Raw genomic sequence first — 55,490 nt, forward strand, 5'->3', positions numbered from 1 at the left:
CGTGCCGCAGCTTGCGGGTTGGCCGCCAGCCAGGCCTGCACTTCGGCCCGGCGCACAGGTTCCAGGCGCTCATCGACGTAAGCGTGCAATTCGTCATCGCTGGGGATCAGGCGCTTCATTTCAGTCTCCGCAAGGCCGGGGGCTGGGGGTTGCCCTCGGTCAGTTCGCGCAAGGCATTGCGCGCGCGCGACAGGCGCGACATCACAGTGCCGATGGGGATGCCCAAGGCCTGGGCGGCCTCCTTGTAACTCAAGCCTTCGATGCTGACCAGCAACAACAAGGCACGCTGCTCCGCCGTCAGCCGGGCAAACGCCTGCAGGTCGGCCTGTGCCAGGACGATGGTTTCGAGGTTGTCACCGACCGGCTCATCGTCGTGCTCGTTACGGCCGAACCAGGACAACCAGCGCGCATGCAATCGCTCGCGGCGCTTACCGTCGAGGAACTGTCGATAAAGGATGGTGAACAGCCAGGCACGCAGGGCATCAGCGTCCCGTTGCTGGTCGCGACGGCTCAGGGCCCGCTCGACCGTGGCCTGCACCAGGTCGTCGGCGCTGCCCGGCTCACGGGTCAGCCACACGGCAAAGCGGCGCAGGCGGGCCAGCAGCTCACGCCACTGGTGGTCGTCCAAATCATGCATGGCTAGGTCCCGGCCTCTGGGGTTGTCAGTGTAAAGGGCAGACGCCTGTGAACACATTCTATTCCCGATGAGGGAATAACTTTTTCTCTGACACGTCGTACTGGCACCTTCACTGAACCGGACGATGACCATGAACACACCCTTGCACGGCTCGGCCAAAGCCTTGCGCCTGGCCGCCATTGGCGGCGTGCTGCTGGCCGCAGGTGCCGGCTTTGCCTATGCCGCTGGCTGGCTCGGCGAACCCCGGCTGACGCCACAGCGCATCATCGACACCTTCGAAGCCCAGGCCGGGCATTACCCCGGCTACCGCAAGAACCACGCCAAGGGCTTGTGCGTGAGCGGCTACTTCCAGGCCAGCGGGCAGGCCGCCAACCTGTCCACGGCGCGCGCCTTCAGCCAGCAACGGGTGCCGGTGGTGGGCCGTTTTGCCATCGGCGGCGCGAACCCGTTCGCCCCGGATACGGGTATACCCGTACGCAGCCTGGCGATTGAGCTAAGCACCGACGATGGCCAGGTCTGGCGGACCGGCATGAACAACCCTCCGGTGCTGGCAGTGAGCACGCCGCAAGGGTTCTACCAGCAAGTACTGGCGAGCGCACCAGACCCGGCAACCGGCAAACCGGACCCTGGCAAGCTGCAGGCGTTCTTCGCCGCTCACCCGGAAAGCGCGGCGTTTCGCCAATGGGCGGCGGGCTACAAACCCAGCGACAGCTTCGCCAACACGCAGTACCACAGTATCAATGCCTTCCACCTGATCGACGCAGCGGGTGCGGCCCACCCGGTGCGTTGGCAGCTCGAGCCACAAACTGCATTTGCGGCATTACCCGCGCAGGTTGATGACAAGCAATTCCTGCAACACGACTTGCAGCAGCGCCTTGCCCAAGGCCCGTTGCGCTGGACGCTGCGCCTGGTACTGGCCGAACCTGGCGATGCCGTGGACGACCCTGCCCGGCCGTGGCCCGCCGAGCGTCGCAGCGTGGACGCTGGCACTCTGGTACTGGAACAGGTAGACGCCCCCGAGCAAGGGGCCTGCCGCGACCTCAACTTCGACCCGCTGATCCTGCCGCGCGGTATAGAGGCATCGGCCGACCCGATCCTCGCCGCCCGCTCGGCCGCCTATTCGGAATCGTTCAACCGCCGTAGCCGCGAATCGCTCAGCACCGGAGCCAAGCCATGAAACCTCAAGCCTTCCACCCTTTCGCCCGCTTGTTGCACTGGCTGATGGCCGTGCTGATTCTGGCCATGCTGTTCATCGGCGTGAGCATGGTCGCCGACCTGTCGCTACGCCACCCGGTGCTGATCAGCCTGCACAAGGCCACCGGGCTGGCCCTGCTGGTGCTGGTGGTACTGCGCATTGCTGTGCGCCTGACCCTACCTCACCCGCCCCTGCCTAACGATCTGCCAAAACTGCAGCGCTGGGCCGCCGGAGCCTCGCATCTGCTGCTTTATGGCCTGATGCTGGCCATGCCGCTGCTGGGCTGGGCCATGCTGTCGGCAGGCGATTACCCGCGCCCGCTCGGCTTGCCCGCCATCGCCCCCCACAACCTGCAGCTATATGCTGTGTTGCGCCAGGCCCATGGCTGGGCCGGCTACCTGCTGTTCGCCACGGTGCTGGTGCATGTAGGGGCCGCTTTGATGCATGCGTGGGTGCGCCGTGACGGTGTGTTGCGTAGCATGTGGCCTGGCCCCTTGCACCGCAGCGAGTGAACGGTAGCAGCACGGGGTTCCACAATCGATAATGATTCCTAATAATATCGGTTTTGTTTGCCACTCTGCCCTGGACTGCCCATGAACGTCGCAAAGGATCCTGCAACCCTTCTGCCTGCCAGCACCCTGAGCCTGCGCCCGCTGTTGCTGGCCAACATGGCCTGCACCATGTCGATGATGGCGTTCGTCGCCCTGATCGGCCCGATAGCCCGCCAGCTTGGCATGGCCACCTGGCAAGCCGGCGCCGCCGTGACCGTGGCCGGCGTGGTCTGGGTGCTGCTGGCCCGGCCCTGGGGCCGCGCGGCAGACCGCTTGGGCCGCCGGCGCATCCTGCTGCTGGGCAGCGCCGGCTTCACCCTGGCCTACTGGCTGCTGTGCCTGTTCGTCGAGGGCGCACTGCGCTGGATGCCGGGGGCGACCTTGGCGTTCATCGGCCTGATGATCGCGCGTGGTTGCATCGGCGCCTTTTATGCCGCCATCCCGGTAGGCTGCAATGCGCTGATCGCCGACCATGTCGAGCCGCAACGCCGTGCGCGGGCCATGGCTTCACTGGGGGCAGCCAACGCCGTCGGTCTGGTGGTCGGGCCGGCGCTGGCCGCACTGCTGGCGCGGCACAGCCTGAGCCTGCCGTTCCATATCATGTCGCTGCTGCCGGCCACTGCCTTCCTCGTGCTGTTTTTCACCCTCAAACCACAGGCGCTGCCGCACAGCCACGCCCCCAGCCCGGTGCGGCTGAACGACCCGCGCCTGCGCAGGCCGCTGCTGGTGGCATTCAGCGCCATGCTCAGCGTGACCGTGTCGCAGATCATCGTCGGTTTCTTTGCCCTTGACCGCTTGCATCTGGGCCCTGCCGAAGCGGCCCAGGCGGCTGGCATCGCCCTGACCACCGTGGGTGTGGCACTGATGCTGGCCCAGGTGATACTGCGCCAACTGGAGTGGCCACCGCTGAAGATGATCCGGGTGGGTGCCACGGTATCGGCACTGGGCTTTGCCTGTGGCTCGCTGGCCACCACGGCCCCCTGGCTGTGGGCTTGCTATTTTGTTGCGGCGGCCGGCATGGGCTTCGTCTTCCCGGCGTTTTCGGCACTGGCGGCCAATGCCATGCAGGCCTCCGAACAAGGCGCCACGGCCGGCTCCATTGGCGCCGCCCAAGGCATGGGCGCGGTGATCGGGCCGCTCGCCGGTACCTTGGTGTATGCCCTTGATCCGCGCTTGCCATTCCTGGCCGTGGCCGTGCTGTTGCTGCTGGTCGGGCTGTGGCCAATGCCGCGTGAGCAGCGGGTTTGAGAAGCACAGCGCGCAAGGGCGCAGAGTGTGTTTTAATGCGCATCGCTCATTATTATTGACACCTCTGATTACAAGGCGGCTATGGACACGGGGACGCGACTCAAACTGGTGCGTGAACGCAACAACCTCTCCCAACGGGAACTGGCCCGTCGCAGCGGGCTGACCAATTCGACGATCTCGCAGATCGAGCAGAATCGCGTCAGCCCTTCGGTCAGCTCCCTGAAAAAACTGCTCGAGGGCATCCCCATGAGCCTGGCGGAGTTTTTCAGCTTCGACGAGCCGGTGCGTGAGGAACGCTACGTATTCCGTGGTGGCGAACAACCCGACCTGGGCCGCAATGGCCTGCGCATGCTGCTGGTCGGCGCCAGCGTCGAAGGCCGCCAAATGCGCATGCTGCGTGAGCTGTACGCACCCGGCGCCGACTCTGGCGAGCCGATCGTGCACGCTGAAGGCGAAGAATGCGGGTTGGTCACCCGTGGCACCGTCGAGCTGTGGGTCGACGGCCAGGTCAGCGTCCTCAATTCGGGCGACGGCTACTACATCCCCACGACCCTGCCGCACAGTTTCAAGAACATCGGCCCGGATGAGGCCGAGATCATCAGCGCCAACACGCCGGCGAATTTCTGATCTTGACGCACAGACCTTCACTGAGCGCCCGGGATGTCTATCAGTGCCTGCGTAATGTGGCCCTTGGTGTGCACCACCTTGAGGTGGCTGCACGCCGCGAGGGTGGCTTGGTCGATGTCGGTATCCAGGGCTGGCAACTGACGTTGGCCTTGGATACTGAAGGCTTGGCGCATTGCGTTCATTGCCAAGCCCCCGGCGGCGAACAGGCCGGGCTCGAGCACTGGCAGCGCTATGGCACCAACCCCACCGACCTGCTCAGCCTGTGGGAGCGCACTCAGCTGGAGAGGCTGCTGGCCCCCTGACGCAGCGCCTCCTCGACAAAGTCCAGGCGGTCCTGGCCGAAGAACATGCCATCACCGACAAAACAGGTGGGCGCGCCAAACACCCCGCGCGCCACAGCGGCCTCGGTCGCCTGCTTTAGCGCAGCTTTTACTTCGCTGTCAGCGGCCAGGGCATGAAAAACCTGCGGGTCGAAGCCTGCCTGCACGAGTGTTTCATTCAGCACAGCGCTGTCGCTCAGGTTGCGGCGCTGTACCCACAGCCCAGTGAACAGCGCAGATAGCAATGCCTCGAACCGATCCGGTGAATGCAACTGGGTACCTGTCACGCCGCGCATCAAAGTCAGGGTATTGACCGGAAAGCCCGGCGGCATCCCGAACGGCACACCGTAGCGTTGGGCAAAGCGTGCCAGGTCGGTGAACATGTAGCGCCCTTTGGCAGGGATCATGGCCGGCGAAGCATTGCCGGTAGCCTGGAAAACCCCGCCAAGCAGCATTGGCCGGTAGCGCAGCGTAGCGCCGTGGCGGGCACACAGGTTCGGCAGTTGGGTCCAGGCCAGGTAGCTGGCCGGGCTGCCCAGGTCAAAAAAGAAATCGACAGACGTGTGCATGGTGACGGTCCTTGCGTGTTAACGGGGGTTTACCAGCGTTCCATCCAGGGGCGCAGGTCCAGCTCGAACGTCCAGGCATCGCGGGGCTGGGCGTGCAGGAACCAGTAACTGTCGGCAATGTGCGCCGGGTCAAGGATGCCATCCTGGTCCTTGAGGGCATAACGCTCGGGGAAGCTGTCACGGATGAAGGCCGTGTCGATGGCTCCGTCCACCACCACGTGGGCGACATGGATGTTGCGTGGCCCCAACTCGCGCGCCATGCTCTGTGCCAGGGCACGCAAGCCATGCTTGGCACCGGCAAAGGCGGCAAAACCGGCTGCGCCGCGGGTACCGGCTGTAGCGCCGGTGAACAGGAGGGTGCCGCGCTCACGCTGAACCATGCGCCGGGCCACCGCCTGCGCGGTGAGGAAACCGGCAAAGCAGGCCATTTCCCAGATCTTGAAGTACTTGCGTGGGGTTTCCTCGAGAATGCTGCACGGCACATTCGCACCGATATTGAAGACAAATGCCTCAATCGGACCTATATCACGCTCGATAGTCTCTACCAGCGCGGTCACCTCCTCTTCCTTGCGCGCATCAGAGCCAAAACCGTAGGCCTGGCCGCCAGCGGCGTGTATTTCCTCCAGTAGCGGCTGCAGTTTGTCGGCCTGGCGCCGGGTTACGCAGGCAATATAGCCCTCACGCGCAAAGCGCTTGGCGATCTCGCCGCCAGTGGCGTCGCCCGCCCCGATCACCAGCACGACTTTTTGTTGTTCTGACATGCCTGCCTCCATGGGTAAATGATCGTTTAGTAAACGAACGCTATGCTATGATCGCGGTCATCGTCAAGCCTGTCTGCCGAGGCATGTGAATGCGCTATTCCAACGAACACAAACAGCAAACCCGCGAACGGTTGCTGGCCAGCAGCGGCGCGCTGGCCAAACGCGGGGGTTTTGCCAGCACCGGCGTGGCCGGGTTGATGAAAGCGATCGGCCTGACCGGCGGAGCCTTCTACAACCACTTCCCGTCCAAGGACGACCTGTTTACCGAGGTGGTACGCCAGGAGCTGAGCAACAGCCCCCTGGCACGCCTGGCTTGCCAAGGCGCCAACCGCGAACGCCTGGGCCGCTGCCTGCAGCAGTACCTGAGCCTGGCCCACCTGCGCAATGCCGAAGGTGGATGCCCGCTGCCGCCGCTGGGTGTGGAAATCGCCCGGGCCGACATGCCGGTGCATGAAGTGGCTGAGCACTGGCTGGTAGAACTGCACCGGGCCTGGAGCACAACCTTGGAGGATGAGCAGCTGGCCTGGGTGCTGATCAGCCAGTGCGTAGGGGCATTGCTGGTCGGGCGCATGCTGGCCAGTGAAAGCGTGCAGGCGCAGGTACTGGGCGCCAGCCGCCAGTTTGTCGAACAGGCCCTGCATGAGACGGACTAGTGCCCTGCTGGGTTTGCTATTGGCCCTCCCTGCGCTTGCCGAACAGGCCTGCCCGCCTGGGCAGTATCAAGTGTGCCTGATGGGCTGCTTCTGCGCCCCGATCGACCCAGGCCAGGCCGGGCAGATCCTCGAGGATGTGGAGGTCTTGGCCTCGTCCAGCCTGACCTACGCCTTGCGCCAGGCCCGCGACGAAGCCACGGCCAGCGGTGTGCAGCCGATTCCGTTGCATATTCGGGCGCAGCTTGAACCTTGGTATGACTTTGCCGTGCTCGACGCAGCGCGCTTCCGGGTGGGGGATGAGCAACAGATGAGCGCAGCCAATGCGCTATTGCAGAACCCCGATGTGAACGCCGTTACACTGATCGACACGATCATCTTCCGCCGGGCCGCCGATGCCGAGGACAACGTGGCCTTGTGGGCGCACGAACTCAAGCATGTGCAGCAGTATCAGGAGCTGGGCGTGGAGGCGTTTGCCCGACGCTATACGCGTAACTACGACGACTTGGAGGCGCCGGCCTACAAGATCGAGGCCGAAGTCGACAAGGCGCTGCGCGAGCGTCGTTCAGGCCTGGCCCGCTGATCGCAGGCATAGCGTTCCACATCGACAGTGCAGGTCTTGCCCAGCGCAACATTCAGCCGTTCGCGCGAACCGTGGTAGGAGCGGGTTTACCCGCGAATACGGTAGCGGCAGCAACGGTGAACGGCGGGTGATAATTGGCCAGCAGGCCCGGCCCTTTCGCGGGTGAACCCGCTCCTACACGACGGCCTGCACCCCATCACCAATGTGTGTCCACCCCCGATCAGGTGTAGGAGCGGGTTTACCCGCGAATACGGTGGCGGCGGCAACGGTGAACGGCGGGTGGGAATTGGCCAGCAGGCCCGGCCCTTTCGCGGGTAAACCCGCTCCTACACGACGGCCTGCACCCCATCACCAATGTGTGTCCACCCCCGATCAGGTGTAGGAGCGGGTTTACCCGCGAATACGGTAGCGGCGGCAACGGTGAACGACGAGTGGAGATTGGCCAGCAGGCCCGGCCTCTTCGCGGCCATCAACCATTTAATACGACCAAGCTTTTCAGCGCTGAGCACCGCAGAAAAGCTTGACCGCCAACAGTGTATCTAATGGGAACGTAAAGGCGCTCACGACACCGCCGAAGCCTCCACCTCCTGCTCGCGGCTGGCATAACGCTGTGCCAGCACAGCACACACCATCAGCTGTATCTGGTGGAAAAGCATCAGCGGCAGAATCATCGCGCCAATGCCGCTGCCCACGAACAACACCTGGGCCATGGGCACACCCGTAGCCAGGCTTTTCTTGGAGCCGGCAAACAGGATGGTGATGCGATCCTCGAGGTCGAAGCCCAGCGCCTTGCCAAGCAAGCGGGTGCCAAACAGCACCACTGCCAGCAGAATTGCGCACACTACGAACAACCCCGCCAGGTGCTGCGCCGATACGGTGTGCCACAGCCCGGTAACCACGGCCTCACTGAAGGCGGTGTACACCACCAGCAGGATCGAACCCTGGTCCACCACCTTGAGCCAGCGCGCATTGTGCTTGACCCAGGCACCGATCCAGCGTCGCGCGACCTGCCCGGCAACGAACGGCACCAGCAGCTGCAACGTGATCTTCAACACCGCATCCAGGCCGGAACCTGTATCACCACTGGCACCCAGCAGCAACATCACCAGCAACGGGGTGAGGAAGATACCCAGCAGGCTGGAGGCCGCCGCGCTGCAGATGGCGGCCGGCACGTTACCGCGGGCCAGCGAGGTAAAGGCAATGGCCGACTGCACGGTTGCAGGCAAGGCACACAGGTACAGAATGCCCAGGTAAAGCTCGTTACCCACCAGCGGTACGAACAGAGGTTTGAACGCCAGGCCCAGCAGTGGGAACAATACGAAAGTACAGGAGAACACCAGTAGGTGCAGGCGCCAGTGGCCGGCACCGGCAATGATGGCTTCACGCGACAGTTTGGCGCCATGCAGGAAGAACAACAGGCCGATGGCCAGGTTGGTCAGCCAGCCGAAAAACACCGCGCCATCACCCGCGCAAGGCAGCACGGTGGCGATGAGTACTACACCGAGCAAGGCCAAGGTGAAATTGTCAAATAACATGCGCAAATACTTCATCACTGTATCCATCTTGTCATGGTGGCTGGGCAGACGATAAGGTCTTTGGCTCTCCGTCGCTAACGCCGGAACCCCGAGCGGTATCGCTCAACGGACACGTTCCACAAAAAGGACTCTCCATGCTCCGCCCACGTCTGGCTGCACTTGCAGCCGCCATTACCCTTGCCTTGGGCCATGCCAGCGCCCAGGCCGACGACCAGTTACAGGCCAAGGTCGACCAGATCATCCGCCCGCTCATGCAGGAACAAGGCATCACCGGCATGGCTGTGGCCATCTATGCACGCGACCACGCGCATTACTTCAGTTACGGTGTGGCCAGCAAGGCCAACAACGTACCGGTCAGCCGCGATACGCTGTTCGAAATCGGTTCGCTGAGCAAGACCTACACTGCCACCCTGGCCGCGCTTGCCAGCGCCGAGGGCAAGCTTGACCTCGAGGCCCCGGCCAAGCGCTATCACCCGGCACTGGCCGGCGTCCCCATCGGCGACGCGACGGTGCTGGACCTGGGCGCCTATAGTGCCGACTGCCTGCCACTGCAGTTCCCCGACACCGTGCAAACACCGCAGCAGGTAGTCGATTTCTTCCGCCACTGGCAACCTCGCGCCAAACCTGGCACCCAGCGCTGCTACTCCAACCCCAGCCTGGGGTTGTTCGGTGACCTGGCTGCCCGTGCGCAGCATCAACCGTTTTCCACGCTGATGAGTGAGGGCCTGCTGACGAAGATGGGCCTGAAAAATACTTACCTTCGGGTTCCGGCCAGCGCCCAGGGGCTTTATGCCCAAGGGTATGACGCCGACGACAAGCCGGTGCGTGTAGGGCCCGGCCCTTACGCCGATGAGGCCTACGGCATCAAAACCAGCGCCAGCGACCTGCTGCGCTATGTGCGGTTGCACATGCAGCCGCAGGGCCTGCCACCGGCCCTGGTGAAAGCCACCGCCATTACCCAGCAGGGCTATTTCCAGGTTGGCGCCATGACGCAAGGCCTGGGCTGGGAACGCTACCCCTACCCGGTCACGCTGAGCACACTGATCGATGGCAACAGCCCACGGCTGATCCGCGAACCGCAGGCCACCACTCGCTTGCAGCCGGCCCTGCCCGCGCTACCGGCAGCCTGGTACAACAAGACCGGCGCCACCAACGGCTTCGGCGCGTACGCCGCGTTCGTGCCGGCAGAACAGCTGGCAGTCGTGCTGCTGGCCAATCGGAATTACCCCAACCAGGCGCGGGTGCAAGCCGCCTTCGACATCCTTTCCGGCTTATAACGCTCGCGTTGATTGTCGGACAAAACGACAGAATGTAGTGAGCAAAAATATTCACTACAAAATGGTTGACGCCGTTCATCGCGCTTGGGCATGATGAAGCCGTCTCCCCGATCGGGAGCGGTGGCAAGGGTGTTCCAGACGGCCTGCGCGGTAACGCAGGCCGTCCGTGGAGAGGGAAACTGTCCAAAAGGCAGCGTGAGAAAGCCCCTGTTGCGATGCTGCTGTAGCAGCCTTTGTAGTGCGCTACACCGTGATAGCGCCAACTGTGAAAATCACCTATGAATGGGTAATGGGGGCTTTATGATGAACTTGAACAACAATCCGACTATCGACCAATTGGCCCAGCTGTTCGCCGTGCGCAAGGACAGCCTTGACGACCATTTGCTGTGGGTTAGCCAAACCGGTGAAGTGCGCCTCGACCGCCTGCCACCGAACACCGTCGAAGATGAATTTGAAGAGCACCTGCCCAGCATGCGTGCCCGCTTCAAGGTCTACCGCCGTGGCCAAGGCTACGTCGGCAAGAAAGCCGCCGCCGACACCGAATTCGTTGGCCGCGTGCTGCAGACTCTGCAACAAGAATGGCCCGCTGCCCGTGAGCAGCAGGCAGTCAAGGTGATCGAACCGCTGAATTGAGGGTTCGCACCCTTACCAGAGCCCGGCCCGCATAGGCCGGGCTTTTTCATGCCTGGCGCCGCTGCAGACGGGTTTCCGGCAAAGGCAAGGCGCCTGTTGCCATCGCCCGGGCGCGGTCGACACCCCACACCAGCGCACGGGTCATGGTCTCGCCCGGCAGCGCAGGGTAATACTCTTCCAGCAACGCCCGCCCATCCCCGGCGTACAACCCCAGAAACAGCTGCGTCGCCCCCAGGCGCGACAAGCGCACCTGCACGTCCAGTGTGGTGCCGTCGCTGAGTGCTTCGTCGTGGCAGCGGCTGTGCAACTGTGCGTCGGCCCACTGCCAATAGGTTTCTTCCCTGACTCGCATGAGCATTCAATCCTCCGTTGCTGGAATGCCGCGTCAGAAAACCACAGGCCGGGCCATCCGGCGAGCGCTACCGGGCAATACCATGAGGCGGATCAACGAATGGCAATAAAAACCCCGCCGTTGGGCGGGGCGTGTGCAGGCACGGGATCACTTCTTGAGCGGTACCCGTGGCATGAAGCGGCCTTTTTTGCTGCGCTGCAAATGTGCAGGCTGGAGCTGTTCTGAATCATCCAGCGTCATGTGGGCGAACCCCAGGCGAAATGCCGCCTGGCCGCAACGCACCTGGCTGTTGATCGGGAACGCGTCGTTCAGGTCTTCGAAAAAGGATTCGCTCATGCCCAGTCTCCCTCCAGTGGCGGTCGCGTCGGCAACCAGACAAGTTGCCCAAGAAACGCGGCCTGTGAAAGTGAGACTAGCTGGTCATTTGCGGACCGACCGGACAAGAACCTTGCAGCCGACCAATGGCAAAAGGCTTTACTTCAGGCGTACTGCCGTGCCGGTGGCAAATACCACAACCATGCCGCCCTGTACCGACGGCATGCTGATCTCAAAATCCACCCCCACTACCGCATCGGCTTGCAACTGTCGTGCCCGGGCCTTGAGTTCTTCAGTGGCCTGCTCCCGGGCCTCGCGCAGCGCGCTTTCCAGGGTTTGTGAGCGGCCACCGAAAAAGTCGCGAAACCGTGTAAAGAAATCGCGCACGAAGTTGATGCCCTGCACCGATTCGGAACTGACCACGCCCAGGTATTCGGCAATCGGGCGGCCTTCGAGCTGGCTGGTGGTGGAAATGATCATGAATGCGCTCCGTTGGCCTGGCAAAAAGAGGCCGATTCTAACAGAGCGCAGGTCGGCGGATTTAAGCGCTTTAAGCGTTGGCAGCCCGCAAACGCTGACCGATGCGCGCACCGAATACATTCACCAGCAGGCCGGCCATCACCAACAATGCGCCCCAGCCCTGCGTAGCGGTCAGGCGCTCTCCCAGCAGCAACGCCGACGAACTCAGGCCAATCACCGGTACCAGCAGCGAGAACGGCGCCACTTTGCCTGCCGGGTGACGCGACAGCAACTTGCTCCACAGGCTGTAGCCGAGCATGGTGGCCACAAAGGCCAAATACGCCAGGGCCAGCACCGAACTCCAACTGATATTGGCCAAGGCATGGCCAATGCGCTCGGGGCCTTCCAGCCACCAGGACAGTGCCAGGAATGGCAGTGGCGGGATCAGCCCACCCCAGATCACCAACGCGACCAGGTCGACCGAGCCGAACCGCCGGGTAATGATGTTGCCCAGGCCCCACATTGCACCGCCACACAGGGTCAGCACCAACGCCAGCATGGGCACATGGCCGCCATCTTCGCTGCCGATCAGTGCCAAGCCGCCGGCCGCCACCAGCAGCCCCAGCACGCTGGCCAGGCGCAGCCGCTCACCGAGAAACAACGCTGCAAAACCGAGGGTGAAGAAGGCTTGCGACTGCAGGATCAACGAAGCCAACCCTGGCGGCATGCCGCTGTACATGGCCTGAAACAGGAACGCGAACTGGCCCAGTGAAATGGTCGCACCGTAAGCGATCAGCCAGCGCCACGGCAGTTTGGGCCGCCTGACCAGCAAGATCGCCGGAAACGCCACCAGCAAGAAACGCAATGCCCCCAACAACATCGGTGGCAGCCCGTCGAGGCCAACCTTGATGACCACAAAGTTGACGCCCCAGGCGACAATCACCACCAGGGCGATAAGCAGGTCCTTGAGTGGCATTGCGACTTCCTTCTGCAGGCTTTTTAGACATATTTCGTTACAGCATAACGGTATTCCTTGAGAAGGGACCAGCACAGTTGAAACCAATGGTTGCACTACAGTGACTGTTCCGTCTGCCCGCTGTCGTTTGGACGACTAACTGCCAAATCAGCAAGCACAGGTTCAATCCTGATAACCAGGCGCCACCTTTTCCAACATTCGCAACAACGCCGCCCACGCCAATTGCAGCGCATCCGGGTCGGTCAGTTCCCCCTGCTTCAACCCTCTCTCCGGCGCGTTGAACTGCCGTTCGGTACGCACGCACACTTCGGTCGACGGCAATATCAGTTGCCCAGCACTTTGCGCCGCCAACTGGATCTCGCAAGCCTTCTCCAGGTAGTACATGCGCAAGAAGGCTTCAGCCACACTGCGCCCCGTGGTCAACAGGCCATGGTTGCGCAGCATCATCACCGGCTTGTTGCCCAGGTCGGCCACCAGCCGTTGCTGTTCATCCATGTCCAGCGCGACGCCCTCGTAGGCGTGGTAAGCCACATTGCCGTAAAACTCCATGGACATCTGGTTGACCGGCAGCAGGCCACATTCCAGTGCGGCCACCGCGCAACCTGCGCGGGTGTGGGTGTGCAGCACGCACTGGGCATCCTCGCGGGCAGCGTGAATGGCACTGTGAATGACGAACCCGGCCGGGTTGACCGGGTGACGGGCAGCCCCCACCGGCCGCCCCTGCAGGTCGATCTTCACCAGGCTGGACGCTGTGATCTCCTCGAAGAGCAGGCCATACGGGTTGATCAGGAAATGGTGCTCCGGCCCAGGCAGGCGCAAGGAGATATGCGTGAAGATGAGATCGCTCATGCGAAAGTGCGCGATCAGCCGGTAGCAGGCAGCCAGCTCCCGACGCAGGCTTAGTTCCGTTGAAGTCATCTTGTTGCCCCTTTACTGAACGCTATTTGCTGGCCCAGGCGTTGAAGCGTTGCTCCAGTTCTTCGCCATGATCGACCCAGAATTCCACGTTCATGGCCAGCGCCCCTTGAAGGTTCTGTGGCGAAGTGGGTACCCAGTTGGCCAGCGCCGGGTCAAGCCTGGCCGCGGCTTGGGTATTGGTTGGCCCATAGGGGATCTGCTGTACATACCGCACCTGGGTATCCGGCTGATTGGCATAGGCAATCAGCCGCTTGGCCTGGTCGACATGCCGCGAGCCTTTGATAATCGCCCAATAGTCCATACCGTACAGGCTGCCAGGCCATACCACGGCCAACGGGCTGCCCTGCTGCGCCGCCACCGCAATTCGTCCGCTGTAGGTGGAGGTCATCACCACGTCACCGGCTGCCAGCCATTGCGCGGGTTGAGCGCCGGCGTCCCACCACTGGATATGGGGTTTGAGTTCGCTGAGTTTGGCGAAGGCCCGCTCGACACCTGCCGGCGTGGACAATACCCGGTATACGTCCTCGACCTTGACCCCGTCAGCCAACAGCGCGAATTCCAGGTTGTACACCGCACGCTTGCGCAGGCCGCGCTTGCCAGGGTACTTGTCGACGTCCCAGAAGTCGGCCCACGACGCCGGCGCCTGGGCCAGCTTGCTGCGGTCGTAGGCAATAGCCACGCTCCAGACCAGCGCGGCCGACCCACAATCCTGTGCGGCTGCCGGGATCAGTTCGGCGGCATGGCCCAGGCGCTGCCAGTCCAGGTGCTCGTAGATCCCCTCGTCGCAGCCGCGCATCAAGTCAGGGCCTTCGATCTGCACCACATCCCAATCGACGTTGCCGGTGTCAGCCATGACCTGGATCCGCGCCATTTCGCCGTTGTATTCACTCTGGATCAGCTGGCTGCCGTCCTGGGCAATGAAGGGCTTGAAAATCGCCTCATCCTGGGCCTTCTGGCCCGCGCCGCCATAACCGACCACAACCATCTGCTGCGCAGCTTGCGCAGTGCCCAGGCCAAGGGCCAGCAAGGCTGCACAAAGGCCGGTCACACGTGGATATAGCTGCATCGTAGTTTCCTCCTGGCGGTGCCCGACGGGCCCGTTTTCTTGTTGTTTTGAGGTCACACCCTCGCCATGCGAGTGAGGAAAACCTAGACAGACACCAGTAAAAAAACAAGTTGATTTTTTACTATCGCTACACTTTGATAGAAAAATAACAACACCGTACCGGAGCCGCCTGTATGCAGACCGCCTTCCCACACTTGTTCGAGCCCTTGCAGATCCGCGGCAAACGTTTGAAAAACCGCATCATGTCCACCGGGCACGACACCTGCCTGCCCAGCGACAACCTGGTCAACGACAAACTGATCGCCTACCAGCGCGACCGCGCTGCCGGCGGCGTTGGCCTGATCGTGCTGCAGGTCGCCGGGGTGCACGACAGTGCCCGCTACACCTCGCATGTGCTAATGGCCACGGACGATGCCTGCATCGACGGCTACCGCCAGCTTGCCGAGGCCTGCCACGCGCACGGCACCGTGGTGCTGTCGCAACTGTTTCACCCCGGGCGGGAGATCATGGAATCGGCAGACGGCCTGTTGGCGGTAGCCTACTCGGCCTCTGCGGTGCCCAATGAGCGCTTCCGGGTGATGCCACGGGCGCTGGACCAGGCAATGATCGACGAAATCGTCCAGGGCTATGCCGGCGCCGCACGCCGCCTGCACCAGGCCGGCCTGGATGGCGTCGAGGTGGTGGCCAGCCATGGCTACCTGCCCGCGCAGTTTCTCAACCCCCGGGTGAACCTACGCAGTGATGGCTACAACGGTGACCTGGATCAGCGCCTGAGGTTCTTGCGCGAAGTGCTGGCCGCGGTGCGCGCTGCCACCGATGAGCAGTTCATCATTGGCCTGCGCATCAGCGCTGACGAGCGCGACAGCCAGGGCCTGAGCGAAGACGAGTCACTGGCTGCTGCCGTGGCCTTGCAGGGCCAACTCGACTACCTGCATATCGTCGCCGGTACCTCGGCCTCGCTGGGTGGCGCGGTCCATATCGTGCCACCAATGGCCATCGAACCGGCGTACCTGGCCCGCGAGGCTGGCACCTTCAAGCAACAGCTGGCTATCCCCCTGTTCGTCACCGGGCGCATCAACCAGCCCCAGGAAGCCGAGCTGATTCTGGCCCGCGGCCAGGCTGATGTGTGCGGCATGACCCGGGCGCTGATCTGCGATCCGTCGATGCCAGGCAAGACCGAACGCGGCCAGGTCGAAGACGTGCGCGCCTGCATCGCCTGCAACCAGGCATGCATCGGCCATTTCCATCGTGGCTTGCCCATTTCCTGCATCCAGCGCCCCGAAACCGGGCGTGAGTTGCAGTACGGGCACCTCACGCCCACTTCCTCGCCCAAGCGCATAATGGTCGCCGGCGGCGGGCCTGCCGGCATGAAGGCCGCCGCCGTGGCCGCCGCGCGCGGGCACCAGGTCACGCTGTACGAGGCGGGCCCGCAGCTCGGTGGGCAGGTGCTGCTGGCCCAGCTACTGCCACGGCGTAGCGAGTTCGGGGGTGCCAGCACCAACCTTCAACGGGAAATGGCCCTGGCAGGTGTAGAAGTGGTGCGCAACACCCGGGTCGACCGCGCGCTGGTCGAACGTGAGCGCCCTGATCTGGTCATTGCCGCTACCGGCGCCACCCCCTACTGGCCGGCGTTCGAGCGTACCGGCGAGCTTCAGGTAGTGGACGCCTGGCAAGTGCTGCGCAATGAGGTGAAACCGGGGCGTTCGGTGCTGGTGATCGACTGGCGCTGTGACTGGATCGGCCCCGGTATCGCCGAACGCTTGGTGCGCGAAGGCCATCAGGTCCAGTTGGCGGTCAACGGCACTCATTGCGGCGAGAGCCTGCCGCTTTATGTACGTGACCAACTGGCCGGCGAGCTGCATCGCCTGGGTATCCCTGTCACCCCATACGCACGCCTGTATGGCAGCGACGACAACACGGTGTATCTGCAGCACACCGCCAGCGGCGATCCGATGATCTTCGAAGGCATCGACACCCTGGTGCTGTGCATGGGGCATCTACCGCAAGACCACCTGGCCACTGAACTGGCAGGTGTGGTGGACGTACGGCGGATTGGCGACTGCCTGGCGCCGCGCACGGCCGAAGAAGCGATTCACGATGGCCTGACGGTTGCCTGGGCACTCTGAGGCTGTACATACTGCGGCTTTTGCGATGGACCGACGCGCATGAGCCAACCCTCCCAGCCCACCGCCAGCGAACCCGGGGGCGCCGCGCCGCAGTTCCTCGGCACCCGCATCCGCGGCCTGCGCAAGCGCCGCGGCATGACCTTGGCGGAGCTGGCCGCACACAGTGAACTGACCGCAGGCTACATCAGCCAGCTGGAGCGCAACCTCTCCTACCCGTCGATCCCGGCGCTGTTCAATATCGCCCGCAGCCTGGGCGTGACCATCCAGTGGTTCTTCGCAAGCGAAGCCACCACCGCGCCCGAAGACCAAGGCTATGTGGTGCGGCGCAACAGCCGCCTGAGCGTGCATTACGAAGATGGCATCGTCGATCAACTGCTCACCCCCCAGCCCAACCGCCAGCTGGAGATGCTGCACTCACGTTTCCCGCCAGGTACCTACAGCCAGCAAAGCTACAGCCACGACGGCGAAGAAGCCGGTTACCTGCTCAGCGGCACGTTTGAGCTGTGGGTGGGCGAGCGGCATTTCCAGCTGAGTGAAGGCGACAGCTTCAGCTTCTCGAGCCAGGAACCCCATCGCTACGGCAACCCCGGTGAAGTGGATGCCGTGGTGATCTGGGTGATCACACCGCCAACATTCTGAAGCACTCCGGCAAGCACTGGTAACACCGTTGACCGGCAATACGGTCTACCTTGTCCACCGAACTTCAAAGGAGCACAACCATGAAGCAGATCCTGATCATTGGTGCGGGCTTTGCCGGCCTGTGGAGCGCACTCAGCGCCATCCGCCAGCTTGACCTCAACGGCAGCAAGGGCGTCGAGGTCACCTTGCTCGCGCCGCAGGCTGAACTGCATGTGCGTCCGCGCTTCTACGAGCCAGACGTGCATACCCTGGCCGCACCCCTGCAGGCGCTGTTCGACGCTGTCAATGTCCGTTTCGTGCAGGGCACGGCATACCACATCGATGAAGCGGCCCGCCGCGTGGGCTATCGCACCCGCAGCGGCACTCGCTGCACCCTGCCCTATGACCGTCTGATCATGGCCTGCGGCAGTGAGCTTGAGCGCCCTGACATGGACGGCATCGAGCATGCCTTCGACGTCGACAAGTTCGACAGCGCCGCACGCCTGGAAACCCACCTGAAGTCACTGGCCAGCCTGCCGAACACGCCGGCACGCAATACTGTGGTAGTAGCCGGGGGCGGTTTTACCGGCATCGAGACGGCCACCGAACTGCCGGCCCGCTTGCGCGCGATACTGGGTGAAGACGCCGCGTTGCGCGTAGTGGTAATCGACCGCGGCGCCAGGATTGGCGCAGCCCTGGGTGACGGCATCCGCCCAGCCATCGAGCAGGCATGCGAGGCCCTGGGCGTGGAGTGGGTTTGCGGTGCCACGGTGGTTTCGGTAGACCCTGCCGGTGTACAGCTGGACAACGGCCAGCGTATCGACGCCAGCACGGTGGTCTGGACGGTTGGCTTCAAGGCCAACCCGCTCACCGAACAGATCAGCGGCGAGCGCGACAACCGCGGCCGCTTGCATGTCGATGGCAACCTGAAGGTCAAGGGCAATGATGCCGTGTATGCCGCGGGAGACGTGGCTTATGCCACCTGTGACGCGCTTGGCAACCGTGCAATGATGTCGTGCCAGCATGCGATTGCGCTGGGGCGCCACGCAGGCAACAATGCCGCGGCCGAGCTGATTGGCGTGGCACCGATGGCTTACAGCCAGCCCAAGTACGTGACCTGCCTGGACTTGGGGGCTTGGGGTGCGGTGTATACCGAAGGATGGGACCGTGAGGTTTCGCCACCGGAGGACAAGGCCGAAGCCAAGGCGCTGAAGCGCCAGATCAATTCAGTGTGGATTTATCCGCCAGCGGCTGACCGTGCAGCAGCCTTGGCAGCCGCTGATCCGCTTATTCCGGTAGCCTGAACGCTTCTACGGGTTGGGGTGGCCTTGTCCCTCGACAGGGCCACGCTTGCAACCAACCGCTCCCTTGATCAAGCGGCCGCAAACAGCTCGTTGGCAATCTGCGCCTGTGCAGCATCGATCGCCTGGCTGCGCTGCTCCGGGCCATAGGCCAGGCCGTGGGCCCGGACAATTTCCAGGTCGGTAATACCGATGAAGCCCAGGAACACTTTAAGGAAGTCTTCATGCCCGGCGCCAGTCGGCTGGCCAACGTGCAGGCCACCCGCAGTGGAAACCAGCACCACTTTCTTGTTGCCGCACAGGCCTTGCGGGCCGGCTTCGGTGTAGCTGAAGGTCTTGCCGGCGACGGCCACACGGTCAATCCAGGCTTTTAGCTGGGTCGGCACGGTGAAGTTGTACATTGGCGCGCCAATCACCACGGCATCGGCAGCCAGAAACTCTTCGAGCGTCTCGGCGCTCAGCTTGGCTTCGAAAGCCTGGGCCGCGTCGCGTACGTCTTCAGGGGTGCCTGCAGCGACCAGGGTGGCGGCGGAGAAGTGGGCAATGGCATCGGCAGCCAGGTCGCGGTAAACCACCTCAACGCTTGGGTCTGCAGCCTTCCAGGCTTCGACCACTTCGCGGCTCAGCTGACGCGAGGCGGAATTGTCGCCCAGGATGCTCGAATCGATGTGCAACAGTTTCATGGGACTCTCCTGTGAGTGAAGACCGCGTCTGTGGGCGATCACGATGGGGAGAATCCTATCGAAGTGATCAATAGCTGATAAGTAAGCAAAAATGCGTTAGTTTGTCCCACAGATGGAACAGTGAGACATGCCCATGCAAGACCTCAACGACCTCTTCTACTTCGCGCGCGTCGTCGAAGCCGGCGGATTCGCCGCCGCCGGGCGCCAGCTGGGTATCCCCAAGTCGCGCCTGTCGCGGCGTATCGCCGAGCTCGAAGAGCGCCTGGGCACACGCCTGTTGCAGCGCACCACACGGCAACTCAAGCTCACCGCAGTAGGTGAACGTTACTTGCATCATTGTCAGGCCATGCTGCTGGAGGCCGAAGCCGCCGACGAAACCGTGGCCAGCATGAGCAGTGAACCGCGCGGGCGTTTGCGGGTTTCCTGCCCGGTGGCACTGGCACACGCCTTCCTGCCGGATGTGATCAGCCGCTTTCTCGAGCAGTACCCGCTGGTGCAACTGGACATGGTATTGCTCAACCGCCGGGTCGACCTGATTTCCGAAGGCATTGACGTAGCGTTGCGCGTACGCGACCTGGGCGACGAAGACCCGGCCCTGGTCACCCGCCGCCTGCGCCAGGCACAAATGCAACTGGTGGCTGCACCCGGTTTTGCCGACCACATTCGCGAACCGGGCGAGCTGGCATCATTGCCCGTGCTGGGCGCAGCCGAAGCGGACCGGCTGGTACACTTCCGCCTGTTCGGCCCCCATGGCAAGCAGCAGGAAATAGCGCTGGAGCCACGCTTGGCGATCGATGATTTCGTAGTACGTAACGCTGCTGTACGTGCCGGGCTGGGGTTCACTGCGCTGCCCAGCATGTTCTGTGAAGAGGAACTGGAACGCGGCGAACTGGTGCGCCTGCTGCCAGACTGGTCGCTGCCGGGTGGCTACCTGCAGGCGGTTTACCCACACCGGCGCGGCCTGCTGCCTGCGGTCCGGGTGTGGATCGATCACCTGGCGGCGTCATTCGAGGCTTGTGGAGAGCGGTATGTCTGAACGGAAGATGAGCGAGGCCCAGGTGGCGGCATTTTGTCTGAGCCTGCCGGGGGCGCGGGAAGACTACAAATGGGGCGGCATCCGAGTGTTTTCGGTGGCAGAAAACAAGATGTTCGCGGTGCTAGACCTGGCGGGTGCCGGGTTGTCGTTCAAGGTAGCCGACGAGCTGTTTCTGGGTTATTGCGATCGCCCTGGGATACGGCCGGCGCCGTACCTGGCGCGGGCGCGATGGGTCAGCATGGCGCCGCCCTACCCCATGGGGCGTGATGAACTGTGTGATGTGTTGCAGCGGTCGCACCAGCTGGTCGTGCGTCGGTTGCCCAAGCGGTTGCAGGTGGGGTTGGTCATGTGATCGACCTGTACCGGCCCTTTCGCGGCATTACCCGCAAAGAGGCCGGCACAACTGCACATCAACCAAGGGGCAGATAACGCCCGTCAAGAAACAGCCAGTCTGCCCAGAACACCTGGTGCAGCAGCACAATCCCCCAGCACACCAACTGGAACGACACCTTGCGGGTCTTGTGCCGAAACAGCTGCTGCGCCAACAGCGCCCCCGGCCAACCACCGAGCAGTTCACTGGCATGCAGCACTTTCTCGGGTGTACGCCAGGCCTGGTTACGTGCCTGCCGCTTGTCCTGCCAATACAGCAACAGGCTGATCAGGCTCATGGCCGGGTACAACGCCAACGGCCACCAGGCCTGATCGTTCCAGGCCATGCGCGCCGCCCCCAGGCCGGGCAACAGGCAAAGCACGCCCAACAGCAGCAGCTTCAGGCGCACATTGCGCACGCCTTCAGCCCGTTGCCCACGCAGCGCCTCAGCCATGTGCCGTGGACCAGTCGACCCAACCGAACTGCCAGGTCGCCAGAATGAACAGGCCGAACACAATGCGATACCAGGCAAATGCCGCGTAGCTATGGTTGGCAATGAACTTGAGCAACGCCCGTACGGCAATCATGGCGAAGATGAACGAGGTCACGAAGCCGAGCGCGAACACCGGCAGATCGCCGGGCTGGAACAAGTCACGGTATTTATAGCCCGAATATACCGCCGCACCGACCATGGTCGGCATTGCCAGGAAGAACGAGAACTCGGTCGCTGCCTTGCGCGACAGGCCGAACAGCAGGCCACCGATAATGGTCGAACCGGAGCGCGACGTGCCCGGGATCATCGCCAGGCACTGGATGAAGCCTATTTTCAGCGCATGGCTCCAGCGCATGTCGTCCACATGGTCCACCTCCACGCGGTGCTCACGGCGCTCGGCCCAGAGCATGATGACGCCCCCCACCACCAAAGCCGCCGCCACGGTGACGGGGTTGAACAGGTATTCGTGAATAAGGTCGGCGAACAGCACACCCAGGACCACCGCCGGCATGAACGCCAGCAGCAGGTTGCCCGTGAAGCGGCGCGCCTTGGGCTGGTGGGTCAGGCCGAAGACCACTTCGAAAATCTTGCTGCGAAACTCCCACACCACCGCCAGGATCGCCGCCAGCTGAATGATGATGTTAAAAGCCATGGCCCGTTCGCCGCCAAAACCGATCAGGTCGGCGACGATAATCTGGTGACCGGTACTGGAGATCGGTAGAAACTCCGTCAGCCCTTCGACCACGCCTAAGATGATTGCCTGGAAGGCAGTCCAAAAATCCATCATTCCCCCGGATGGAGCGCTGCTTGTCGCAGGCCCCTTGTTCTTGATTTGCTTGAAATTGCCTTACACGGCCCGGCTGTTTTACAGCGACTGTTGGGCGCAACGCCAGCGGAAAAGTTCATGCCTGTTAAAGGTTTCATCTTGCGCGGCCGAAATCCTGACAGAGCCCCCTGGCAATCGCTTTACCTGACCCGTTGCAGACTATCATCAACATAGCACTTAGCCATTAGTCGGGTGTGGGCTCGCTGCAAAGCATGCTTCGATGCACCTCAATAAAAAGAACAATGCGGGAGCTGATGGATGAACACTCTGAGATCGATGTCAATCAGTCAGCGCCTGTGGCTGATCCTTGTGGTGGCAGTGGCCATGCTGGTGATACTGGGCCTGCTGATGCTGCGGCAGATCCATGGCGACCTGTACCAGGCCAAGGCAGAGAAAACCCGCCATGTGGTGCAAACCGCCGCGGGTGTGCTGGCCTATTACCAAGGCCTGGAAGCTGCCGGCACGCTCAGCCGCGAAACCGCCCAGCAACAGGCGCTGCAGGTAGTGCGCGCGCTGCGCTACGACCATGACGACTATTTCTGGATCAACGACCTGGGGCCGAAGATGATCATGCATCCGGCCAACCCCAAGCTCGACGGCCAGGACCTTTCCGCCATCCGCGACCCCGATGGTTTCGCCGTGTTCAACGAAATGGTCGCCCTTGCCCGCCAGCAGGACGCCGGCCCGGTCAACTATCGCTGGCCCAAGCCCGGCGCCAGTGAGCCGGTAGCCAAGACCTCGTATATTCAGTTGTTCAAGCCGTGGGGCTGGATCATCGGTTCGGGCGTGTACGTCGATGACGTGCAGGCCGAATTCGCTCGCCAGTTGCGCGACGCTTCGCTGGTTGGCGTGGGCATTGCCCTGCTGATGGCGCTGGTGGTCATGCTGATCGCCCGCAGCATCGCCCGCCCGCTGCAGGAAGCGGTGCAGGCGATGGGCAACATCGCCAGCGGCGAAAGCGACCTGACCCGGCGCCTGGACACCCATGGCAGCGACGAGATCACCCACCTGGGCGAGCACTTCAACCGTTTCAACGGCAAACTGCAAGGTGTCGTCGGCCAGCTGCAAGGCGCGGCCCACGCATTGGCCCAGTCCGCCGGGCACGTCGGTGACAATGCGGGTGCCGCACAACAGCGCAGTGCCCAGCAATCGTTGCAGATGGACCAGGTGGCCACTGCAGTCAATGAGGTGACCTACGCCGTGCAGGACGTGGCCAAGACCGCTGAACAGGCCGCCGGAGAAATGCGCACGGCACAACAACAGGTGACGCACGGCCAGCAGGCCATCCACGGCAGCCTGGCGCAGATCGACCGCCTGTCGCTGACCATCGATGAGGCCGTACAGGTAATCCGCGACCTGGCCGGCCACAGCACGCGCATCGGCGGCGTGCTGGACGTGATTCGTTCCATTGCCGAACAGACCAACCTGCTGGCGCTGAATGCCGCCATCGAGGCTGCACGGGCTGGCGAGCAAGGCCGAGGCTTTGCCGTGGTCGCCGACGAGGTGCGCCTGCTGGCCCAGCGTACAGCACAATCGACGGCCGAGATTCATACCATGATCGAGCACCTGCAGAGTCAGTCGGACGCTGCGGTCAAGGCCATAGACACCAGCAGCGAGGCATCGCGCCAGACTGTCGAACAAGCCCGCGAGGCCGGCGCCAGCCTGGACGCCATCAACCAGGTGCTGAACAACCTCACCGCATTGAATGCCTCCATTGCCAGCGCTACCTTGCAGCAGTCGCATGTGGTCGAAGAGATCAACCGCAATGTGCTGGATACTGCCGGGTTGTCGCAGCAGACCGCCGATGCGGCGCGTCAGTCCAGCGATGCCGGGGTGGCATTGGGGCGGTTGAGCGAAGAGCTGGAGCAGTTGTTGCGGCAGTTCCGGGTCTGAGAACAAGCCCTTTGTGGGCATGCCTGCTCCCGCAGGTATCGAGTGACCTTCAAGCCTGCGCTGCACCTGTGGGAGCAACTGTCTTGCTCAATTTCTGAAAGCTGGCGCGATTGAAGTGGGAGCGTGTAGCCCGCTGAAGGTCAGTGATGATACGCGTCATCTTCACCGGCAAAGCTGATTGACACACCACTGGATGGGTGGAGGGGTAGCAGAGTGACCAGGATGCGGCGGGGCGCTGGTAATTAAGGCGCCGCCGATCCTTTGTGGGCATGCCCGCGAAGGAAGCAACGCGGTGGATGGCACCGGCTCTGCCGGTGTTCGCGGGTAAACCCGCTCCTACAACCGGCTGCGCCCTACACCTTCCCCGGCCGACCCGCTACAATCTCGCCCCTTCCCCGTAGCCTCCAAGGATCGCCGATGTCCGGCCTTGAACTCATTGCCGCCCTCCTCGGCGTAACCGCTGTCTGGCTCACGGTCAAGCAGAACGCCTGGTGCTGGCCAATTGGCCTGGTCATGGTGCTGATTTATGGCTGGCTGTTCTACGAGGTAAAGCTGTACTCGGGCATGTTGCTGCAAGTGGCCTACGCCATCCTGCAACTGTACGGCTGGTGGCAATGGAAGCGCCCCGGCCACGCTGAAGACGCCCGTCAGGTCTCCCGCCTGCAACGCCCGGCACTGTTCACCGGCCTGGCCACCGGGGTGCTGCTGAGCGCCGCCCTGGGCGCGGCCATGGCCAACTGGACCGATGCCGCCCTGCCCTGGCTGGATGCCACCCTGACCGGATTCAGCCTGGTGGCGCAACTGTGGATGGCGCAGAAACGCCTGCAGTGCTGGCCCCTGTGGGTCGTGGTCGACATCATCTATGTGGGCCAATACCTGCATCAGCAGTTGTATTTCACCGCAGGCTTCTTCGCCGTGCTCACCCTCATTGCTGTACGCGGCTGGCTGGAATGGCGCCGCGACCCGGCGATGGTACAGCCATGAGTGCGCAGCAAGCAATGAAAGTGCTGGTACTGTGCGGCCCAGAATCCAGTGGCAAAAGCTGGCTTAGCGGGGTGATCCAGGCACATTTTGGTGGCGTGGTGGTGGGCGAGTACGTGCGCCATTTCATCGACCAGCAATGCCGTGACACCTGCTACGCCGATATTCCCGCCATCGCCCGCGGGCAACTGGCATGGGAGGACCGTGCGCGCGAGCTGGCGCCCCCACTGCTAATTCTGGACACCCACCTGCTGAGCAACATGCTCTGGAGCCAGGCACTGTTCGACGACTGCCCAACCTGGCTGGAAGAGGCACTGCTGACACGGCGTTACGACCTGCACCTGTTGCTCAGCCCGCAAGGGGTGGACTGGATTGCCGATGGTCAGCGTTGCCAACCCGATCTCAGCGATCGTCAGCGCTTTTTCGACGACAGCCAGGCGTGGCTGAGGCGGCACAAACAGCCGCACCGAATACTCGATGGCAATTGGCCGCAACGCCAATTGCTGGCCTTGCAATCGGTTGCTATGCTGCTTGGTAGCGATGCGCCATCATGCCCAACCGAGTGTTAAACCACTGACACACTCCGGTGGGGCAAAGCCCCCGAAATTGCGGGGCTTCCCCCTGTCCTTGGGGCAGTGTCAAGCCCGTGAAACACACTTGCAAAAACCCTTCCAATCAAGGCCACAGCTGACTTTGCCGGCAACGCGCAGGGCAAGCTGTTTCAAGCCTGAGACAACATGCGCCGCATTTTGTCAGCCTCTTGCCCTAACTATCTGATCTAAAAAAGATTCTAAAAAGCGGCACACCTTCTGCTCTGTCGTTCGCATCGCTGAACAGGGCCAGCGCTCAAAGAAGGAGTTGCCGTCGTGAGGAAACGTGACAAACGCCTCTATCACCTATTACTGGTGGGTTGTGTACTGGGGTCACTCAGCCTGACGGCTCAGGCGGACAAGGGGATCATCATCATCAAGCGCGATGTGCAGGTGCGCAACGCGACCATCCCCCCTCTGATCCCAGACCCGAGCCCTACCACCGTCAATGCCAACCCTTCTGCCCACGTGCTCAAGCAAACCAACGAGCTGAGCGATGGCGACTTCGCCGGCATCAGCAGCGGTGCAGGCATCAGCAACCTGGTCACCCAGCAGACCAACAACCTGGGTGGCAACCTCGGCAACCAGAACCAGCTTCCCAACTTGGCGGGCGGACGCGGCACGGGGTCGGGTAACGGTATCTCGAACATGGTCAACTCGAGCGTGCAGCGTGGCCTCGCGCCGCTGCAGATTCTGACCGGCGGGGGCAAGTGAGATGAAGCGCACACTGCTGATGCTGGCCGCCCTTTGCACTGCGCCGGCCTTTGCGCAATCTTTGGTTCCCGTCATCAACAACGCCGATATCGACAGCTCAGGCAGCCGCTATCAGGGCAACCTCTCTGTCAACCAGGCCGCTGGCGACAAACAGCAGCAAGTCAATGCGCGCGCCATCGCCGTCGGCCCCGAAGCCAATGCAAGCACCCAGATCCGGCAACGGCTCGACACGCCCGCCGACCCCGCGATGGACGCCCGCTCAACCATCCAGGGCAACGCTTTCAGCAACGGCAGCGGTGCCCTGGGGGTCAACCAGAGCGCAGGTGCCAACACCCAGCAAGCCAACGCACTGAACATCAGCATTGGCGCACAACCGCAAAGCATCGACGACAGCGTCCTCATGCAGCAGAACGTGGCGCTGATCAACAACTCCGGAGCAACTGACATTCCAGCAGGCTATCGCCAGGTCACCACCAGTGACCAGGCCTTCACCGGTAGCCGAGGGGTGATCCAGTTGAACCAGAGTGCCGGGGTGGGAAACCGAATGGCCAACACCTTGAGCATCCGGGTCGCGGATTGACCCTGCAGTTAAGAACGACACTTAACCTAATAGCGTACGGAGAATCACCATGAAACCCTCGATGGCAATCAAGCCTCTGGTTTTCGCAATTGCTGCGGTCATGGCTGTTGCTGTACAAGCTGGGCAAAATGATCGGCGTAATGACCACCATAACGGCCACCACAACAATGGTCATCACACGCCTCCACCCACCAAGATCCCTGTGTATGCAACGGCCAATGCCTGGGACACCCAAACCAGCACTGGCAACCGCATCTCCAATGAAGGCACCATCAACGAAGCCGAGATGAGTGACTCTGGCACCGGCTCCAGCGGCAACGTTGGCATAAACGTGGCGGCCGGTAACGGCAACCAGCAAGATAACGCCGCTGCCATTGCCAACGCAGGCTCCGACTCGAGCCTGGACAACAGCTTCGTGTTCGGCATGGCCAGTGCCACGGCTGACGTTGTGCAAACCAGCAGAAACAACCGGGTCGACAACTATTCGACCCAGTCTTCGGCTGTGATGAGCGGCTCGGCCAGCGGGGCTGAGGGCAACATTGGCATCAACGTTGCCGGTGGCGACCTCAACCAGCAGAAAAACACCATGGCCATCGCCAACACCGGTGCCCCGCTGGGTAACGCCACTGCCACGGCTTCGGCCAATCAGGACGGCCCAGGCCTGATTGTAAACAACAGCGCCGACCGCACCTATCGGGTGGATACGATTACCATCACCAAATCGGCCAGCGGTTCAAGCTCGAAGGAAGGCAGCTTCAACTCGACCGACGACCGCAGCTCGTCTTCGAGCTTCAGCGTCGCCGGTGCGCAAAGCGCCAGTTCCAGCGGCTCCAGTGGCTGGAACGCCAGCGGCTCGCAATCCAGCAATGCCAGCGGCTCCCACAACTCGAGCGCAAGTGGCTCGTTCGGCTGGGATGCCAGTGGCTCTGCCAGCGGCAGCCACAGCGCGTCGAGCAGCGCCAGCCTGGCAGCTTCGCTGGACGCTGACGTTAGCGCCTCGCGTACCCGTACCACCGACTATGGCCGTTACGAGCGTACCGATTCCAGCTCCTTCGATGGCTCGCTGAATGCGTCGCTGGATGTGTCGGTCGACAAGTCGCACGAAAGTGCATACGACTCGTCGTTCGAGAAAGCATTCGACTCCAACTACGACAAGGCGCATCAGTCGTCGTACGACAAGTCCAAAGAGTCTTCGTACACCAAGTCTCACGACTCTTCGTACGAGAATGCTTCGGCGTCTGAGTTCTCGAAGTCTGGCGAGCAATCAAAACAATCCTCGAACGACGTTTCGAAGAGCTACAGCGAAAGCAGCGCCTACGACTTGAGCAATACTGTGTCCTTCCAAGTGCTGACCCCGACCGGCTGGGCCAACCCAGTTACCAACACTGCAACCCTTAGCGGTTCGGTGAACGGTGGCAGCGGTAACCTGGGCGTGAACGTAGCAGCCGGTGTGGGCAACCAGCAAAGCAACTCGCTGGCCATCTCCAACACTTCGTTCTGACCGCTGTGCTTGAGGCCCCCTTCGGGGGGCCTTTCTTCAACACACCCTAAGGCATCCGATCATGCGTATTTTCGCCTTGGCGTTTTTGCTGTGCCTGGCCAGCGTGAGCGAAGCTGCACAAATGCCGCTGTCCGTCCTGCCGGGCGGCGCTGTGGTGTTCAAACCGATCCAGAGCTTGCGTGAACGTAAGTTCGCCGACCTGGTGCAACAAAAGACCGACTTCAGCTGCGGCGCCGCCGCGCTGGCGACCATCCTGCGCCAGGCGTACTGGCTGGATGTGGACGAACATCAGATCATCGAAGGCATGCTGGCCCACGCCGACCAGGACCTTGTGCGCACGCAAGGCTTCTCGATGCTCGACATGAAGCGCTACGTCGAAAGCCTCGGGATGCGTGCCCGCGGTTACCGGGTGGCACCTGAAACCCTGCACAGCGTACGCATTCCTGTCGTGGTGCTGATGGATGTGCGCGGCTACAAGCACTTCGTGGTCATGCAGAAAGTCGACAAAGGTTGGGTGTACATCGGTGATCCGGTGCTGGGCCACAGGCGATACAAGGTCGACGATTTCCTCAAGGGCTGGAACGGCATCATCTTCGCGGTGATCGGCCAGGGTTACGACAAGAACAACATCCTGCTCGACCCGCCCCTGCCACTGACCGCCAAGGGCCGGGTGAACAACTTCACCCCCGTGCAGGACTCAGAGCTGCTGGACTTCGGCTTCATCAGAAGCGACTTCTTCTAACGACTGTTCTAATGACAAGGAGCATGAGGCTCCAGGGAGCATTTCATGAAGACTTCATTGTGGTTGGCCATCGCCTGCCTGGCAGCCAGCCTGCCCAGTCACGCAGAGGCGTTGAAACCCATCGAACTGAAGGACCAGGAGCTGGCCAACCTGCGGGGCCGCTATGTGATGCCCGGACGAATCGTGAGCTTCGGCATTGTCATGTCCAGCACCTGGCAAAATGCAAAAGGGGATGTGATCGGGGCAACGTCCACGCTGCAGGTTCAGCAATCGACCATCAAACCCCAGTTCTATGTCTCGATGATCGATAGAAAAGGCGCAGGTGCGGCGCCGAGCAGCGCGTCTGCGGCCGGGACTGGCGTGGTAACGGGCGGCAACGGCCTGACCACCACCGAAGGTGTGACCCAGGTGGTCCGTGCAGCCGGTGACAACAACGCCGCTTACAACAACGTCGACATCAACGTGACCAAAGCCAACCAGGCCCCCGCTGCACAACAGCAAGGCCAGGTACTGGCCGCCGGCCAGACCCTGGTCGGGGAAAATGGCGCCGGCGCGCTCAGTGTCTCCTCAAGCGGTGTGGGCGTGCAGCTCAACATCAATGCCAGCAACAACCAGGGCAGCAGCGTACAACGCCTGGCCCAAGGTGGCCTGTTGCAGAACTCGACGCTGCTTGGCAACGGCAACCTGGTCAACAACGTCACCACCCTGAACGTTGTCATGCGCGAGAGCGTGCCGACAGCGGCTTCCCTCAACGGTAGCCTCGACCAGCTCAAAGGTCTTCGCACCTTCGGATACTGATCTACGCTCAGTCTCATCAAAAGTAGTTGGAAGGGACGGCAACTCCATGTACCGATCTTTTACGCTCAGAGCTTTTGTGTGCTTGACTACCTTGGCCCCCGCCACCGCACTTTACGCAGCCGCCGACCCACAAGTCGAAGCGCTGAAACAGGAACTGATTGAACTCAAACGCCGCTATGAGGCACAGCAACAGGCACTGATGGTGCTGGAGCAACGTGTGCGCCAGGTCGAGGAGGCCCCTGCTGCCGCGCAACCCAAACGCTTGGTCAAGTCTCCGGCCGAGGGGGTGAAAGGTGCGCAGACCGTCGCCTCTGGCGCACCGGGCACTACAGGAAGCTCCTACGGCCAGGCGCTGACAGCCGATTCCGAGCCGGCGCAAAGCGTTTCCAACCTGTATGACGAAGCCAGCGGATTCTTTGGCGGGGGCAAGTTCAGCTTCGAAACCGGCGTCACCTATACCCATTACGATACCCGTGCGCTGACCCTCAATGGCTTTCTGGCACTGGACTCGATCTTCCTCGGCAGCATCAACCTCGACCGGATCAAGGCTGACAACTGGACCCTGGACATGACCGCGCGCTATAACCTGGCGCAGCGCTGGCAGTTCGATATCAACGTCCCCGTGGTTTACCGCGAGTCCACCTACTCGTCTGGCGGTGCGGGAGGAGCCGGGGCAACCACTTCCGATGCCAGCGTGACCCGCGACCCGGAAATCGGCGATATCAACGTCGGGGTGGCCTACAAGTTCCTCGACGAGGACGAAACCTGGCCTGACGCAGTGGCCACCCTGCGCATCAAGGCACCAACCGGCAAAGACCCCTATGGCATCAAACTGCGCGAGGTGGACGGCAACAACAACCTCGCGGTACCGGAAAGCCTGCCGACCGGCAACGGTGTATGGTCGATCACACCGGGCATCTCGCTGGTCAAGACCTTCGACCCGGCCGTGCTGTTCGGCAGTCTGTCCTACACCTACAACATGCAAGACTCGTTCAGCGACATCAGTCCACAGGTGAACAGCAAGGTGCCGGGTGACGTCAAGCTTGGCGACTCGTGGCAGATCGGCGGTGGCATCGCCTTTGCCCTGAACGAAAAGATGAGTATGTCGTTCTCGGTATCCGACCAGTTCGCCCGCAAGAGCAAGATCAAACCTGATGGCGGCGACTGGCAATCGATCTCCAACAGTGACTACAACGCCGCCAACTTCAACATCGGCCTGACCTTCGCCGCCACCAACAACCTGACCATCGTGCCCAACCTGTCCATTGGTCTGACCGATGACGCACCTGACTTTTCTTTCAGCCTGAAATTCCCTTATTACTTCTGACAGTTGCCATCGGCCGGGCCCGTGCGAACGGCCCGGCTTTGGTTACAAGCCTTGTAACCGGCCGCCTTCCCTGCCCTGGCCTGATATCATCAATCACAGATGCATGACGATTTAATGGCAAAAGGGAAGTTTTTGTGAAGAACCTGTCCGACCACCCAAGCATCCGGCTTGCCGCTTTGGCGGCCCTGGTGCTGGTGATCCCACTGGGTACGCGCGCCATGCTGGGTTGGTCCAACCCGTTCGGTTACCTGTCCGATCTCGCCCTCGGCAGCCTGTTGATAGTGCTGCTACACCGCAGGCCGTGGTGGCTGGCGCTGCCCGTGCTGTTGGCCTGGGCGGCGCTGTGGGTGGCCTCGGCCGAACTGGTAAGCGCAGTGGGCCGACTGCCCACCAGCGCCGACCTTAACTACCTGACCGACCCGCAATTCATGGAGAATTCGACCGGTGGCGGCCTGGCCCATGCCTGGCTGCCCTGGGCCCTGGGTGGCGGCCTGCTGGTCTGGCTGGCCTGTGCGTGGCGCAGCCGTGCACGGCGTAGCCAGCCACTGCCGCGCAAAGCCTGGGCCATACCCGTACTGCTTTTCGGCGCGCATTGGGGCAGCCAGCAGCTGGTACCTTCCGATGCCGACCAGTGGCGGCAATACAACCTCCCCCACCAGTTGATGTCTGCCGGCGTCGGTAACCTGCAACGCCAGGTCGAAGGCTGGATGGGCCGCACGCAACCCTTCACCCCGCTGGCCAGCAGCGGCCTGACTCAATCCGACCTGCATGGGCAAAGGCTGCTTGCCGGCCCTGGAAGCGCCCGCAACTTGCTGGTGATTACCCTGGAAGGCATCCCAGGCGCCTACCTGCAGCCTAACCGCCAGGCGCTGAACAGCCGTTTCAACGACGACTTGATGCCCAAGCTCAGCAAGTGGGCCGAGCGCGGCATGAACACCCCAGACTACGTGCTGCACACCCACCAGACCATCCGTGGCCTGTATGCGATGCTGTGCGGCGATTACGACAAGCTGGCCAACGGCACGCCCAAGGGCGTAGAACTGCTGACCCAGAACGAACGCAACCAGGCCTGCCTGCCGGCGCAATTGCGCCAGGCCGGCTTCACCACCCACTATCTGCAAGGCGCGGGCCTGCGCTTCATGGCCAAGGACCGCATCATGCCGCACATCGGTTTCGATTCGGTGCATGGCCAGGAGTGGTTCGGCAACAAGAACTACCTGGACTTCCCGTGGGGCAAGGATGACCGCGCCTTCTTCGAAGGTGCCCTGGGCTATGTGGGCCAGCTGCAGAAGCAGGACAAGCCATGGATGCTGACGCTGCTCACCGTGGGCACCCACCAGCCCTATTCGGCGCCGGCCGAGTACCTCGAGCGCTTCGACACACCGAAACAGGCAGCGGTCGCCTACCTGGATGACGCAGTCGGGGCATTTCTTGACAATCTCGAGCGCCAGGGCGTCCTCAAGGACACACTGGTGGTGGTGACTTCCGACGAGTCTCACGGCATCGATGGCGTGCGCCTGGCGTCGTCCTGGGGCTTCAACCTTACCCTGGCGCCGGAGCAAGCCCAGCTGCCAACCATCAAGCGCGGCACCTACGGCCATATCGACCTGGCCACCTCGCTGCTCGACTACTTCGCACTGCCCATTCCTGTGGCGCTTGGCGGTCGCTCGTTGTACCGCGACTACGACAGCGGCCGCGAAATGATCTCCTACACCAACGGCATGCTGCGCTACCACAATGGCCAGGGCCTGTTCACCGAATGTGACTTCCAACAGCGCTGCCGGCGTTATGCCAGTGAGGGCTTTATCGCCGACCAGGCCCGCTACCTCGGGCCGGCCGACAGCTTGCTGGGCCAACAGATCGGCGCATTGGCCGGGGTGCTCGACCAATCCTTGCTGCAAACCCCACTCAACCTGCGTTACCAGTTTGGCGGCCCTTCGCCGATCAAGTTGCGCAAGCGCATTCACGATGACTGGGCCGACAACCTCATTGGCGCCCAGTATCTGGAAATGCCCGGAGGCTCGCATACCCGCGTGCGGGTCAAGGTCCGCTCGCTGGACCCTGAACGTGCGGCTTATATCCGGCTCAAGGCCAAGCAGTTGGAACAGGACGTGCCGCTGGGCCTGCCAGAAGAGGTAAAGGTCACTGCCGACGCGCCACTGGAGATGGAGTTCAGCTTCGACAACCCGACCGAGCGCAAGGCGTTTTCCTTCCACTTGCTGGGCTATGGCGGCGGCAAGGTAGAAGTCAGCGACTTCAGCGTGATCACCGCCCTGCCGGGTGAGGATGACGGCGCCGATGAGCTGGCCGAGGGGCATATCGCTCATTCGGGCTAAGCAGGTACCGCTCATCGCCCGGACACCGGTGCTTGTCGAATCGACCTGGTCGTACTCGACCAAGGTGTGAATCCCCCAGCGAGGAGACAGCACCATGAGCACCCGCGAAAGCAGGCACCCGGTGGTTTCCCGCAGCCAGTGGCTGGCAGCTCGCCAGCAACTGTGGCTGCATGAAAAGGCGTTTACCCACCACCGCGACGCGCTAGCCGCAGCCCGTCGCGCCCTGCCTTGGGTAAAGGTCGAGCAGGATTACCGCTTCTTCGGCCCGAACGGCGCGTTGAGCCTGGCCGACCTGTTCGCAGGCCGCAGCCAGTTGTTGCTTTACCACTTCATGTTCGCCGAAGGCTGGAGCGAGGGCTGCCCCGGCTGCTCTTTTCTGGCCGACCACTTTGACAGCGCCAACCTGCACCTGGCCCACCACGATGTGTCGCTGGTGGCGGTGTCACGGGCCCCGTATGCCGAATTTCAGGCATTTCGCCAGCGCATGGGCTGGCAGTTCCCATGGTATTCGTCGCATGGCAGCCCCTTCAACGAGGACTTTGGCGTCAGTGTCGGCAGTGAAGGCCAGCGGCAGTACAACTATGAGCCGTATGAGGGCAATGAAAGCGAGCTGCCCGGCTTGAGTGCGTTTTTCCGCGAAGGCGACGGCAGCGTGTACCACACCTACTCAACCTACGCCCGCGGGCTGGACATTCTGGTCAACACCTACAACTTCCTCGACATTGCGCCACTGGGGCGCAACGAAGATGGGACCATGGACTGGGTGCGGCACCATGACCGCTATGAAGGGCAACCGGACAAGCCTCACTGTTGTCACAGATGATGCAGGCAACACGCACACCTGTGGGAACGGTTTTACCAGCGAACACCGGCAGAGCCGGTGCCATCCACCGCGTTGGTTTCTTCGCGGGCGTGCCCACAGGGTTAGGCATTAACGCTGATGGTTGCCCGCAAAAACGCGTGCATATTTACCACATGTTGCACCGGGACGGGTTCGAGGTCGTACTGGCCGCAAGCGAACAGTTGCCGCTTCACGCTGAACTGGCGGGGGCCAAGAGCGGCGCTCTTCTCCCTCGCCAGTCAAACGCTGCTGGATACCTTGATGCAGGTGCACGCTGACCTGCCGCCAGCGGAACTTACCGGGAGGGTAATCGGGCTGCCCTTACCCACCTAAGTGGTAGAACAATCAACGGAGCCACCAATTGCTCGCCGAAAGTCAGCACACTGCGCGTTTCGCGACAATACAGAAAATAGACGTTGTATTATTCAGCTTCCACTTTTCCGTATTGAAGCAGATGTAACCATCTTATTTTGGCATTGGTGCCTATCCATCGTATCTCCCGGACGCCTTTGGGTAGACTAGTAGGTACATCCGACAGCAACGGCACCTCAAAGCCATCACCTTCAAAGTCTTTAGTGATGATGTATTGCCTGAAGCACAGCAACCCCAACCCGCCAAAGGTAATCAACCTGTTACGATTGTAAGGCCGCGCCGCGAAACGCACGCTTCCGCCCTCGTTGCTGATGGCTGCTTCCCTCCAGAGTGGAATCAACGAACCGAAAGGTAGTTTTTTGCGGACCGGGTCACCGTCAAATAATGGCAGTGGATACATATTCACGTTGACTCGCGCCCCAACGGGTGGTTCCACTTCATCGCCTTCGTCGCGCCGTGAAATATTTGCGAGGTTTTGATTGACAATGGAGTTGACATACCCCGGCGTCACAAAATCCAGCAATACCACCTGCGGGGCACTCCAGTTAGCCGGGTAGCTATTAAGATTGTGTGCCAGTTTTTCATTGATGACTTTCGCCATTTTTTCGACCGAATCCGCCCCGCTCTGCGGGGTGCGAGTCCAGTTGAGCATGAAGCCGACGCCATATTCACCCGGCACATGCCTTGCCCACTTACCCAACTGATCTTCAATCACAGCATCTGTGTCTTTCGAATTAGCGTAGTCATCCACAATTTGATACGCATCCCAAGAATTTGGACCCTTTGTTTTTCTATAAAAACCTGAGTCAGGCGCATCCATCAACCCTTCACTGACCACCAGCATTTTCCCGCGCAAATCCTCCAGGATAAATTGGTTCACCGGTTTGCGCTCACCCGGTTCGGCACTGACTTTGTGCAGACGATTCGCATGGCGATTAATCATCGTTTGAATGGCTGAGACGTCAGCGTCGGGTATATGCGTGAAGCTCAAGATCACGAACTCTCCGCGATTTTCTGTCAAGAACGTGTCAACGGAGGTGAGTACTTCGTCGAGCGTCGCGCCGTCGCATCCCGGCCCCGTGCCGGTGCCTGTCCGATGGTAACAAAGCAGTTGACCATCAGCGCGAGCGACCCGGATATCCAGGTAACGAACACCCATCCGGAGTTGCTCCGCAATGGAGGCGCGTTGCGCTCTAGATGCTGCCTCACCAAAGCCTCCCCCGGTGCAATTATGCAGTGGGCCATACATGCCAGCGTTATGGCTGCCGGGAAGCACCATATCTTGCACGCGAGTCGTACCTATCAATCTGGTCATCCACGCCTCGGTGGGCAGCGCATTTAGCGATCCCTCGTATACGAATATTTCGTCGTCCGTGAGCGGCTCTCCGCCGCGCTGAAAATACATCGAGGCATCAAACTCCCCGTATGGCGTCGGCGCCTTACCCTCCACTCGAACCCAACGCTTACCATCGTCCGGGTTGCGGGCACCAATGGCGCCGAACCACCAGTTATTTGATGTTCCTGTATGACCTTGAGCGATGAAAACGTCCTTGAATACCAGCGTTTGGTCCATGCCACTGAAACTACCGCCCGTCACGGTCAGTTTCAACGTGCCTTTGAAACCAAAATTGAGCTTACCTGGAGCATGCCCGAACGTATTCTCGGAATCACTGATGTAGCTACTGAACCAGTTCGCGACAGCGTCCGTACCGTGCCGCCCCACCTTGAAGCTCATAGTTCCATTGCTGGAGAAACTTCTTGTAAACGGTGGGTCGATATAGTTATCAGGATCTTGGCCACTGGAAACCTTCGCCGACGTAATTTCGTAGGAGCCGTAAACAATCTCGTTAGCCGTTCCAAAGGGTTGGCCATATTTGGACCGGAAATGCACCTTGTTATCGTGATACGTCTGCTCCACGTCTGCCTGCGGTTGAACTGCCTCGGCTCGCGCCTTTTTCCCGGCGAGCAGTACCAAAGGACGAAATGCCCAGGTCGCGCCAAGCGTACTCAACTGTTCAAAATTACAAGCCCCGTGGACAATTCTTTCCTCAGCATCCCTAATCCAATAGGGAAGAGCGAATTCATAGTCCGAAAGATCACCTGTAAAACCATCAGCGTACAGACTGAACCTGACACCTGACCCGTCGTGATATAAAATCTCCCAGCCATCGGCGTATTGTACTTCTGACTGACCGTCAGTCTGCAGACTGTGCTTCACGAAGGGTGAATTGGTATCGCTCAACGGAGCACTTTCACTAGCTGCGGAGGGTGCTGCGTTCATTGTGGGTCTGACCGTTCCAATCCTTCGCCTCCAACGGCCATCAGGGTTGGTAAGTGTCACTACCTCCATGTCAAACATACCAGGCCTGACAAGCATGGCCGGACGTTCAATTTCTTCGAATTCGCCCCAGTCTACCGGGTCTGTACATTGCTTAGGGGTGTAGACACGGATGAGCACGTCCCCGGAGGGACTGATAAAACTGATCTCTTCGAATTCGTCGCTCGCCAGTTCAGTCATGACCATCCACCTGCTTCCGTTATAGGGGATGTCAGCATTGCACTCGGCAAGCACAGGCTGCTACTGGCAAAAATATCAGTTCTGGGGCTGGGAAATAGCAAACGCGAAGACGAAAAAAACCCCGGAAAGCCCTGAGCTACCGGGGCCCGTGCCCTTGGCCATCGACAAGCAACTATTGCCAGCGTTGGCGCAGTTCAACAAACGCGCGTAATTCATTTATCCAGGACCGGCCCATTCGCGGGGCAGGCCCGCAGAGACCTCGATCTGTCAGGCTCGCGCACCCAGCATCCCGCGCTCGACGATAAAGTCGATCACCGCCTGCAACCCCTCGCCCTTCTTCAGGTTGCTGAAGGTCCAGGGCCGCTGCGGCCGCATGCGCTGGGTGTCGCGCTCCATCACCTCCAGTGAAGCCCCTACATAAGGCGCCAGGTCGGTCTTGTTGATCACCAGGAAGTCGGACTTGGTAATGCCTGGGCCGCCCTTGCGCGGGATCTTCTCGCCCTCGGCCACGTCGATCACGTAAATGGTCAAGTCAGCCAGCTCCGGGCTGAACGTGGCGCTGAGGTTGTCACCGCCGCTTTCCACGAAAATGACTTCGAGGTTACCGAACTTGCGCGCCAGCGCTTCGACCGCCGCCAGGTTCATCGAGGCGTCTTCACGAATGGCCGTGTGCGGGCAGCCGCCAGTTTCAACGCCAACGATGCGCTCCGGCTCAAGGGCGCCGGCCTCGGTGAGGATGCGCTGGTCTTCCTTGGTATAGATGTCGTTGGTAACCACGGCAATCTGGTAGTGATCGCGCATGGCCTTGCACAGCGCTTCCAGCAGAGCGGTCTTGCCAGAGCCGACCGGGCCGCCGACACCGACGCGCAGGGGTTGTTGATAGCTTTGCATGCAGGCAGTCCTCAGGAACGGAACAAACGGGTGTATTGGGTTTCGTGACGCGATGAAGCGATGGCCAGCAGCGGCAGGCCGCCGCCGAGCTGGTCATCGCCCAGGACCAGCGCCTGGTCCAGTGCAGCGGGCAAGTCGGCGCCAAGGTCGCGCAGCAAGGTCTGGGCAGCCTGCTGGCCGAAGGGCACCAGCTTGACCCCGGCCATGACTGCGCCCTCCAGCCAGGCAAAGCCATGGCCCAATGCCAGCTGGCGCAGCGGGATGGCCCAGTGCGCAGCCAGCCAGGCCATACCGCCCAACTGGGTCAGCTCAAGGCTGGCGCGCCAGGCGGGTGCCTGGCCCAGTTGCCAGCCGTCGAGCAACCGCGCCAGCGCTGCGCCGCGCTGCTGTTCTTCCAGGCGCAGCTCGGCGGTTTCACGGTTGGCCAGCAAGAACCGGCTCCAGTGACCGAACGCTTCGGCGTCCTCAGCCTGGCAGGCGTGGTACAGACGCGCCAGCACCGGCCAGTCGAGGCAGGCCAGGGTGTCGTGAACCTGCTCACGCTGCCAGCCGGCAAAACTGTCCACGCCCCGAACCCAGCCGGCCTCGACCGCCCACTCCAGGCCTTGCGAATAGGTAAAACCACCCACCGGCAAGCCGGGGCTGGCCAACTGCAGTAGGCGCAGCAGCGCCAGGTCGCTGTTCATCAACCGGCCAGCACCAGCGCGGCGCCGGCCAACAGGCCACCGCCAAAGGCCTTCTGCAGGCCGCTGTGGCGGCGCAGCAGGCAACCGACTGCAAAGCCCGCCGCCAGCAGCAAGCCGCTGACCACGACAAACCCCGCGCTGAATTGCCAGAACGCGCTCGGCGTGGCTTCTACGCCATGTGCCCAACCATGGAACAAGGCGAACACCGGCATGGCCATGGCCAGCAGCGACTGGCGGCTCGGCAGCAGCACCGCCCCGGCAGCCACCAGCAGCGACACGGCAATCAGGGTTTCCATGCCCAGCACATCGCCGAACAGGTGACCGCACACGGCACCACCGAACATGGCCGCCAGGGTCGCCAGGGGCAATGTCAGGTTGCGACGGGTCAACGCGGCGAGCACGCCGGTACCCAGCAGCATCAGCAGGTGATCGAGCCCGGTCAGCGGGTGCAGCAGGCCGTCCTGCAGCGGGTTGCTGTCATGGCCCGGATGGGCGAAGGCTGGCAGTGCCAGCATCAACAGAAACAGGGCGAAAGTCTTTTTCATCGGTTGCTCCAGGGCAGTTCAGGAATGGGCAGGCAGGCGTACGAACGGGTGATCGTGGCCATGGGCATGACTGTGACTGTGGCCATGCGGTGCACTTTGGTAAGCGCCCGCCTCAGGCTCGAACGGGGCCTGTTCGGCCTCTACCGTCAGGCCCAGCCCCCGCAGCATGTCGTCCAGCACATGGTCGTGCTGGAAGCGCAACAGCCCGGGTTCGATCTGCAGCGGCACATGGCGGTTACCCAGGTGGTAGGCGGCGCGGGCCAACAGGTGTGGATCGGCACAGCGCACCGTCGACACCGCCTCGGGCGCCGCCAGCACGCGGATCAGCTGGGTGCCCTCGGCATCGGCCAGCAGTTCACCTCCACGTAGCAGGTGGCCGCGTTCCAGCATCAGCCCGGCTTCGCGGCCATCGTCCAGGGTTACTCGCAGGCGGCTCTTGATACGGCTGTCCACGTCAAGGGTGACAGTGCCACTGACAACCCGCGTACCGGGTTCGGAGATACGGCGGCTCAAGACAATCATGGGTGCTCCTCAGAACAGGAAATAGCGCTGGGCCAGCGGCAGTTCGCTGGCCGGTTCGCAGACCAGCAGCTCGCCATCGGCACGCACCTGATAGGTCTGCGCATCGACTTCGATCAGCGGCTGCAGGGTGTTGTGGACCATGTCCGGCTTGCGTACCCGCCGGCAGCCGTTGACCACGCCAATCAGGCTGCGCAGGTTAAGCTCCTCGGCCAGCCCGCGGTCCATTGCCGCCTGGGGCAGGAATGTCATGCGTGTGGCATGCCGAGCCGCCCCCAGCGCGCCGAACATCGGCCGATAGTGCACCGGCTGGGGGGTGGGTATGGAGCCGTTGATGTCGCCCATGGGCGCGGTGACGATCATCCCGCCCTTGAGCACCAAAGCCGGCTTGACCGCAAAGAACGCTGGCGACCACAGCACCAGGTCGGCCAGTTTGCCGACCTCCACCGAGCCCACTTCGTGACCGATGCCATGGGTGAGTGCCGGGTTGATGGTGTACTTGGCGATGTAGCGCTTGACCCGAAAGTTGTCGCTGTACGGGGTGTCCGGTGCCAGCGGCCCGCGACGCAGCTTCATCTGGTGCGCCACCTGCCAGGTGCGCAGCACCACCTCGCCAACCCGGCCCATGGCCTGGGAGTCGGACGAGGTCATGGCAAAGGCGCCCATGTCGTGGAGGATGTCCTCGGCAGCGATGGTTTCGCGGCGAATGCGCGACTCGGCGAAGGCCACGTCCTCGGCGATGCTCGGATCCAGGTGGTGGCAGACCATGAGCATGTCCAGGTGCTCGTCCACGGTATTGATCGTGTACGGCAGGGTCGGGTTGGTCGAGGATGGCAGCACGTTGGCCTGCCCCGCCGCACGGATGATGTCCGGGGCATGGCCGCCACCGGCACCTTCGGTATGGAAGGTGTGGATGGTGCGGTCGCCGATGGCCGCCAACGTGTCTTCGATACAGCCCGACTCGTTGAGGGTGTCGGTGTGAATCGCCACCTGGATATCCATTTCCTCGGCCACGTCCAGGCAACAGTCGATGGCTGCTGGCGTAGAGCCCCAGTCTTCATGCAGTTTGAGCCCGACAGCACCTGCGGCAATCTGCTCGCGCAGCGCGTCCGGCCGCGAGGCATTGCCCTTGCCCAGCAACCCGATGTTGATCGGCAAGCTGTCGGCGGCCTGCAACATGCGCGCAAGGTACCAAGGGCCGGGCGTGCAGGTGGTGGCATTGGTGCCAGTGGCCGGCCCGGTTCCACCGCCGATGAACGTGGTGACACCGCTGTTCAATGCCTCGTCCACCTGCTGCGGGCAAATGAAGTGGATATGCGAATCGACCCCCCCGGCGGTGACGATCTTGCCCTCGGCCGCGATTACCTCGGTCCCTGGCCCGACCGGCACGTTCACGCCCGGCTGCACATCGGGGTTGCCCGCCTTGCCGATCACTGCAATGCGTCCATGCTTGATGCCGATGTCGGCTTTGACGATGCCCCAGTGGTCGATGATCAGCGCATTGGTCAACACCAGGTCCATGGCCTCGGCCGCCAGCATCTGGCCCTGCCCCATGCCATCACGAATAACCTTGCCGCCGCCGAACTTCACCTCTTCGCCGTAGATCGTGAAGTCTTTCTCGACCTCCACCCACAGCGCAGTGTCGGCCAGGCGCACGCGGTCGCCAACCGTGGGGCCGAACATGTCGGCATAGGCCTGACGGGAAATACGGCTCATGCCCTGCCCTCCAGCGCGCCCATCACCTTGCCCTGAAAACCATAGACCTCACGCTTGCCGGCGTACGCCACCAGTTGCACGGTACGCGCCTGACCCGGCTCGAAGCGCACGGCAGTGCCGGCCGGGATGTCCAGGCGAAAGCCGAGGGTTGGCGCACGGTCGAATACCAGCGCGTCGTTGACCTCGTAGAAGTGGTAGTGCGAGCCGACCTGCACCGGCCGGTCGCCATGGTTGGCCACACTGACGCTGACCGTTTCTCGGCCACTGTTCAACTCGATGTCGCCCGTGGCGACCTGGATTTCACCTGGGATCATGCGACGCTCCTTGGCGGTTTCAGACGATGGGGTCATGCACGGTCACCAACTTGGTGCCATCCGGGAAGGTCGCTTCGACCTGCACGTCGTGAAGCATTTCAGCGATACCGGGCATCACTTGCTCACGGGTCAGCACTTCACGCCCCAGGCTCATCAGCTCGGCGACTGTGCGGCCATCGCGGGCGCCTTCGAGCACCGCGGCACTGATCAGCGCCACGGCCTCCGGGTAGTTGAGCTTCAGGCCACGGGCCAGACGCCGCTCCGCCAGCAGCGCGGCAGTGAACAGCAGCAGTTTGTCTTTCTCTCTCGGGGTAAGCTCCATGGCGCTCTCTCAGGTAGCCCAGATACGCGGCGGACAGGCTGGCAGGCCGAGGATGGCCGGGCGCAGCACATGCCACAGGCGTTGCAGGGTGCGTTGCAGGTGTTGGTTGTCATGGTCGAGCACGCGGATCACCAGCAACGACCCGAGCAGGGTCGCACCGGCCGGGTTGCCCAGTTCATCGAGTAGCGGGCGAACCTGCTCCAGCACGGCCTGATCGGCAGGTGCGGCACAAAAGGTGGCGAGTAGCGGATGCCCACCCAGCTTGCCCAGGTGCCCGCCTGCGAGCCGCAGGCGCTCATGCAGGCCAACCTCGTCAGGCAGTTCGATGTGCAAAAGGCTGTCGAGGGCGCCGTGGTCGAAACGCTCGTTCATGACCGGACGGCCCAGGCACAGGGTTTCCCAGGCCAGCAGGCGGGCGCCCGGCTCGAGGGTAAAACGGCTGGCGAGGCTGGCGCGGGCGCCGGAGAAGAAGATGCTGTCCTGCGGCAGCCACTCCAGGGTGCTGCCCGTGGCCATGTGGAAGCGTTGGGTCAACCGCGCGGTCGGGCCAATGCTGCGGTAGAACTTGCTGGCGCCGGGCATGGTCAGCAGCGCGTGGCTACCCGGCTCCAGGTGAATGTCCAGTTCCAGGCGGTCGCCGGCGACGATACCGCCCGGCGGGTGCAGGACATAGACATGGCACGGCGCACCTTCAGGATAGAAAGGCCGCTGCACCAAAAGAGGTCCGAAATGCTTCCACGCACCAAGGCGGGTCACGCCGTCACGCTGCACAAAGCGCAACTGCAGGTGAGCACTCCAGCCTGCATCGTCTTGCTGTTGTTCGATCTGCTCCGCGAGCGACATCCTGCGGCCCCTGAAATCCGTGGCCTGCTGGCCGTTTAGAGGGTCCGGCGCGGGCGCCTGCTAGCGCGCACGGCCTGACCACTCGATCAAATTCGCAGGCTGGATATAGCAGGTTGCGGGCCAACTTCGCAGGTGAACGATGATGAAACCTGTGCGGTGCCCGCTCTGGCATCGGGCATGCGGGGGAATGGCGCACAAAGCAGGGGCGTGTGTCGGCCCTGTTTCGGTGCCGGCATACGTGAAAAGGGGGCTGCTTTGAGCCCCACAATATCAAGCCTCAGTAATCGAAGCGGTCCACGGCACGCCGACGCTCGTTGTCATCACGCCGGTCATAGATGGCCGTAGTCTGGATATTGGCATGGTGCGCCAGCTTCTGCGCAATCGACAGGTCGTGCTCTTCGATCACCCGGGTAATGAATGCCCGGCGAAAATCGTGCGGCATGATCTTCACCCCCACCTGCGCGCCGCGCTGGCGGGCAATGTAGTAGATCGCATGCTTGGTAATGCGCGCCCGGGTAATGTGGTTGCCGCGACGGATGCGGTTGAACAGGAACGGGTCATCTTCCGCCCCGGCAGGCAGGTCCTGGCGGCGCAGTTCAAGCCAGGCCTGCAGCTTCTCGAACGCCCACGGCGGTGCGTACTTGACCAGCTGGTGGTTGCCCTTGCCCACTACCTGCAGGCTGCGCGCCTCGAAGTCGACCTGGTCGAGGTCGATGTCGACCGACTCCGACTTGCGCATGCCGGTGCCGTACAGCAAGGCAATGATCGCCGCATCACGTACCCCCTGTGGCCGCGGGTCGGCGGCGCACACATCCATCAGCTCGCGGATCAGGCTGCGGCGCAGGTTGCGCCCTGGCGGCAGGCGGCTGCCCGTGGCGGGCTTGACCTCGCGAATACGCAACAGCTGCTCGTGGTCGATCAGGCCCTGACGCCAGGCCTCGTTCATCACCCCGCGAATCGCGTTGACGTACAGCGACGAGCTGTTGGGCGCGTAGCCATCGGCACGCAGGGCAGCCACCAGTGCAATCACATGGCCCGGCTCGAGCCGATGCCAAGGCACATCGACAATGTTGCAGTCGACAAAAGCTAGCCGGTCGGCGGCGTCCTGAAGAATGTAGCGCATGGTTTGCTGGCTGGATGGGGCCAGACGGGCCATGTACTGCAGCAGCGGATTTTTCGAGAGGTCGGACAAAACGTGAATCCTGTAGCGAAGCGTCAGCCGGCACTGAACCAGGCAAACCCTGAAGCAAGTCAAAACGACATACAAGCCAGTCTGAATGACCGCAATACGCGCGTGTCATTCGGACCCTGAGAAGTGCCATCACCTTGATATTCAAGGGCTTTGCAACTGGCACGGATCGTGATCTTACCCCAATTGAAGCCTACTGAACGAACCAAGGACTGCCCATGCTCGTGCAACCCACTGCTTCACGCCCACGCCAAGCCGTCTGGAGCCTGGGTTTTCGCCCGTTCTTCCTGGGTGGCAGTTTGTTTGCGCTGATCGCCCTGCTGTTGTGGGCCGGCGTACTGGCTGGGGCACTGGCCCCTGCACCGCCCGGCGGTATGCTCGCCTGGCACCGCCACGAGATGCTTTACGGCTTCGCCGCCGCCATTATCGCGGGTTTTCTGCTGACCGCCGTGCAGAACTGGAGCGGCATCCCAGGCTTGAGCGGGCGGGCGCTGCAGGGTGTGTTCCTGCTTTGGCTGCTGGGGCGGGTAAGCTGGTTCATGCCACTACCGGGTAGCTGGCTGGTACTGGTCGAGGGCAGCTTCCTGCCATTGGTGGCATTGAGCCTGGCACGACCGGTCCTGCAACGGCGCCTGCGCAACAACTACCCGATCGTCGTACTGGTGCTGTTGATTGCCGCCTGCCAGTGGTTGACCTTGGCCGGCTGGTTGCACCAGGACGAACTGTGGCAGCGTCGTGGAATATTTGCCGGGCTGTGGCTGGTGACGGCGATGATGACCGTACTCGGCGGCCGGGTCATACCATTCTTTACCCGCCGTGGCCTGGGTCACCTTGACGCGGCCCCTGCCCGCCCATGGCTGGACCGAGCCTGCCTGTTGCTCGGCGTCGCAGTACCGCTGGCGTTTGCCACCGGCCTGGCCGATACGCCGCAAGCAAGCCTGGCGGTGCTGTTTTTTGCCTTGTTCGCGCTGCATGCGACCCGACTGGTGCTGTGGCACGACCGTAGCCTGTGGCGCGTACCGTTGCTATGGTCGCTACACCTGGCCTACGCCTGGCTCGCCCTGGCCTGCCTGGGCATGGCGTTGTGGCATAGCGGGGTGGCCCTGAGCCCGAGCCTGGTGACCCACGCGCTGACCGTTGGCGCCATGACCGGGCTGATCCTGGCCATGATGGCGCGGGTCAGCCTGGGCCACACCGGCAGGCCATTGCAGGTGCCGACCAGCATTGCCTGGGCCTTTGCCCTGATGCAACTGGCGACCTTGGCCCGGGTGATTCTGCCGCTGTTCACATCGCTGGGGGTAAGCGTTTCGGCACTGTGCTGGAGCCTGGCGCTGTTGCTGTTCCTGCGCCATTACCTGCCCATCCTGCTGCGGCCCCGGGCAGACGGAATGCCCGGTTGACGTGCTTGGGCCGCCTTGCGGCGGTGTGCCATGAGGGGAACTTGGTGGATGGTTTGATCCCCCCTGATTGCGACTGATCGTCAAAGGCGAAAGACCGCTAGACAATAGCCGCCGCCCACCACCCTGGAAACATCTGCTGCACCCGGGGCTCGGCGAAGCGTTCGTCAATCAGCACCAGTACGCCACGGTCCTGATCACCCCGAATAACCCGGCCCGCCGCCTGGATCACCTTGCGCACGCCCGGGTAGAGGTACGCGTAATCGAAACCCGCGCCAAATTGCCGCCCCAGGCGCTGTTTGAACTGCTCGTTGACCGGGTTGACCTGAGGCAGCCCCAGGGTAGCGATAAACGCACCAATCAGCCGCGTGCCGGGCAAATCCACCCCTTCGCCGAAAGCGCCGCCCAATACGGCAAAGCCCACACCTCGGCCATCGGCGACAAAGCGATCGAGAAATGCCTGGCGAGCTGCCTCGTCCATGCCCGGCTCCTGTGACCACAGCGGAATCTGCCCATGCTGCTCGGCCAACAGCCCTGCCACCTGTTGCAGGTATTCGAAGCTGCTGAAGAACGCCAGGTAGTTACCCGGCATGCGCTCATACTGCCGGGCAATCAGGTCAACGATCGGCGCCAGGGAGGCTTGGCGCTGCTGGTAACGGGTGGACACCTGGCTGGCAATGCGCACCTCCAGCTGTTCGGCACGGAACGGCGCGGCCACGTCCAGCCAGGCGGTATCGGCTGGCATGCCCAGCAGGTCGCTGTAGAAGTGCCGTGGGCTCAACGTGGCGGAAAACAGCGTCACACTGCGCGCCGCCTGCATGCGTGGTGCCAGCAGCCGCGCCGGGGTGACATTGCGCAGGCACAGCGTGGCCAGCCGCCGCTTGCGCGGGCCCTGGCGCTGGCTGATGTCGAACAGAAAGTGCTCGTCGAACAGCTCGGCAACCCGGCAGAACTGCAAGGCCTGATAGTAGAACTGCAACACCTGGGGGTCGATGTGCGCGGGGGCCTGGTTCATCTGCTCCTGAATCACCCCGACGCACTGCTGCAGGGCGCGCAGCAGGCCTTCAGGCAGCGACTCACTGGCTTGGTACGGCGCACGCTGCTCTTTATACAGGGCGTTCCACTGCCTGTTCAGGCGGTCCAGCGCACTGACCAGCCCAGGCGGTTTGCTCTGGCGCAACGCCAGCAGCTGGCCCTGGTCAAGGCTGGCGCTGTACATGCCGCGCCCACGCTCGACCAGGTTATGCGCTTCGTCCACCAGTACTGCCACTCGCCACTGGTTGAGCTGGGTCAGGCCGAACAGCAAAGCATGCGCATCGAAGTAGTAGTTGTAGTCGGCGACCAGCACGTCGGCCCAACGCGCCATCTCCTGGCCCAGGTAGTACGGGCACACCTGGTGCGCCAAAGCCACTTCACGCAGGTTGGCGCGGTCGAGCAACGGCAGTGCTGCTGCAGCCTCGCGCGCAGCCGGCAAACGGTCGTAGAAACCTGCGGCCAATGGGCAGGACTCACCATGACAGGCCTTGTCCGGGTACTCACAGGCTTTGTCGCGGGCGATCAACTCCAATGTGCGCAGGGCAGGTTGCGGCGTGGCATCGGTGATCTGGCGCAGGGCATCCAGGGCGAGTGCCCGGCCTGGTGTCTTGGCGGTGAGAAAAAACAGCTTGTCCAGCTGCTGCGGCACCATGGCCTTCAGCAGCGGGAACAAGGTACCAAGGGTTTTGCCAATGCCGGTGCTGGCCTGGGCCATCAGGCAACGGCCGGTGCTCACCGCCTTGTACAAGGTTTCAGCCAACTGCCGCTGGCCCTTTCGGAACTGTGGGTAGGGGAAACTCAGCGCCAGCAGGCCTTGGTCACGGTCGGCCAGGCGTCGTTGCTGCGATCGGGCCCAGCCCAGAAAGCGCTGGCACTGGGTTTCGAAGAAGGCCTGCAGCTCGGCAGCCGAACAGTGCTCCGTGAACAGCGTCTGGCTGTCGCTGTCCACGTCGAGGTACACCAGCGCCACCTCGATGGCGGGCAGTTGTCGTGCCTGGCACATCAACCAGCCATAGACCTTGGCCTGCGCCCAGTGCAACTGACGGTGATTGGCCGGTTGACGCGCCAGATCGCCACGGTGCGTCTTGATCTCTTCCAGGCGATTGCTGCCAGGGTCATAGCCATCGGCGCGGCCCCGCACCCTGAGGGTTTCGAACTGGCCTTCAAGGGCGATTTCCGACTCGTAGCCAGCAGCCCGCCGTGCCACCACCCGCTGATGCCCTTCGATACCCTCCTGGGCGGTGGGCGATGGCGTGAAGCGCAGGTCCAGGTCGCCGACCTTGGCGCTGAACTCACACAAGGCGCGCACCGCTACGCTGTAGCTCAAGGCGTTTCGCTCCAGCGCACGTGGCACACCGCGACCGGCAGGCCGTGCTGCTTGCAGAACTCCAGCCAGCGCAGCTGATTGTCCTGCAGGCGGTCACCGGGCCCCTTGACCTCGACCATGCGATAACGGCCCTGCTCGGGCCAGAACTGAATGAGGTCGGGCATGCCGGTACGGTTGTTGCGAATGTCCTGCAACAGGCGCAGGAAACATTGCTTGAGTGCCGCGGCCGGCAGGCAAGCCAAGGCCTGCTCCAGCAGTTCCTCGCTGAGCATGGACCAGAACACGAACGGCGACTGCAGCCCCTGTTTGGCCACGTAGCAGTCGAGAATCGCCTGCCGATGGCTACCCTCGTCGAGCCTCCCGAGGCAGCGTTCGAACAGTGCACTGCGCCGTTGCTGGAAGTCGCTGTCGTGCAGGTCCTGTGGCGCGGCCTGGAACGGGTTGAAGAATGCGCCGGGCACCGGGGCGAAGATGGCCTCCCAGCACAACAGGCCAAACAGGCTGTTGAACAGCGTGTTTTCCACGTAATGCGCCTGCCCCCCCTCTTGCATCAGGTGCTGACGCACGGCTTCTTCAACGCCCAGTGCAGCGTCCCCGCGGGGCAGTTCGAGCTCGATCAGTTCCAGCGGCGTGGTGCGCTGGCGCCGCTGTGGCGGGCCGCCGAGTTTGCGCGCCAGGCGTGGCAGCATGCGCTGCAGCGCCTGCACCTCCAGCGCGTTGGCAGGTGCCGCAGCCAGTTGCACCGCCAGTGCATGGGCCTGGTGCCACTGTTCGGTGCGCTCCAGCACCCTCACCTGGCGAATGCGCGCCTGGGGATGGTTGCATTGCGCATACACCGCCGTGGCCAGGTCCCATTCACCCAGGCGTTCGCATTGTTGGCCCACGGCGAATTGCAGCCGCGCATGGCGCCGGGCCAGCCAGGGGTTGCTGCTGTGCAGGCCCTGCAGGGTGGCAAGGATCGGCAGGGGGTCGCCGCCCTGCTCCAGGCGCTCGGCGCACTGGTGCAGCGCCATGGCCAGGTCGACATCGTCACGTTGCTGCAAGGCACGCGAATCGGAGCTGAACGGCACCTGCTCGTAACGCAGCAAGCCCAGGTCGGCAAGGACGAAGTCTGACCAGTCCTGGTACAGGTTGCCGAAGAACAGCAGGCGCATGCGGTCGCACAGAGGTTGCAGGCACCACTGGAGGATGCGCACCTCGCTGTCAGGAAACCACTCGACCAGTGACCGGGCTGCCAGCGCCAGGGGTTGCAGCTGTGCCAACAACTCATGCTTGGCCGCGCGCGGGCGGTTCAGTTGCCGGGCGAAGCAGCGGGCCAGTTCTTCCTTGCGCAGCAACGCGAACAGCTGTTCAAGGTCCAGTTGCTCGGGCTCCCGTACCCAGCCGAGGGCCAGCAACGGCTGCAGCGCCAGCGCAGTATCGCCGATTTCGGCGTAGTCGAGCCGATCGCTGCGAAACAACTCGCCTTTGCGCATCACCATGCGCACCATCAAGGCCTGGGCTGGCGCTTGCAGTTGACTGAAGGCACGGATGAAGGCCAGTTCCTGGTCATCGAGCAGGTCCTGGTAGCGCTGTTCGACCCACAGCACGACCTGGCGGAAGTTATGCAGGTAGTAGAACGGGTCGTCGACGGAATGGGCGATCACGGGCGGAAGTCAGATGGCGGCAACAGGCACTGTTTATACATACAGATAGCCCTCCATGACAAGCGCCGCGGGTCGCGTCACAATCAACCAAGGGTTCAGGGGCTGCACTGCAGCCCCCGTAGCGTTCACGCCTGTTCAGTTGCGCCAGCCATCCCGCCCGCCTCGACCCTGGCACTGCCAATGGGCGCCTGAAGCAGCAGGAAGTACGCCACCGCCGAGCACAGCGCCACCACCGCGCTGATCATGAACGCTGTGGTGAACGAGCCCGAGTACTGGATGCTGAAGCCCGTCGCGATCGGTGCCACCGAGCCTGCGATGTAACCGCCGAAGTTCTGGATCGAGCCAAACGAGGCCACGCGCTGGCTGTCGACAATGGTGTTGACGATCATCCAGGCGGTGGCACTGGCCATATTGATGCTGAACAGCGCCAGGCAAAGCAGCATGATGCACCCCGTCAGGCCGGTGACGAACGACAGTGGCAAGGTGAACAGCGCTGCCAGCACCAGGCCAGTGATGACACTGAACTTGCGGCTGCCCAGCACGCTCATGCCACGCCTTACCAGCCAGTCACAGAAGCGCCCGGCAACGATGGTACCCGCCGCACCGAAGCCATACGCCAGCGACACCACCCAGGCGGTCTTGTACAGGTCCAGGCCATGCTCGCGCTCGAAGTAGCCCGGCAGCCAGGTCAAGTGCAGCCAGAGCATGTAGATCACCCCCATGAAACCCAACACCGCGCCCCAGGTACTGCGGTGCTTGAACAGATCAAGCCAGCCGGCAAAGTACGAAGCCTTCGGCGCGGTTGCCGTGGCGGCCGCAGCCTGGCGCTCACTCGGCAGCGGTTTGCCTTCGGCGGCAAGCTCTGCCAGAAAACGGGCCTTGCTCTTGTAGAAGGTCAGCCAGCACAGCGCCAGCACCACGCCGATCACGCCGGTGATGATGAACATGCCGCGCCAGCCAAAGTTGACCATGAACAGCGTCAGCAACGGCGGCGCCAGGCAGGGGCCAAGACAGGTCGACGACCAGACCACACCGGTCGGGGTGCCGCGCTCGTTGGCGTCGAACCACTCCGACAATGCTTTGGCCGCCGATGGGAACATCGGCGCCTCGCCAATCCCCAGCAACACCCGCAGGCCCATGAAACCGGCAAAACTGTTGACCATGCCAAACGCCGCCTGGGCAACCGACCAGCCCAGCAACGAGGCGCCGAGGGCGATCTTGCTGCCCAGGCGGTCGATGATCATGCCCATTGGCAACTGGGCAAAGGCATAGGCAATGGAAAACGCCGACAACAGGATGCCCATCTGCGACGGGCTGATCATCATGTCTTTCTGGATGGAGGTGTTGGCGATCGACAGCGCACTACGGTCCAGGTAGTTGACGATGCCGATCAGCAGCAGGAACACGACGGTAATGCGCTGGTACTTCTTCATTGGGTTCATGTGATGACCTTTATTATTATTGTTGCCGCGCTGTCAGCGCCTTGACGATCCCTCGATGATGCTGCGCCCCTCCCTGACGCAGCGAGCCGTTCAAAGCGGGCGGGCGGTGGCCGCAACCTCCAGCAGGCCACGCCGGCCGAGGTTGTCGATCAACGCGCGCAGGCCGAAGTCCCACTGCGGTGCCAGATCGCTGGTGGTCACGCGGTTGCACAGGGTACCCAGTTGCGGGTTGCTGATGCTCACCACGTCACCCGGTTTGTGGGTAAAGCCGTTACCCGGCTGATCGCGGTCCTGCTTGGGGGCGAACAGGGTACCGAGGAACAGCACCAGGCCGTCAGGGTACTGGTGGTTTTCGTTGAGGGTTTGCTGCACCAGGTCTTGCGGGTCACGGCTGATCTGGCGCATGGAACTGCGCCCGGAGAGGATAAAGCCGTCCTCGCCTTCCACCCGCAGGTCCACCTCGGCAGCACGCACATCGTCCAGGCCGAAGCTTTCGTCAAACAACCGCAGCAGCGGGCCCAGTGCAGTGGAGGCGTTGTTGTCCTTGGCCTTGGACAGCAGCAACGCGCTACGCCCTTCGAAGTCACGCAGGTTGACGTCGTTGCCGAGCATGGCGCCCTTGATGCTGCCATTGCTCGACACGGCCAGCACCACTTCCGGTTCTGGGTTGTTCCAGCTGGACTTGGGGTGGATGCCGATGTCGGCGCCGTGGCCAACTGCGGACAGCGGTTGGGCCTTGGTGAACACTTCGGCATCCGGGCCTATACCCACCTCCAGGTACTGCGACCACAGGCCCTGCTCTACCAGCACCTTGCGCAGCGCTTCGGCCTGAGCCGAGCCGGGCACGATCTGCGACAGGTCGGCGCCGATGCGGCTGGCCAGGGTGTCACGGATGGCGTCGGCCTTGGCCGGGTCGCCCTTGGCTTGTTCTTCTACCACACGCTCCAGCAGGCTGGTGGCGAAGGTCACACCAGCGGCCTTCACCGCTTGCAGGTCGATCGGCGCCAGCAGCCACGGCTGGTGCGGGGTGCGCCGTGCGGGATCGCTGTTGCCCAGCAATGCCGGCAGCGCAATCAAGGGGTCGGCCAGCGGCAAGGCACGCAGGTAGGCCACCGGATCGTCCACTTCCAGCAGCGCCGAGACGGTCGCCACGTGGGTGCTGATGTCGTAGACGGCGCCGGCTTTCACCAGCACCACCGCCGGCCCCTGCTCCGGCAACCAGACGCGCCCTACCCAGCTGCCGCTGTCGAAAACGCTGGCATCATGGTTCAGTGGCAGCGGTTGATTGGCGTTCGTTCGATCAGTCATCTGTGTTCCCTTGCTGTGCATCATTGGAAAAGTCCCGGCAGTTGCAACTGCCCAGCCACACGCTCAAGGTCGGCTATCAACTGCGGCGAAAGGCTCACGCCCTGCTCCACGGCCTGGCGACGCAGGGCAAGGCCTGCTTGCCCGGGCAGGCGTACCGGGCGTTCGGGGTCGAGCGGGCGGCTTGCCAGAACCAATCCCCCCAGGAAGCTGGTTTCGTCGAGGAACGCCTCCAGGCCGCCGAACATGCGCGGGTCAATCACCAGCGCAGTCGCCGAGGCGCCCCACTGGTCCGGTGCATCCTTGCGCCCATGGCCGGCCAGCCCTGAGGTGAGGGCTTCGACCAACAGCGCAAGGGCAAACCCTTTATGGCCAAAGGCCTGGCCGCCGAGCGGCAGGATGCTGCCTTGCGGGCGGGTAAAGAAATCGCCCGGGTCATCGCTGAGCTGCCCGTCATTGCTCACCAGCACCGGGTGCGGCAGACGTCGGCCGGCATCGCGGCATTGGCCAACCAGGCCGAGGGTGACGGTGGACATGCTGACATCCAGCAGGATCGGCTCACCCTGGGTCGGGATACCGGCAGCAATCGGGTTGGGGGTGTACACCGGGTCGATGCCACCATGAGCACAGACCAGCCCCACCGACGGATCCGACGAGTAGACGATGGCCAGCAACCCTTGGTCGGTGTATGGCTTGAGGTAGGCGGCCAGGCAGCCGATATGGGCAGCGCGGCGTACTACCGCAATACCGATGCCCTGCTTGGTCGCGCCCGCGGCCGCGCAATCCAGTGCCCGGCTGACGCAATAGGGCCCCAACACGTAGTGGCCGTCGAACAGGCTGGAAACACCACTGTCGGCGACCTGTTCCAGCGCCTGCGCGCGGGCCTTGACCTGCCCGCTGAGCACGCCGTCGATGTAGCGGCTGACCAGGTTGAGGCCATGGGTACGGTGGCCGAGCAGTTCGCCTTCGAGCAGCACCCGGGTCACCACCTGGGCGACGTCCACGTCGGCTCCGGCTTTCATGAACAGTTGCTCGACAAACGTGGTAAGCGTTTGCACGTTGTACCGTGTGGTTTGAATCATTGCGGTTGCCTCGCAAATGGGACGGGAGCGGTCAATCAGGTCACGGCGCCGATCTGCCACGGGACGAACTCGTTTTGCCCGTAGCCGTGCTGTTCGCTCTTGCTGCGTTCCCCGGAGGCAATGCGCAGCATTTGCTCGAAGATGAATGCGCCGCGCTCTTCGATGCTGGTGGAGCCATCGGCGATGCCGCCACAATTGACGTCCATGTCCTCTTGCTGGTGCTCGAACACCCGGTTGTTGGTTGCCAGCTTGATCGATGGCGCCGGGGCACAGCCGTAGGCCGAGCCGCGGCCGGTGGTGAAGGCGATCAGGTTGGCCCCGCCGGCCACCTGACCGGTGGCCGAGACCGGGTCGTAGCCGGGGGTGTCCATGAACACCAGGCCCTGGGCACGCACGGCTTGCGCGTACTGATACACATCGACCAGGTTGCTGGAACCTGCCTTGGCCACTGCGCCCAGGGATTTCTCGAGGATAGTGGTCAGCCCCCCGGCCTTGTTGCCGGCAGAGGGGTTGTTGTTCAATTCGGCGTTCAAACGCTGGCAGTAGTCTTCCCACCAGCGAATGCGCGCCACCAGCTTCTCCCCTACCTCACGGCTTACCGCGCGGCGCGTGAGCAAGTGCTCGGCACCATAGATTTCCGGGGTTTCAGAAAGAATGGCGGTACCACCGGCGGCCACCAGGCGGTCAACGGCATTGCCCAGTGCCGGGTTGGCGGTGATCCCCGAATAGCCATCTGAGCCGCCGCACTGTAGGCCGACCACCAGGTGGCGGGCACTGACCGGCTGGCGCCGTACCTGATTGGCCTCGGCCAACAGCGCCTTGACCTGGGCGATACCGGCAGCGATGGTTTTCGAGGTGCCCCCGATCCCTTGGATGGTAAAGGCGCGCAGTTGCGCACTCGCCTGCAGGCCCTGGGTTTCCAGCAGGGTTTCGATCTGGTTGGTTTCGCAGCCCAGGCCGATGATCAGCACGGCAGCGAAGTTGGGGTGGACGGCGTACCCGGCCAGGGTGCGGCGCAGCAGGCCCAAGGCTTCACCGCTCGGGTCCACTGCGCAGCCGGCACCGTGGGTCAGGGCGACCACACCGTCGACATTCGGGTAGTCGGCCAGCACCTCGGGGTGAATGTCACGGCGGAAATGGTCGGCCACGGCTCGGGCCACGGTCGCCGAACAGTTCACCGAGGTGAGAATGCCGATGTAGTTGCGGGTAGCGACACGGCCATCGGCGCGCACGATGCCCTGGAACTGCGCGGCGCAGCCTGGCAGGCTGCGGGTATCGACACCAAACGCGTAGTCGCGGGCAAAATCGCCCATCTGCACGTTGTGCACGTGCACATGGTCGCCAGCGTCGATCGCCTGGGACGCAAACCCGATGATCTGCCCGTAACGGCGCAACGGCTGGCCCTGCGCCACAGGCTCGGTGGCGAGCTTGTGGCCTGAAGGGATGGGCTGGCGCACGGTAATCGCCTCGGCATCCAGGCGCACGCCTGGCGCCAGGGCCTGGCGGGCGATGACGACGTTGTCCAAAGGGTTGAGGCGGATGACGGCGGGGTCACCGGATTTGGCAATCAGTTGCATGGGACCTCTCAGGGCGGAGCGGCTGACTTCTTGTTATGGCTGTCGCCACTGTAAGAAGCCTGGTGCCGCATTCCCAATGAGATGATCCGATCGAGCGATAACCTGGAGTTATCGCAAGGGTATTTCGGTGCGTGATCTTCAATCGGCTAGGGGTGGAACGCAGCATCTGCCGGAGATTGCCGCCGTCGCTGCGCGCCCTCCAGCAGAATCTCGACAAACGCCCTGGCGGAGGCGCTCAGCGGTTCATCCTTGCGGGTAACCACACCATACTCCAGCGCGGGCACCTGCAAAGGGCTGCGCAGCTCCTTGAACTGCCCGCTGGCCAACTGCGCGGCC

General features: G+C 62.7%; 56 protein-coding genes and 2 pseudogenes (1 of these 58 running past the window's edge). 27 read left to right on the plus strand and 31 right to left on the minus strand.

Features of this window, described 5'->3' with window-relative positions; genetic code table 11:
* Positions 1–119, minus strand: a pseudogene (locus ACK59Z_RS04790) (anti-sigma factor); the annotation flags it as partial.
* A complete protein-coding gene (locus ACK59Z_RS04795; protein WP_004577197.1) occupies positions 116–637 on the minus strand; it encodes a sigma-70 family RNA polymerase sigma factor in 522 nt (173 codons plus the stop codon). The gene ACK59Z_RS04795 and the pseudogene ACK59Z_RS04790, both read right to left, overlap by 4 nt.
* 124 nt (positions 638–761) lie before the next feature.
* On the opposite strand from ACK59Z_RS04795, the gene ACK59Z_RS04800 reads away from it, so the two are divergent.
* The 5 genes from ACK59Z_RS04800 (at position 762) to ACK59Z_RS04820 (ending at position 4,560) form a co-directional block, all read left to right on the plus strand.
* The gene (locus ACK59Z_RS04800) at positions 762–1,814 is read left to right on the plus strand and encodes a catalase family peroxidase (protein WP_004577196.1); all 1,053 of its coding nucleotides are present in this window, start codon (positions 762–764) and stop codon (positions 1,812–1,814) included.
* Positions 1,811–2,344, plus strand: coding sequence for a cytochrome b (locus ACK59Z_RS04805; RefSeq protein WP_064491068.1), 534 nt, complete (start codon positions 1,811–1,813; stop codon positions 2,342–2,344). Before ACK59Z_RS04800 ends, ACK59Z_RS04805 begins: the two co-directional genes overlap by 4 nt.
* A gap of 81 nt (positions 2,345–2,425) precedes the next feature.
* Positions 2,426–3,631 carry an MFS transporter gene (locus ACK59Z_RS04810; protein ID WP_108191883.1) on the plus strand — a complete coding sequence of 402 codons (1,206 nt, stop codon included), beginning with the start codon at positions 2,426–2,428 and terminating at the stop codon, positions 3,629–3,631.
* A gap of 81 nt (positions 3,632–3,712) precedes the next feature.
* Positions 3,713–4,258 (plus strand): cupin domain-containing protein, encoded by a 546-nt coding sequence (locus tag ACK59Z_RS04815; RefSeq protein ID WP_003248033.1) that lies wholly within the window; start codon positions 3,713–3,715, stop codon positions 4,256–4,258.
* Between the two features lie 2 nt (positions 4,259–4,260).
* Positions 4,261–4,560 carry a hypothetical protein gene (locus tag ACK59Z_RS04820; RefSeq protein ID WP_012052548.1) on the plus strand — a complete coding sequence of 100 codons (300 nt, stop codon included), beginning with the start codon at positions 4,261–4,263 and terminating at the stop codon, positions 4,558–4,560.
* Here the strand turns inward: ACK59Z_RS04820 and ACK59Z_RS04825 are convergent.
* Positions 4,533–5,147 (minus strand): 2-hydroxychromene-2-carboxylate isomerase, encoded by a 615-nt coding sequence (locus tag ACK59Z_RS04825; RefSeq protein WP_409292495.1) that lies wholly within the window; start codon positions 5,145–5,147, stop codon positions 4,533–4,535. The two genes, ACK59Z_RS04820 and ACK59Z_RS04825, sit on opposite strands and share 28 nt — an antisense overlap.
* Positions 5,148–5,176: 29 nt before the next feature.
* On the minus strand, positions 5,177–5,908 hold the full coding sequence (locus ACK59Z_RS04830) for an SDR family oxidoreductase (RefSeq protein ID WP_014859932.1): 732 nt from the start codon (positions 5,906–5,908) through the stop codon (positions 5,177–5,179).
* Positions 5,909–5,997: 89 nt separating this feature from the next.
* On the opposite strand from ACK59Z_RS04830, the gene ACK59Z_RS04835 reads away from it, so the two are divergent.
* Both ACK59Z_RS04835 and ACK59Z_RS04840 read left to right on the plus strand, forming a co-directional pair.
* On the plus strand, positions 5,998–6,561 hold the full coding sequence (locus ACK59Z_RS04835; RefSeq protein ID WP_108191884.1) for a TetR/AcrR family transcriptional regulator: 564 nt from the start codon (positions 5,998–6,000) through the stop codon (positions 6,559–6,561).
* Positions 6,548–7,141: a DUF4157 domain-containing protein gene (locus ACK59Z_RS04840; protein WP_108191885.1), complete on the plus strand. Its 594-nt coding sequence runs from the start codon at positions 6,548–6,550 to the stop codon at positions 7,139–7,141. The genes ACK59Z_RS04835 and ACK59Z_RS04840 overlap by 14 nt, the downstream gene beginning before the upstream one ends.
* A gap of 560 nt (positions 7,142–7,701) precedes the next feature.
* Here the strand turns inward: ACK59Z_RS04840 and ACK59Z_RS04845 are convergent.
* Positions 7,702–8,703 (minus strand): bile acid:sodium symporter family protein, encoded by a 1,002-nt coding sequence (locus tag ACK59Z_RS04845; protein WP_108191886.1) that lies wholly within the window; start codon positions 8,701–8,703, stop codon positions 7,702–7,704.
* A 107-nt stretch (positions 8,704–8,810) separates the two neighbouring features.
* Between ACK59Z_RS04845 and ampC the strand changes: the two genes are divergently transcribed.
* Both ampC and ACK59Z_RS04855 read left to right on the plus strand, forming a co-directional pair.
* Complete coding sequence (ampC, locus tag ACK59Z_RS04850) at positions 8,811–9,953, plus strand: class C beta-lactamase (protein WP_409292498.1); 1,143 nt, start codon at positions 8,811–8,813, stop codon at positions 9,951–9,953.
* A gap of 300 nt (positions 9,954–10,253) precedes the next feature.
* Positions 10,254–10,586, plus strand: coding sequence for a hypothetical protein (locus tag ACK59Z_RS04855; RefSeq protein ID WP_003253895.1), 333 nt, complete (start codon positions 10,254–10,256; stop codon positions 10,584–10,586).
* Positions 10,587–10,632: 46 nt separating this feature from the next.
* Here ACK59Z_RS04855 and ACK59Z_RS04860 read toward each other — a convergent pair whose 3' ends face one another.
* The 6 genes from ACK59Z_RS04860 to ACK59Z_RS04885 all read right to left on the minus strand — a co-directional run bounded on the left by ACK59Z_RS04860 (position 10,633) and on the right by ACK59Z_RS04885 (position 14,672).
* A complete protein-coding gene (locus ACK59Z_RS04860; protein ID WP_010953779.1) occupies positions 10,633–10,944 on the minus strand; it encodes a hypothetical protein in 312 nt (103 codons plus the stop codon).
* 141 nt (positions 10,945–11,085) lie between these two features.
* Positions 11,086–11,274, minus strand: coding sequence for a hypothetical protein (locus ACK59Z_RS04865; protein WP_003253897.1), 189 nt, complete (start codon positions 11,272–11,274; stop codon positions 11,086–11,088).
* A gap of 138 nt (positions 11,275–11,412) precedes the next feature.
* Entirely contained in the window at positions 11,413–11,733 is a 321-nt protein-coding gene (locus tag ACK59Z_RS04870) for a YbjQ family protein (protein ID WP_003253898.1), read from the minus strand.
* Between the two features lie 70 nt (positions 11,734–11,803).
* Positions 11,804–12,688, minus strand: coding sequence for an EamA family transporter (locus tag ACK59Z_RS04875; protein WP_003253899.1), 885 nt, complete (start codon positions 12,686–12,688; stop codon positions 11,804–11,806).
* A 162-nt stretch (positions 12,689–12,850) separates the two neighbouring features.
* Positions 12,851–13,606, minus strand: coding sequence for a class II aldolase/adducin family protein (locus ACK59Z_RS04880; protein ID WP_108191888.1), 756 nt, complete (start codon positions 13,604–13,606; stop codon positions 12,851–12,853).
* Between the two features lie 22 nt (positions 13,607–13,628).
* Positions 13,629–14,672 carry an ABC transporter substrate-binding protein gene (locus tag ACK59Z_RS04885; RefSeq protein ID WP_017147666.1) on the minus strand — a complete coding sequence of 348 codons (1,044 nt, stop codon included), beginning with the start codon at positions 14,670–14,672 and terminating at the stop codon, positions 13,629–13,631.
* A gap of 173 nt (positions 14,673–14,845) precedes the next feature.
* Here ACK59Z_RS04885 and ACK59Z_RS04890 point away from each other — a divergent pair, with 173 nt between their 5' ends.
* From ACK59Z_RS04890 to ACK59Z_RS04900, 3 genes are all read left to right on the plus strand, one after another.
* Entirely contained in the window at positions 14,846–16,798 is a 1,953-nt protein-coding gene (locus ACK59Z_RS04890) for an FAD-dependent oxidoreductase (RefSeq protein ID WP_108191889.1), read from the plus strand.
* A gap of 39 nt (positions 16,799–16,837) precedes the next feature.
* The gene (locus ACK59Z_RS04895; protein ID WP_104961855.1) at positions 16,838–17,437 is read left to right on the plus strand and encodes a helix-turn-helix domain-containing protein; all 600 of its coding nucleotides are present in this window, start codon (positions 16,838–16,840) and stop codon (positions 17,435–17,437) included.
* Positions 17,438–17,517: 80 nt separating this feature from the next.
* Positions 17,518–18,720: an NAD(P)/FAD-dependent oxidoreductase gene (locus ACK59Z_RS04900; protein ID WP_108191890.1), complete on the plus strand. Its 1,203-nt coding sequence runs from the start codon at positions 17,518–17,520 to the stop codon at positions 18,718–18,720.
* Positions 18,721–18,788: 68 nt separating this feature from the next.
* On the opposite strand, the gene ACK59Z_RS04905 is transcribed toward ACK59Z_RS04900, so the two are convergent.
* Positions 18,789–19,400, minus strand: a complete 612-nt coding sequence (locus ACK59Z_RS04905) for an FMN-dependent NADH-azoreductase (protein ID WP_108191891.1) — start codon at positions 19,398–19,400, stop codon at positions 18,789–18,791.
* Between the two features lie 133 nt (positions 19,401–19,533).
* Here ACK59Z_RS04905 and ACK59Z_RS04910 point away from each other — a divergent pair, with 133 nt between their 5' ends.
* Together ACK59Z_RS04910 and ACK59Z_RS04915 are read left to right on the plus strand one after the other, a co-directional pair.
* The gene (locus tag ACK59Z_RS04910) at positions 19,534–20,436 is read left to right on the plus strand and encodes a LysR substrate-binding domain-containing protein (RefSeq protein ID WP_003253907.1); all 903 of its coding nucleotides are present in this window, start codon (positions 19,534–19,536) and stop codon (positions 20,434–20,436) included.
* Positions 20,429–20,788: an MmcQ/YjbR family DNA-binding protein gene (locus ACK59Z_RS04915; RefSeq protein WP_012052560.1), complete on the plus strand. Its 360-nt coding sequence runs from the start codon at positions 20,429–20,431 to the stop codon at positions 20,786–20,788. The genes ACK59Z_RS04910 and ACK59Z_RS04915 overlap by 8 nt, the downstream gene beginning before the upstream one ends.
* A 58-nt stretch (positions 20,789–20,846) precedes the next feature.
* On the opposite strand, the gene ACK59Z_RS04920 is transcribed toward ACK59Z_RS04915, so the two are convergent.
* Together ACK59Z_RS04920 and ACK59Z_RS04925 are read right to left on the minus strand one after the other, a co-directional pair.
* Complete coding sequence (locus ACK59Z_RS04920) at positions 20,847–21,260, minus strand: DUF1294 domain-containing protein (protein WP_108191892.1); 414 nt, start codon at positions 21,258–21,260, stop codon at positions 20,847–20,849.
* Positions 21,253–22,083, minus strand: a complete 831-nt coding sequence (locus tag ACK59Z_RS04925; RefSeq protein WP_003253910.1) for an undecaprenyl-diphosphate phosphatase — start codon at positions 22,081–22,083, stop codon at positions 21,253–21,255. The genes ACK59Z_RS04920 and ACK59Z_RS04925 overlap by 8 nt, the downstream gene beginning before the upstream one ends.
* A 390-nt stretch (positions 22,084–22,473) precedes the next feature.
* Between ACK59Z_RS04925 and mcpP the strand changes: the two are divergent.
* The 12 genes and pseudogenes from mcpP to ACK59Z_RS04985 all read left to right on the plus strand — a co-directional run.
* Positions 22,474–23,145: pseudogene (gene mcpP / locus ACK59Z_RS04930) on the plus strand (methyl-accepting chemotaxis protein McpP); the annotation flags it as partial.
* Between the two features lie 138 nt (positions 23,146–23,283).
* Positions 23,284–24,018: a methyl-accepting chemotaxis protein gene (locus tag ACK59Z_RS04935; RefSeq protein ID WP_404940839.1), complete on the plus strand. Its 735-nt coding sequence runs from the start codon at positions 23,284–23,286 to the stop codon at positions 24,016–24,018.
* A 417-nt stretch (positions 24,019–24,435) separates the two neighbouring features.
* Positions 24,436–25,002, plus strand: coding sequence for a nicotinamide riboside transporter PnuC (gene pnuC, locus ACK59Z_RS04940; RefSeq protein ID WP_409292502.1), 567 nt, complete (start codon positions 24,436–24,438; stop codon positions 25,000–25,002).
* Positions 24,999–25,568, plus strand: a complete 570-nt coding sequence (locus ACK59Z_RS04945; RefSeq protein ID WP_409292504.1) for an AAA family ATPase — start codon at positions 24,999–25,001, stop codon at positions 25,566–25,568. The genes pnuC and ACK59Z_RS04945 overlap by 4 nt, the downstream gene beginning before the upstream one ends.
* A gap of 297 nt (positions 25,569–25,865) precedes the next feature.
* Complete coding sequence (locus tag ACK59Z_RS04950; protein WP_003253914.1) at positions 25,866–26,303, plus strand: hypothetical protein; 438 nt, start codon at positions 25,866–25,868, stop codon at positions 26,301–26,303.
* A gap of 1 nt (position 26,304) precedes the next feature.
* A complete protein-coding gene (locus ACK59Z_RS04955; protein ID WP_003253915.1) occupies positions 26,305–26,883 on the plus strand; it encodes a hypothetical protein in 579 nt (192 codons plus the stop codon).
* A gap of 49 nt (positions 26,884–26,932) precedes the next feature.
* A complete protein-coding gene (locus tag ACK59Z_RS04960) occupies positions 26,933–28,384 on the plus strand; it encodes a heme utilization protein (RefSeq protein ID WP_409292506.1) in 1,452 nt (483 codons plus the stop codon).
* Positions 28,385–28,445: 61 nt separating this feature from the next.
* Positions 28,446–29,126: a C39 family peptidase gene (locus ACK59Z_RS04965; protein ID WP_003253917.1), complete on the plus strand. Its 681-nt coding sequence runs from the start codon at positions 28,446–28,448 to the stop codon at positions 29,124–29,126.
* Positions 29,127–29,171: 45 nt separating this feature from the next.
* The gene (locus tag ACK59Z_RS04970; protein ID WP_064614697.1) at positions 29,172–29,924 is read left to right on the plus strand and encodes a hypothetical protein; all 753 of its coding nucleotides are present in this window, start codon (positions 29,172–29,174) and stop codon (positions 29,922–29,924) included.
* Positions 29,925–29,970: 46 nt separating this feature from the next.
* Positions 29,971–31,251, plus strand: a complete 1,281-nt coding sequence (locus tag ACK59Z_RS04975; protein ID WP_003253919.1) for a hypothetical protein — start codon at positions 29,971–29,973, stop codon at positions 31,249–31,251.
* 134 nt (positions 31,252–31,385) lie between these two features.
* Positions 31,386–33,587, plus strand: coding sequence for an LTA synthase family protein (locus ACK59Z_RS04980; RefSeq protein ID WP_409292509.1), 2,202 nt, complete (start codon positions 31,386–31,388; stop codon positions 33,585–33,587).
* Between the two features lie 94 nt (positions 33,588–33,681).
* The gene (locus tag ACK59Z_RS04985; protein WP_108191572.1) at positions 33,682–34,410 is read left to right on the plus strand and encodes a thioredoxin family protein; all 729 of its coding nucleotides are present in this window, start codon (positions 33,682–33,684) and stop codon (positions 34,408–34,410) included.
* Between the two features lie 439 nt (positions 34,411–34,849).
* Here the strand turns inward: ACK59Z_RS04985 and ACK59Z_RS04990 are convergent, their stop codons facing one another.
* The 10 genes from ACK59Z_RS04990 to xerC all read right to left on the minus strand — a co-directional run bounded on the left by ACK59Z_RS04990 (position 34,850) and on the right by xerC (position 44,346).
* The gene (locus ACK59Z_RS04990) at positions 34,850–37,318 is read right to left on the minus strand and encodes a phosphatidylinositol-specific phospholipase C domain-containing protein (protein WP_409292511.1); all 2,469 of its coding nucleotides are present in this window, start codon (positions 37,316–37,318) and stop codon (positions 34,850–34,852) included.
* A 267-nt stretch (positions 37,319–37,585) separates the two neighbouring features.
* On the minus strand, positions 37,586–38,209 hold the full coding sequence (gene ureG / locus ACK59Z_RS04995) for an urease accessory protein UreG (protein ID WP_012052571.1): 624 nt from the start codon (positions 38,207–38,209) through the stop codon (positions 37,586–37,588).
* A gap of 11 nt (positions 38,210–38,220) precedes the next feature.
* Positions 38,221–38,895: an urease accessory protein UreF gene (locus tag ACK59Z_RS05000; RefSeq protein ID WP_098090494.1), complete on the minus strand. Its 675-nt coding sequence runs from the start codon at positions 38,893–38,895 to the stop codon at positions 38,221–38,223.
* Positions 38,895–39,440, minus strand: a complete 546-nt coding sequence (locus ACK59Z_RS05005) for a HupE/UreJ family protein (RefSeq protein ID WP_003253925.1) — start codon at positions 39,438–39,440, stop codon at positions 38,895–38,897. The genes ACK59Z_RS05000 and ACK59Z_RS05005 overlap by 1 nt, the downstream gene beginning before the upstream one ends.
* Before the next feature lie 18 nt (positions 39,441–39,458).
* A complete protein-coding gene (gene ureE, locus ACK59Z_RS05010; protein ID WP_003253926.1) occupies positions 39,459–39,962 on the minus strand; it encodes an urease accessory protein UreE in 504 nt (167 codons plus the stop codon).
* Between the two features lie 9 nt (positions 39,963–39,971).
* Entirely contained in the window at positions 39,972–41,675 is a 1,704-nt protein-coding gene (gene ureC / locus ACK59Z_RS05015; protein WP_129932670.1) for an urease subunit alpha, read from the minus strand.
* A complete protein-coding gene (locus ACK59Z_RS05020; RefSeq protein ID WP_003253928.1) occupies positions 41,672–41,989 on the minus strand; it encodes an urease subunit beta in 318 nt (105 codons plus the stop codon). The genes ureC and ACK59Z_RS05020 overlap by 4 nt, the downstream gene beginning before the upstream one ends.
* 19 nt (positions 41,990–42,008) lie before the next feature.
* Complete coding sequence (locus tag ACK59Z_RS05025; protein ID WP_003253929.1) at positions 42,009–42,311, minus strand: urease subunit gamma; 303 nt, start codon at positions 42,309–42,311, stop codon at positions 42,009–42,011.
* A gap of 9 nt (positions 42,312–42,320) precedes the next feature.
* Entirely contained in the window at positions 42,321–43,154 is an 834-nt protein-coding gene (locus ACK59Z_RS05030) for an urease accessory protein UreD (RefSeq protein WP_003253930.1), read from the minus strand.
* A gap of 277 nt (positions 43,155–43,431) precedes the next feature.
* Positions 43,432–44,346, minus strand: coding sequence for a tyrosine recombinase XerC (xerC, locus tag ACK59Z_RS05035; RefSeq protein ID WP_409292514.1), 915 nt, complete (start codon positions 44,344–44,346; stop codon positions 43,432–43,434).
* A gap of 215 nt (positions 44,347–44,561) precedes the next feature.
* Between xerC and ACK59Z_RS05040 the strand changes: the two genes are divergently transcribed.
* Positions 44,562–45,743 (plus strand): NnrS family protein, encoded by a 1,182-nt coding sequence (locus tag ACK59Z_RS05040; protein ID WP_409292516.1) that lies wholly within the window; start codon positions 44,562–44,564, stop codon positions 45,741–45,743.
* Between the two features lie 97 nt (positions 45,744–45,840).
* Here ACK59Z_RS05040 and ACK59Z_RS05045 read toward each other — a convergent pair whose 3' ends face one another.
* The 7 genes from ACK59Z_RS05045 to ACK59Z_RS05075 form a co-directional block, all read right to left on the minus strand.
* Positions 45,841–48,102: an ATP-dependent DNA helicase gene (locus tag ACK59Z_RS05045; protein ID WP_100773982.1), complete on the minus strand. Its 2,262-nt coding sequence runs from the start codon at positions 48,100–48,102 to the stop codon at positions 45,841–45,843.
* Positions 48,099–49,748 carry a VRR-NUC domain-containing protein gene (locus tag ACK59Z_RS05050; protein WP_409292519.1) on the minus strand — a complete coding sequence of 550 codons (1,650 nt, stop codon included), beginning with the start codon at positions 49,746–49,748 and terminating at the stop codon, positions 48,099–48,101. Before ACK59Z_RS05050 ends, ACK59Z_RS05045 begins: the two co-directional genes overlap by 4 nt.
* A gap of 125 nt (positions 49,749–49,873) precedes the next feature.
* Complete coding sequence (locus ACK59Z_RS05055; RefSeq protein WP_060538483.1) at positions 49,874–51,181, minus strand: MFS transporter; 1,308 nt, start codon at positions 51,179–51,181, stop codon at positions 49,874–49,876.
* Positions 51,182–51,280: 99 nt separating this feature from the next.
* A complete protein-coding gene (locus tag ACK59Z_RS05060) occupies positions 51,281–52,498 on the minus strand; it encodes a fumarylacetoacetate hydrolase family protein (protein ID WP_108191576.1) in 1,218 nt (405 codons plus the stop codon).
* 20 nt (positions 52,499–52,518) lie between these two features.
* Entirely contained in the window at positions 52,519–53,577 is a 1,059-nt protein-coding gene (locus tag ACK59Z_RS05065; protein ID WP_108078439.1) for an Ldh family oxidoreductase, read from the minus strand.
* A gap of 35 nt (positions 53,578–53,612) precedes the next feature.
* Positions 53,613–55,154 carry a UxaA family hydrolase gene (locus tag ACK59Z_RS05070; protein ID WP_108191577.1) on the minus strand — a complete coding sequence of 514 codons (1,542 nt, stop codon included), beginning with the start codon at positions 55,152–55,154 and terminating at the stop codon, positions 53,613–53,615.
* Positions 55,155–55,300: 146 nt separating this feature from the next.
* Positions 55,301–55,490, minus strand: the final stretch of a protein-coding gene (locus ACK59Z_RS05075; RefSeq protein WP_014861306.1) for a LysR family transcriptional regulator. 782 nt of this gene lie beyond the right edge of the window; only the last 190 of its 972 coding nucleotides appear in the window; its start codon lies off the right edge, out of view; its stop codon occupies positions 55,301–55,303.

Origin of the sequence: Pseudomonas sp. KCJK9058, from assembly GCF_046230975.1 — a bacterium.
Taxonomy (GTDB): domain Bacteria; phylum Pseudomonadota; class Gammaproteobacteria; order Pseudomonadales; family Pseudomonadaceae; genus Aquipseudomonas; species Aquipseudomonas alloputida.

Bases quoted from the DNA above. Each gene is read 5' to 3' on its own strand.
- ACK59Z_RS04795 (WP_004577197.1), bottom strand. From the start codon at position 637: ATGCATGATTTGGACGACCACCAGTGGCGTGAGCTGCTGGCCCGCCTG.
- ACK59Z_RS04800 (WP_004577196.1), top strand. From the start codon at position 762: ATGACCATGAACACACCCTTGCACGGCTCGGCCAAAGCCTTGCGCCTG.
- ACK59Z_RS04805 (WP_064491068.1), top strand. From the start codon at position 1,811: ATGAAACCTCAAGCCTTCCACCCTTTCGCCCGCTTGTTGCACTGGCTG.
- ACK59Z_RS04810 (WP_108191883.1), top strand. From the start codon at position 2,426: ATGAACGTCGCAAAGGATCCTGCAACCCTTCTGCCTGCCAGCACCCTG.
- ACK59Z_RS04815 (WP_003248033.1), top strand. From the start codon at position 3,713: ATGGACACGGGGACGCGACTCAAACTGGTGCGTGAACGCAACAACCTC.
- ACK59Z_RS04825 (WP_409292495.1), bottom strand. From the start codon at position 5,147: ATGCACACGTCTGTCGATTTCTTTTTTGACCTGGGCAGCCCGGCCAGC.
- ACK59Z_RS04830 (WP_014859932.1), bottom strand. From the start codon at position 5,908: ATGTCAGAACAACAAAAAGTCGTGCTGGTGATCGGGGCGGGCGACGCC.
- ACK59Z_RS04835 (WP_108191884.1), top strand. From the start codon at position 5,998: ATGCGCTATTCCAACGAACACAAACAGCAAACCCGCGAACGGTTGCTG.
- ACK59Z_RS04840 (WP_108191885.1), top strand. From the start codon at position 6,548: ATGAGACGGACTAGTGCCCTGCTGGGTTTGCTATTGGCCCTCCCTGCG.
- ACK59Z_RS04845 (WP_108191886.1), bottom strand. From the start codon at position 8,703: ATGGATACAGTGATGAAGTATTTGCGCATGTTATTTGACAATTTCACC.
- ampC (WP_409292498.1), top strand. From the start codon at position 8,811: ATGCTCCGCCCACGTCTGGCTGCACTTGCAGCCGCCATTACCCTTGCC.
- ACK59Z_RS04855 (WP_003253895.1), top strand. From the start codon at position 10,254: ATGATGAACTTGAACAACAATCCGACTATCGACCAATTGGCCCAGCTG.
- ACK59Z_RS04860 (WP_010953779.1), bottom strand. From the start codon at position 10,944: ATGCTCATGCGAGTCAGGGAAGAAACCTATTGGCAGTGGGCCGACGCA.
- ACK59Z_RS04865 (WP_003253897.1), bottom strand. From the start codon at position 11,274: ATGAGCGAATCCTTTTTCGAAGACCTGAACGACGCGTTCCCGATCAAC.
- ACK59Z_RS04870 (WP_003253898.1), bottom strand. From the start codon at position 11,733: ATGATCATTTCCACCACCAGCCAGCTCGAAGGCCGCCCGATTGCCGAA.
- ACK59Z_RS04875 (WP_003253899.1), bottom strand. From the start codon at position 12,688: ATGCCACTCAAGGACCTGCTTATCGCCCTGGTGGTGATTGTCGCCTGG.
- ACK59Z_RS04880 (WP_108191888.1), bottom strand. From the start codon at position 13,606: ATGACTTCAACGGAACTAAGCCTGCGTCGGGAGCTGGCTGCCTGCTAC.
- ACK59Z_RS04885 (WP_017147666.1), bottom strand. From the start codon at position 14,672: ATGCAGCTATATCCACGTGTGACCGGCCTTTGTGCAGCCTTGCTGGCC.
- ACK59Z_RS04890 (WP_108191889.1), top strand. From the start codon at position 14,846: ATGCAGACCGCCTTCCCACACTTGTTCGAGCCCTTGCAGATCCGCGGC.
- ACK59Z_RS04895 (WP_104961855.1), top strand. From the start codon at position 16,838: ATGAGCCAACCCTCCCAGCCCACCGCCAGCGAACCCGGGGGCGCCGCG.
- ACK59Z_RS04900 (WP_108191890.1), top strand. From the start codon at position 17,518: ATGAAGCAGATCCTGATCATTGGTGCGGGCTTTGCCGGCCTGTGGAGC.
- ACK59Z_RS04905 (WP_108191891.1), bottom strand. From the start codon at position 19,400: ATGAAACTGTTGCACATCGATTCGAGCATCCTGGGCGACAATTCCGCC.
- ACK59Z_RS04910 (WP_003253907.1), top strand. From the start codon at position 19,534: ATGCAAGACCTCAACGACCTCTTCTACTTCGCGCGCGTCGTCGAAGCC.
- ACK59Z_RS04915 (WP_012052560.1), top strand. From the start codon at position 20,429: ATGTCTGAACGGAAGATGAGCGAGGCCCAGGTGGCGGCATTTTGTCTG.
- ACK59Z_RS04920 (WP_108191892.1), bottom strand. From the start codon at position 21,260: ATGGCTGAGGCGCTGCGTGGGCAACGGGCTGAAGGCGTGCGCAATGTG.
- ACK59Z_RS04925 (WP_003253910.1), bottom strand. From the start codon at position 22,083: ATGGATTTTTGGACTGCCTTCCAGGCAATCATCTTAGGCGTGGTCGAA.
- ACK59Z_RS04935 (WP_404940839.1), top strand. From the start codon at position 23,284: ATGGACCAGGTGGCCACTGCAGTCAATGAGGTGACCTACGCCGTGCAG.
- pnuC (WP_409292502.1), top strand. From the start codon at position 24,436: ATGTCCGGCCTTGAACTCATTGCCGCCCTCCTCGGCGTAACCGCTGTC.
- ACK59Z_RS04945 (WP_409292504.1), top strand. From the start codon at position 24,999: ATGAGTGCGCAGCAAGCAATGAAAGTGCTGGTACTGTGCGGCCCAGAA.
- ACK59Z_RS04955 (WP_003253915.1), top strand. From the start codon at position 26,305: ATGAAGCGCACACTGCTGATGCTGGCCGCCCTTTGCACTGCGCCGGCC.
- ACK59Z_RS04960 (WP_409292506.1), top strand. From the start codon at position 26,933: ATGAAACCCTCGATGGCAATCAAGCCTCTGGTTTTCGCAATTGCTGCG.
- ACK59Z_RS04965 (WP_003253917.1), top strand. From the start codon at position 28,446: ATGCGTATTTTCGCCTTGGCGTTTTTGCTGTGCCTGGCCAGCGTGAGC.
- ACK59Z_RS04970 (WP_064614697.1), top strand. From the start codon at position 29,172: ATGAAGACTTCATTGTGGTTGGCCATCGCCTGCCTGGCAGCCAGCCTG.
- ACK59Z_RS04975 (WP_003253919.1), top strand. From the start codon at position 29,971: ATGTACCGATCTTTTACGCTCAGAGCTTTTGTGTGCTTGACTACCTTG.
- ACK59Z_RS04985 (WP_108191572.1), top strand. From the start codon at position 33,682: ATGAGCACCCGCGAAAGCAGGCACCCGGTGGTTTCCCGCAGCCAGTGG.
- ACK59Z_RS04990 (WP_409292511.1), bottom strand. From the start codon at position 37,318: ATGACTGAACTGGCGAGCGACGAATTCGAAGAGATCAGTTTTATCAGT.
- ureG (WP_012052571.1), bottom strand. From the start codon at position 38,209: ATGCAAAGCTATCAACAACCCCTGCGCGTCGGTGTCGGCGGCCCGGTC.
- ACK59Z_RS05000 (WP_098090494.1), bottom strand. From the start codon at position 38,895: ATGAACAGCGACCTGGCGCTGCTGCGCCTACTGCAGTTGGCCAGCCCC.
- ACK59Z_RS05005 (WP_003253925.1), bottom strand. From the start codon at position 39,440: ATGAAAAAGACTTTCGCCCTGTTTCTGTTGATGCTGGCACTGCCAGCC.
- ureE (WP_003253926.1), bottom strand. From the start codon at position 39,962: ATGATTGTCTTGAGCCGCCGTATCTCCGAACCCGGTACGCGGGTTGTC.
- ureC (WP_129932670.1), bottom strand. From the start codon at position 41,675: ATGAGCCGTATTTCCCGTCAGGCCTATGCCGACATGTTCGGCCCCACG.
- ACK59Z_RS05020 (WP_003253928.1), bottom strand. From the start codon at position 41,989: ATGATCCCAGGTGAAATCCAGGTCGCCACGGGCGACATCGAGTTGAAC.
- ACK59Z_RS05025 (WP_003253929.1), bottom strand. From the start codon at position 42,311: ATGGAGCTTACCCCGAGAGAGAAAGACAAACTGCTGCTGTTCACTGCC.
- ACK59Z_RS05030 (WP_003253930.1), bottom strand. From the start codon at position 43,154: ATGTCGCTCGCGGAGCAGATCGAACAACAGCAAGACGATGCAGGCTGG.
- ACK59Z_RS05040 (WP_409292516.1), top strand. From the start codon at position 44,562: ATGCTCGTGCAACCCACTGCTTCACGCCCACGCCAAGCCGTCTGGAGC.
- ACK59Z_RS05055 (WP_060538483.1), bottom strand. From the start codon at position 51,181: ATGAAGAAGTACCAGCGCATTACCGTCGTGTTCCTGCTGCTGATCGGC.
- ACK59Z_RS05060 (WP_108191576.1), bottom strand. From the start codon at position 52,498: ATGACTGATCGAACGAACGCCAATCAACCGCTGCCACTGAACCATGAT.
- ACK59Z_RS05065 (WP_108078439.1), bottom strand. From the start codon at position 53,577: ATGATTCAAACCACACGGTACAACGTGCAAACGCTTACCACGTTTGTC.
- ACK59Z_RS05070 (WP_108191577.1), bottom strand. From the start codon at position 55,154: ATGCAACTGATTGCCAAATCCGGTGACCCCGCCGTCATCCGCCTCAAC.